The sequence below is a fragment of the Actinosynnema pretiosum genome (assembly GCF_024171695.1).
GTDB lineage: Bacteria > Actinomycetota > Actinomycetes > Mycobacteriales > Pseudonocardiaceae > Actinosynnema > Actinosynnema pretiosum.
In genome coordinates, this window is sequence record NZ_JAMTCF010000020.1 from 57672 (window position 1) to 115342 (window position 57671).

44 protein-coding genes and 1 pseudogene (1 of these 45 only partly in view) are annotated in these 57671 nt (G+C 73.9%); 27 read left to right on the forward strand and 18 right to left on the reverse strand.

Going from position 1 to position 57671, the window contains the following annotated elements:
* The first annotated feature begins 522 nt into the window (after window positions 1–522).
* Window positions 523–1653 carry an exonuclease domain-containing protein gene (locus LV78_RS32610; RefSeq protein ID WP_253849867.1) on the forward strand — a complete coding sequence of 377 codons (1131 nt, stop codon included), beginning with the start codon at window positions 523–525 and terminating at the stop codon, window positions 1651–1653.
* Window positions 1654–1701: 48 nt separating this feature from the next.
* Entirely contained in the window at window positions 1702–2712 is a 1011-nt protein-coding gene (locus LV78_RS32615) for a helix-turn-helix domain-containing protein (RefSeq protein ID WP_253849868.1), read from the forward strand.
* A gap of 27 nt (window positions 2713–2739) precedes the next feature.
* Here LV78_RS32615 and LV78_RS32620 read toward each other — a convergent pair whose 3' ends face one another.
* The gene (locus LV78_RS32620) at window positions 2740–3411 is read right to left on the reverse strand and encodes a response regulator (RefSeq protein WP_253849869.1); all 672 of its coding nucleotides are present in this window, start codon (window positions 3409–3411) and stop codon (window positions 2740–2742) included.
* Entirely contained in the window at window positions 3408–4571 is a 1164-nt protein-coding gene (locus tag LV78_RS32625; protein ID WP_253849870.1) for a sensor histidine kinase, read from the reverse strand. Before LV78_RS32625 ends, LV78_RS32620 begins: the two co-directional genes overlap by 4 nt.
* 120 nt (window positions 4572–4691) lie before the next feature.
* Between LV78_RS32625 and LV78_RS32630 the strand changes: the two genes are divergently transcribed.
* Entirely contained in the window at window positions 4692–5465 is a 774-nt protein-coding gene (locus LV78_RS32630; protein ID WP_253849871.1) for an ABC transporter ATP-binding protein, read from the forward strand.
* Window positions 5465–7870 (forward strand): ABC transporter permease, encoded by a 2406-nt coding sequence (locus LV78_RS32635; RefSeq protein WP_253849872.1) that lies wholly within the window; start codon window positions 5465–5467, stop codon window positions 7868–7870. Before LV78_RS32630 ends, LV78_RS32635 begins: the two co-directional genes overlap by 1 nt.
* Before the next feature lie 77 nt (window positions 7871–7947).
* On the opposite strand, the gene LV78_RS32640 is transcribed toward LV78_RS32635, so the two are convergent.
* On the reverse strand, window positions 7948–9096 hold the full coding sequence (locus tag LV78_RS32640) for an alkaline phosphatase family protein (RefSeq protein WP_253849873.1): 1149 nt from the start codon (window positions 9094–9096) through the stop codon (window positions 7948–7950).
* Between the two features lie 75 nt (window positions 9097–9171).
* Here LV78_RS32640 and LV78_RS32645 point away from each other — a divergent pair, with 75 nt between their 5' ends.
* From LV78_RS32645 to LV78_RS32655, 3 genes and pseudogenes are all read left to right on the forward strand, one after another.
* Complete coding sequence (locus LV78_RS32645) at window positions 9172–10626, forward strand: TIR domain-containing protein (RefSeq protein WP_253849874.1); 1455 nt, start codon at window positions 9172–9174, stop codon at window positions 10624–10626.
* A gap of 73 nt (window positions 10627–10699) precedes the next feature.
* The gene (locus tag LV78_RS32650) at window positions 10700–12367 is read left to right on the forward strand and encodes a glycoside hydrolase family 13 protein (RefSeq protein WP_253849875.1); all 1668 of its coding nucleotides are present in this window, start codon (window positions 10700–10702) and stop codon (window positions 12365–12367) included.
* Window positions 12368–12434: 67 nt separating this feature from the next.
* A pseudogene (locus LV78_RS32655) lies at window positions 12435–12809 on the forward strand (nuclear transport factor 2 family protein); the annotation flags it as partial.
* A gap of 419 nt (window positions 12810–13228) precedes the next feature.
* On the opposite strand, the gene LV78_RS32660 reads toward LV78_RS32655, so the two are convergent.
* Entirely contained in the window at window positions 13229–13978 is a 750-nt protein-coding gene (locus tag LV78_RS32660; protein WP_253849876.1) for an NADPH-dependent F420 reductase, read from the reverse strand.
* Window positions 13979–14110: 132 nt separating this feature from the next.
* On the opposite strand from LV78_RS32660, the gene LV78_RS32665 reads away from it, so the two are divergent.
* From LV78_RS32665 to LV78_RS32675, 3 genes are all read left to right on the forward strand, one after another.
* Window positions 14111–14779: a TetR/AcrR family transcriptional regulator gene (locus tag LV78_RS32665; RefSeq protein ID WP_253849877.1), complete on the forward strand. Its 669-nt coding sequence runs from the start codon at window positions 14111–14113 to the stop codon at window positions 14777–14779.
* Between the two features lie 564 nt (window positions 14780–15343).
* Window positions 15344–15853, forward strand: a complete 510-nt coding sequence (locus LV78_RS32670; RefSeq protein ID WP_253849878.1) for a flavodoxin family protein — start codon at window positions 15344–15346, stop codon at window positions 15851–15853.
* A gap of 1117 nt (window positions 15854–16970) precedes the next feature.
* Window positions 16971–17474: a flavodoxin family protein gene (locus LV78_RS32675; protein WP_372495012.1), complete on the forward strand. Its 504-nt coding sequence runs from the start codon at window positions 16971–16973 to the stop codon at window positions 17472–17474.
* Here the strand turns inward: LV78_RS32675 and LV78_RS32680 are convergent.
* Window positions 17452–18783: a calcium:cation antiporter family protein gene (locus LV78_RS32680; RefSeq protein WP_253849879.1), complete on the reverse strand. Its 1332-nt coding sequence runs from the start codon at window positions 18781–18783 to the stop codon at window positions 17452–17454. The two genes, LV78_RS32675 and LV78_RS32680, sit on opposite strands and share 23 nt — an antisense overlap.
* 123 nt (window positions 18784–18906) lie before the next feature.
* On the opposite strand from LV78_RS32680, the gene LV78_RS32685 reads away from it, so the two are divergent.
* Window positions 18907–19734 (forward strand): siderophore-interacting protein, encoded by an 828-nt coding sequence (locus LV78_RS32685; protein WP_253849880.1) that lies wholly within the window; start codon window positions 18907–18909, stop codon window positions 19732–19734.
* A 90-nt stretch (window positions 19735–19824) separates the two neighbouring features.
* Window positions 19825–21750 (forward strand): tetratricopeptide repeat protein, encoded by a 1926-nt coding sequence (locus LV78_RS32690; protein WP_253849881.1) that lies wholly within the window; start codon window positions 19825–19827, stop codon window positions 21748–21750.
* Between the two features lie 611 nt (window positions 21751–22361).
* On the opposite strand, the gene LV78_RS32695 is transcribed toward LV78_RS32690, so the two are convergent.
* Together LV78_RS32695 and LV78_RS32700 are read right to left on the reverse strand one after the other, a co-directional pair.
* Window positions 22362–23192: a PhzF family phenazine biosynthesis protein gene (locus LV78_RS32695; protein ID WP_253849882.1), complete on the reverse strand. Its 831-nt coding sequence runs from the start codon at window positions 23190–23192 to the stop codon at window positions 22362–22364.
* 58 nt (window positions 23193–23250) lie between these two features.
* Window positions 23251–23874 carry a TetR/AcrR family transcriptional regulator gene (locus tag LV78_RS32700; RefSeq protein WP_253849883.1) on the reverse strand — a complete coding sequence of 208 codons (624 nt, stop codon included), beginning with the start codon at window positions 23872–23874 and terminating at the stop codon, window positions 23251–23253.
* A 125-nt stretch (window positions 23875–23999) separates the two neighbouring features.
* On the opposite strand from LV78_RS32700, the gene LV78_RS32705 reads away from it, so the two are divergent.
* Complete coding sequence (locus tag LV78_RS32705) at window positions 24000–24557, forward strand: NAD(P)H-dependent oxidoreductase (protein WP_253849884.1); 558 nt, start codon at window positions 24000–24002, stop codon at window positions 24555–24557.
* A 112-nt stretch (window positions 24558–24669) separates the two neighbouring features.
* Window positions 24670–28644, forward strand: a complete 3975-nt coding sequence (locus tag LV78_RS32710) for a DUF4132 domain-containing protein (RefSeq protein WP_253849885.1) — start codon at window positions 24670–24672, stop codon at window positions 28642–28644.
* Between the two features lie 67 nt (window positions 28645–28711).
* Here LV78_RS32710 and LV78_RS32715 read toward each other — a convergent pair whose 3' ends face one another.
* Both LV78_RS32715 and LV78_RS41205 read right to left on the reverse strand, forming a co-directional pair.
* The gene (locus tag LV78_RS32715; protein WP_253849886.1) at window positions 28712–28900 is read right to left on the reverse strand and encodes a hypothetical protein; all 189 of its coding nucleotides are present in this window, start codon (window positions 28898–28900) and stop codon (window positions 28712–28714) included.
* On the reverse strand, window positions 28893–29348 hold the full coding sequence (locus LV78_RS41205) for a hypothetical protein (RefSeq protein ID WP_301307782.1): 456 nt from the start codon (window positions 29346–29348) through the stop codon (window positions 28893–28895). The genes LV78_RS32715 and LV78_RS41205 overlap by 8 nt, the downstream gene beginning before the upstream one ends.
* A 439-nt stretch (window positions 29349–29787) precedes the next feature.
* Here LV78_RS41205 and LV78_RS32725 point away from each other — a divergent pair, with 439 nt between their 5' ends.
* The 3 genes from LV78_RS32725 to LV78_RS32735 all read left to right on the forward strand — a co-directional run bounded on the left by LV78_RS32725 (window position 29788) and on the right by LV78_RS32735 (window position 34710).
* A complete protein-coding gene (locus tag LV78_RS32725) occupies window positions 29788–30573 on the forward strand; it encodes an inositol monophosphatase family protein (protein ID WP_253849887.1) in 786 nt (261 codons plus the stop codon).
* Between the two features lie 256 nt (window positions 30574–30829).
* On the forward strand, window positions 30830–32914 hold the full coding sequence (locus tag LV78_RS32730) for an ABC transporter transmembrane domain-containing protein (protein WP_253849888.1): 2085 nt from the start codon (window positions 30830–30832) through the stop codon (window positions 32912–32914).
* Window positions 32911–34710, forward strand: coding sequence for an ABC transporter ATP-binding protein (locus LV78_RS32735; protein WP_253849889.1), 1800 nt, complete (start codon window positions 32911–32913; stop codon window positions 34708–34710). Before LV78_RS32730 ends, LV78_RS32735 begins: the two co-directional genes overlap by 4 nt.
* 634 nt (window positions 34711–35344) lie before the next feature.
* Here LV78_RS32735 and LV78_RS32740 read toward each other — a convergent pair.
* From LV78_RS32740 to LV78_RS32750, 3 genes are all read right to left on the reverse strand, one after another.
* A complete protein-coding gene (locus tag LV78_RS32740) occupies window positions 35345–36034 on the reverse strand; it encodes a glycoside hydrolase family 12 protein (RefSeq protein ID WP_253849890.1) in 690 nt (229 codons plus the stop codon).
* Between the two features lie 329 nt (window positions 36035–36363).
* Complete coding sequence (locus LV78_RS32745) at window positions 36364–38121, reverse strand: DUF6055 domain-containing protein (protein WP_253849891.1); 1758 nt, start codon at window positions 38119–38121, stop codon at window positions 36364–36366.
* Window positions 38122–38506: 385 nt separating this feature from the next.
* Window positions 38507–38920, reverse strand: a complete 414-nt coding sequence (locus LV78_RS32750; protein WP_253849892.1) for an SSI family serine proteinase inhibitor — start codon at window positions 38918–38920, stop codon at window positions 38507–38509.
* Between the two features lie 115 nt (window positions 38921–39035).
* Between LV78_RS32750 and LV78_RS32755 the strand changes: the two genes are divergently transcribed.
* The 3 genes from LV78_RS32755 (at window position 39036) to LV78_RS32765 (ending at window position 43833) form a co-directional block, all read left to right on the forward strand.
* Window positions 39036–39428 (forward strand): GNAT family N-acetyltransferase, encoded by a 393-nt coding sequence (locus LV78_RS32755; RefSeq protein ID WP_253849893.1) that lies wholly within the window; start codon window positions 39036–39038, stop codon window positions 39426–39428.
* Between the two features lie 80 nt (window positions 39429–39508).
* Window positions 39509–41155 carry an RNA ligase family protein gene (locus LV78_RS32760; protein ID WP_253849894.1) on the forward strand — a complete coding sequence of 549 codons (1647 nt, stop codon included), beginning with the start codon at window positions 39509–39511 and terminating at the stop codon, window positions 41153–41155.
* Window positions 41155–43833: an RNA repair domain-containing protein gene (locus LV78_RS32765; protein ID WP_253849895.1), complete on the forward strand. Its 2679-nt coding sequence runs from the start codon at window positions 41155–41157 to the stop codon at window positions 43831–43833. The genes LV78_RS32760 and LV78_RS32765 overlap by 1 nt, the downstream gene beginning before the upstream one ends.
* A gap of 5 nt (window positions 43834–43838) precedes the next feature.
* Here LV78_RS32765 and LV78_RS32770 read toward each other — a convergent pair whose 3' ends face one another.
* The 5 genes from LV78_RS32770 to LV78_RS32790 all read right to left on the reverse strand — a co-directional run bounded on the left by LV78_RS32770 (window position 43839) and on the right by LV78_RS32790 (window position 48507).
* On the reverse strand, window positions 43839–44300 hold the full coding sequence (locus tag LV78_RS32770; RefSeq protein ID WP_253849896.1) for a VOC family protein: 462 nt from the start codon (window positions 44298–44300) through the stop codon (window positions 43839–43841).
* Window positions 44297–44866 (reverse strand): DinB family protein, encoded by a 570-nt coding sequence (locus LV78_RS32775; protein ID WP_253849897.1) that lies wholly within the window; start codon window positions 44864–44866, stop codon window positions 44297–44299. The genes LV78_RS32770 and LV78_RS32775 overlap by 4 nt, the downstream gene beginning before the upstream one ends.
* A gap of 655 nt (window positions 44867–45521) precedes the next feature.
* Window positions 45522–45995: a LutC/YkgG family protein gene (locus LV78_RS32780; protein ID WP_308208786.1), complete on the reverse strand. Its 474-nt coding sequence runs from the start codon at window positions 45993–45995 to the stop codon at window positions 45522–45524.
* 365 nt (window positions 45996–46360) lie between these two features.
* Entirely contained in the window at window positions 46361–47764 is a 1404-nt protein-coding gene (locus tag LV78_RS32785; protein ID WP_253849964.1) for a lactate utilization protein B, read from the reverse strand.
* 11 nt (window positions 47765–47775) lie between these two features.
* Window positions 47776–48507 carry a (Fe-S)-binding protein gene (locus LV78_RS32790; RefSeq protein WP_253849898.1) on the reverse strand — a complete coding sequence of 244 codons (732 nt, stop codon included), beginning with the start codon at window positions 48505–48507 and terminating at the stop codon, window positions 47776–47778.
* Window positions 48508–48577: 70 nt separating this feature from the next.
* On the opposite strand from LV78_RS32790, the gene LV78_RS32795 reads away from it, so the two are divergent.
* Complete coding sequence (locus LV78_RS32795; protein WP_253849899.1) at window positions 48578–49276, forward strand: FadR/GntR family transcriptional regulator; 699 nt, start codon at window positions 48578–48580, stop codon at window positions 49274–49276.
* 503 nt (window positions 49277–49779) lie between these two features.
* On the opposite strand, the gene LV78_RS32800 is transcribed toward LV78_RS32795, so the two are convergent.
* Window positions 49780–50796 (reverse strand): LacI family DNA-binding transcriptional regulator, encoded by a 1017-nt coding sequence (locus LV78_RS32800; protein WP_253849900.1) that lies wholly within the window; start codon window positions 50794–50796, stop codon window positions 49780–49782.
* A gap of 165 nt (window positions 50797–50961) precedes the next feature.
* Here LV78_RS32800 and LV78_RS32805 point away from each other — a divergent pair, with 165 nt between their 5' ends.
* The 6 genes from LV78_RS32805 to LV78_RS32830 form a co-directional block, all read left to right on the forward strand.
* On the forward strand, window positions 50962–52467 hold the full coding sequence (locus LV78_RS32805) for a sugar ABC transporter ATP-binding protein (protein WP_253849901.1): 1506 nt from the start codon (window positions 50962–50964) through the stop codon (window positions 52465–52467).
* Window positions 52464–53486, forward strand: coding sequence for an ABC transporter permease (locus LV78_RS32810; protein WP_253849902.1), 1023 nt, complete (start codon window positions 52464–52466; stop codon window positions 53484–53486). The genes LV78_RS32805 and LV78_RS32810 overlap by 4 nt, the downstream gene beginning before the upstream one ends.
* On the forward strand, window positions 53476–54480 hold the full coding sequence (locus LV78_RS32815) for an ABC transporter permease (protein WP_253849903.1): 1005 nt from the start codon (window positions 53476–53478) through the stop codon (window positions 54478–54480). Before LV78_RS32810 ends, LV78_RS32815 begins: the two co-directional genes overlap by 11 nt.
* Window positions 54481–54509: 29 nt before the next feature.
* On the forward strand, window positions 54510–55586 hold the full coding sequence (rhaS, locus tag LV78_RS32820) for a rhamnose ABC transporter substrate-binding protein (RefSeq protein ID WP_253849904.1): 1077 nt from the start codon (window positions 54510–54512) through the stop codon (window positions 55584–55586).
* A gap of 61 nt (window positions 55587–55647) precedes the next feature.
* Window positions 55648–56838 (forward strand): L-rhamnose isomerase, encoded by a 1191-nt coding sequence (gene rhaI, locus LV78_RS32825; protein WP_372495013.1) that lies wholly within the window; start codon window positions 55648–55650, stop codon window positions 56836–56838.
* A 2-nt stretch (window positions 56839–56840) separates the two neighbouring features.
* A protein-coding gene (locus tag LV78_RS32830) for a bifunctional aldolase/short-chain dehydrogenase (RefSeq protein ID WP_253849906.1) crosses the window boundary here: on the forward strand, window positions 56841–57671 show its start. Its footprint extends 1200 nt past the window's final position; the window shows 831 of its 2031 coding nt (coding positions 1–831); its start codon is at window positions 56841–56843; the stop codon falls past the right edge of the window.

Here is a 57671-nt window from a genome sequence, read left to right on the forward strand (position 1 = left end):
ACCTTGCCTTCCTCTCGCTGAGTCGGACTGCCCCACGGCGCCTGAGGCCGTCCCGCCGCTGCTCTGGGTCACCCCGTCGCCGAACCGTCCCGCCGCGCCTCGGCCGCCTCCTTCCGCCTCTGCCTCCGCCCCGACCGTCCCGCCGCACCTGGGCAGTCCCGCCGCCCTAACCGTCCCGCCGCACCTGGGCCGTCCCTCTGCCTTGACCGTCCCGCTGAGCCTCGGGCAGGCCCGCTGGCTGAGCCGTCCCGCCGCGTCTCGGGCCAGCCCACTGGCTGAGCCGGGCCACCGCCCCCCCTGAGCCGTCCCACCTCGTCGCGAACCGGCCTGTCACATCCCCAGCCCAGCCCGCCGTGTACCCGCCACCGCGCCACACCGCGCCCTTCTCATCACCCACCGCGATCAGTCGCATAACCGATCACTCGATCGTGTGGCCAACGGTGTGGGCCACCCGCCGCCCGGTTCCCGTACCGTGATCGTTTTGCCGGACGCCCGACCGGCGCGGTGATCGGAGGACGACGCGTGAGCGAGGTCTACCGGGACGAGGTCCCGGCGCACCTGAGGACCACGGCGCAACTGCGCTCGTCGGGAAGGCGACCGGTCGACCCGAGCAAGGCCGCCGCCTGGCTGGAGCGCGTCTTCGACGGCGACGTCTGGCGCACCGCCCTGCACGACGTCACCGCGACCACCCCGCTGACGTCGTCGCCCCCACGCGCCGCTGAACCAGCGCGCGCCACCACCTCACCCGCGCGCGAGGAGTCCGCGACGTGGGCCCGCGACGTCCTCGCCGACCGCGACGCGGTCGTGCTCGACACCGAGCTGACCGACTTCACCGGGCGCGTCATCGAGATCGCCGTGGTGGCCACCGATGGCGCCACCCTGCTGACCTCGCTCGTCGACCCGGAGGGCGCGCAGATCAACCCGTACGCGCAGCGCGCGCACGGCATCACCGCCCAGATGCTCACCGGCGCCCCCACGCTGGAGCAGCTGTGGCCGAAGCTCGACCACGTCCTGCGCGGCAAGCGGGTGATCGCCTGGAACGCCCCGTTCGACCTCACCAGGCTGCGCGCCGAGCACCGACGCCTCTTCGGGGACGCCGACCTCCCGGACTGGCTGACCGGCCCGTGGCTGTGCGCGATGCGCAAGCACGCGGCCTGGGTGGGCGACCGCAACACCAAGAGCGGCGGCTACCGCAACCACCGCCTGGAAGGCGGCCACCGCGCGGAGGGCGACTGCCTCGCCGCCCTGGCCTGGATCAAGCGCATGGCGGACACCGCGCCCGGCGCGGAAGCCAGCACGGAAGCGCGAGCCGACGCGGAGGCGCGAGCCAGCACGGAGGCGCACCCCGACACGGAAGCGCACCCCGACGCGGTCACGACCGGCGCACCGGCACCCGACCTGGCGACGATCCGCGAGCTGTGGCCCCAGGTCCTGGGCAAGGTCCGCGAGCACAGCCGGTCCCTGGAGGCCATGCTGGGCAAGGCGGAGCCCACCGTCGTGGCAGGCCGCGTCCTGACGATCCGCCACCCCTCCTCGGTGGTCGGCCGCAGGGTCGCGCAGAGCCAGAACCTCGACCTGCTCAACGCCGCGCTGACCGCCGTCCTCGGCCTGCCGTGGACCACGCGGGTCGCACCGCACGACCCCACCGCCTGACGGACGGGGCTTGAGTCTCAACCGCCTTGAGACCCCACAGTGGGCACCGTGAACGAAGACCAGCTGTACCCGATCGGCGACGTGGCGCGCCGAACCGGCCTGAGCGTGAGCGCCATCAGGTTCTACGCCGACGAGGGCGTGATCGAGCCGACCGCGCACACCGACGCCGGTTACCGCCTCTACGACGTGGCCGCCATCGCGCGCCTGGAGCTCGTCCGCACCCTGCGCGACCTCGGCGCGGGCCTGGACGACATCCGGGGTGTGCTCAAGGACGAGATGAGCCTGCGCGAGCTCGCGGCGGCGCACCTCGACGTCGTCGAGGACCAGATGCGCAACCTGAAGGCGAGGCGGGCCGTCCTGAGAACCATTGTGCGCCAGAACTCCGACGCCGGACAGGTCGCGCTCCTGCACGATCTGGTGAACATGTCCGACGACGCCAGGGACCGCCTGCTCAACGACTTCTGGACCGAGGTCACCGACGGCCTCCCGATCCACCCCGGCTACCAGGAGCAGCTCCGCCGCACGCGCCCCGTGCTGCCCGAGGACCCGACCGCCGAGCAGTTGCAGGCCTGGATCGCGCTGGCGGACATGGTGGGTGACCCGGAGTTCCGGACGGCCGTCCACCGCTTCTACGAGCAGGCCTTCGCCACGCCCCGCCCGAACGACCTCACCTCGCCCAGGATGGTGGCGCTGTCCGAGGAGCACAGCGCGATCGCGATGCGGGCCTGGGAGGCGGAGCGCTCCGGGATCGCGCCGGACTCGCCGGTCGCGCGGGAGCTGGCCGAGCGCCTGCTGCGGTCGACGGGGCTGATCAGCGCGGAGATGACCGGGCAGAGCATGGACGACGAGCAGTGGGCCGACCTGCGTCGGTTGATGACCGAACCGGAGGAGGACCCCGAGGTGCAGGAGGCCGTCGAAGGCTTCGCGGCGGACTTCGGCGGCGTGTTCAAGCCGTTCTTCGCACTCCTGGCGACGATCAACGACGTGCCGCTGGAGCAGCTGTGGAACACCGGTCCGAGCGACGCGTGGGTCGCGGCGGCGCTCAAGGCGGGCGGCTGACGGCAGGGTGACGGGCGGGGGGACCACTCACCCCCGCCCCGACACCACCCCCGTCCGCCAGGCCCACGCCGCCACCTCGACCCGGTTGCGCGCCACCAGCTTCCGCTGCGCGTTCCCCAGGTGCGTCTTCACCGTCGCCACCCCGAGGTGCAGCTCCCCGGCCACCTCGTCGTTGGTCCGCCCCAGCGCCACCAGCCGGACCACCTCCAGCTCCCGCTCGGTCAACGGCTCCACCAGCGCCGCCGACTCCTCGGCCTCCGCCGCGCCCCGCTCGGGCGCCAGGTGCGCCAGCAGCCGCACGGTCACGTTCGGCGAGATCATCGACGTCCCGGCCGCCGCCGCCCGCACCGCCTCCACCAGCAGCGCGGGCGACATGTCCTTCAGCAGGAACCCGCAAGCCCCGTGCCGCAACGCCCGGTACACGTACTCGTCCAGGTCGAACGTCGTCGCGATCAGCACGTTCACCGGGTCCCGCACCCCCGGCCCGGCCAGCAACCGGGTCGCCTCCAACCCGTCAACCCGAGGCATCCGGATGTCGAGCAGGCACACGTCAGGCCGCAACCTCCGCGCCTCGGACACCGCCGCCTCGCCGTCCCCGACGCTCGCCACGACCTCCATGTCCGGCTGCGCGCCCAGGATCATCCCGTACGCCGAGCGCATCATCTCCTGGTCGTCCGCGATCAGCACCCGGATGCTCATGGCAGCGATGGTGGCAGAAGGGCGACGACCCGCCACCCCACCCCCGCCTCACCGGGCCCGGCCACCAGCCGCCCGCCCGCCGCCTCCACCCGCTCGGTCAGCCCGGCCAGCCCGAAACCACCGCTGCCCAGCACCGGTTCCGCCGCCGCGCCCCCGTCGTTGACCACGCTCACCTCCAGCTCCCCGCCGTCCCCGGCACGCGCGCCCACCTCGACCACCCGCACCCCGGCCCCGTGCCGCAGCACGTTCGTCAGCGACTCCCGCACCACGTTCCGCACCACGTCCACCACGTGCGCGGGCAACCGCGTCCCGCGCAGCTCCGGGTCCACCGACGCGACCGCGCGCGGCGGTCCGGTGAACTCGCGCACCGCCTCGCCCAGCACGTCCGCCAGCAGCTCCCGCTCCCGCGCGGGCGCCTCGTCCCGCAGCACCGTGATCATGCCGCGCATCGACGTCAGCGCCTGGGACCCGGCCTTCTCGATCGCCTCCAGCATGGTGTCGAGCGCCTCCGGCGACAGCTGCGCCCCGGTGGACGTGGTGTACCGGACCGCCCGCGCCTGCGCGACGATCGCGGTCACGTGGTGCGCCACGAAGTCGTGCAGGTCCCGCGCGTACTCCAGCCGCTGCTCCTGCCTGGCCAGCGCGCTCCGGTCGGCGTGCCCGCGCTCGTGCAGCCGCAGGTACATGCCCAGCAGCACCGCGAACAGCATCCCGATGCCGATCAGCGCCCCCATGTTGACGTGCAGGTCCCGGTCCTCGTCCGCCAACCGCAGCGGCAGCGTGGCCGCGGCGACCACCAGCGGCGGCGTCAGCAGCACGGAGTGCAGCACCGGCCGCAGCACCACCACCCGCACGGTCAACCAGGCCAGCTCGATCAGCTCCACCAGGCCGAACGTGTTGTCCAGCCCCACCGGGACCTGCCGCGACAGCGCGGTGAACCCGATCGTCGCGACCAGCACCGGCAGCACCCACCGGGCCCGCGCCAGCGCGAGGGCTGGCAGCACCGCGCACACCGCGATCCCGACCGCGCCCTCCCACCGCTCCGCCGAGCCGACCTCCACCACCAGCACCCCGACGGCGAGCGCCCCGATCAGGGCGTAGAACACCACCGCGGCGATCGCGAGCGGTCGCTCCGCCGCCGACTTCCTCAGGCTGGGCATGGCCCGAACGCTACGACAGCTCCCCGCGCGCGCACCTCAACCGTTCGGTTGAGCCGCTCCCACGAGCGTCCGCCGCGCGGTTGATCCGCCGCCGCGCCGACCCGACCAGGCTCTTGCGGCGTGACGGAACACGTGGTGGCCGAGGCGGAGGCCCTCGGCAAGGTGTACGGGGACGGCGACAACGCGGTGGTCGCGCTGGCCGGTGTGTCGGCGCGGTTCGCCAGGGGCGGGTTCACCGCCGTGATGGGGCCGTCCGGCTCGGGCAAGTCGACCTTCGCGCACTGCCTGGCCGGACTGGACACCCCCACGAGCGGGACGGCCAGGATCGGCGGCGTCGACCTCGGCTCGCTGTCCGAGCGGGAGCTGACCCGGTTGCGCCGCGAGCGCGTCGGGTTCGTCTTCCAGTCCTACAACCTGCTGCCCACGCTCACCGCGTGGGAGAACGTCGTCCTGCCGCTCTCGTTGGCGGACAAGGAACCCGACAGGGCGTGGGCGGACCTGGTGGTCGGCGCGATGGGCCTGTCCGACCGGCTCGACCACCGGCCCGCCCAGCTCTCCGGCGGCCAGCAGCAGCGCGTTGCGTGCGCCCGCGCCCTGATCACCCGCCCCGACCTGGTCGTGGCGGACGAGCCGACCGGCAACCTGGACTCCCGCTCCGGCGCGCGCATCCTGGAGCTGCTGCGCCAGTGCGCCCGCGAGTGGCAGCAGACCGTCCTGATGGTCACGCACGACCCGATCGCCGCCGGGTACGCGGACCGCGTGCTGTTCCTGGCCGACGGCAGGCTCGTGGACACCATGGAGCGCCCCACGGCGGACCGGGTGCTCGACCGGATGCGCGGCTTCGACGCGCAGGCCGACACCGCGCCGCAGCAGAACCGGAGGGGGGTGCTCTGATGCTGCGCACCGCGCTGCGCTCCGTCCTGGAACGCCGCTCCCGCTTCGTGCTGCCGCTGATCGCGGTCGTGCTCGGCGTCGCGTTCACCAGCGGGGCCGTGCTCTACACCGGGTCGATCCGCGCGCAGGTCGCCGCCGCGCTGCCCGCCCCCGGCGTTGAGGTCACCACGCCGACCCCGCTGTCCGAGGAGGCGGTGCGGACCGCGACCGGCGCGGAAGGCGTTGCCACGTCGAGGGTCTACTCCTACGGCCGGGTGTTCGTGGTCGGCCGGGACGACGCGGTCGTCGGTCCGCCCGGCGCCGCGATCGGCCTCAACCGGGTGCCCGAGGAGCAGGAGCTGGTCGCGGGCGCCGAACCGTCGGGCGCCGACCAGGTCGCGCTGGAGGAGGGCACGGCCCGGCGCGCGGGCGTCGGCGTCGGCGACCGGGTCGAGCTGGTCGTCACCGGGACCGTGCGCGAGCACACCGTGTCCGGGCTGCTCAAGGCGGTCTCGCCGGAGCTGGCGCTGGGCGGCACGCTCGTCGCGTTCGACCGGGACACCGCGCGGACCCTGTTCGGCGACAGCAGGATCGTGCTCACCGCCTCGGCGGGCACCACCAACGAGGCGCTCGCCTCCGCGCTGCGCGACGTCCTGCCCGAGGACGCCTTCGTCCAGGCGGTCGACCCCGGATCGGCGCTGTCCGACAACGACAAGCTCGCCACGATCCTGCTCGTGTTCGCCGGGACCGCGCTGTTCGTCTCCATCTTCGTGGTGGCCAACACCTTCACCATGCTCGCCGCCGCCAGGGCCAGGGAGCACGCGCTGCTGCGCGCGGTCGGCGCGGACCGGAAGCACATCACCCGCGCCGTGCTGGCCGAGGCGCTGCTGATCGGCGTCGCCGCGACGGCCGCCGGGTACGCGCTCGGCGTCGGCGTTGCCGCGCTGCTGAACGAGCTGTTCGCGGTGACCGAGGTCGTGGGCGCGCCGCTCGTCCTGCTCGCGCCGGACGCGCTGCTCGCCGCGCTGGCCGTCGGCCTCTGCGTTCCGGTGGTCGCGGCCTGGGTGCCCGCGCGCCGGGCCGCCTCGATCCCGCCGATCGCCGCGCTGCGCACCGGCCAGCCGCCGACCGCGAAGTCGTTGCGGCGCAGGAACATCACCGGGATCGCGCTGACCGGGGCGGGCGCCGCGACGGTCCTGGGCGGTCTGGAGCAGCAGGACCTGGTGTACCTGGGCGCGCCGCTGCTGGTGATCGGCCTGCTCGTGCTCACCCCGCTCGCCGCGAGCGGTCTGAGCACCGCGCTCCGCCGCCCGCTCACCGCGCTGGTGGGCGTGCGCGGCAAGCTCGCCGTGGAGAACGCCCGCCGCAACCCGCGCCGCACCGCGTCCACCGCAGGCCCGCTGATGGTGTGCCTGGCGGTGTGCGCGGCGGTCACCGTGCCCGCCGTGTCGCTCGACGCCAGCGCCGCGGAGAAGGCCGCGGAGAACCAGCTCGCCGAGGTCGTGATCGCCCCGATCACCTACGCGGAGATCGCACCCGACCTGCCCGAGCGCGTCGCCGCGCTGCCCGACGTGCGCGAGGCGACCGCGTTCACCAGGTCCTACGTCGAGCTGGACGGCGGTGACGGCGGCGTCTTCGTCGCGGCCACCCCGTCCACCCTCGCCGACTTCGCCGACGTGCGGATCACCGAGGGCGAGCTGGCGGACACCGGGACCGGCGTCGCCGTCACCAGGCAGGAGGCGGAGCGGCACGGCTGGGAGCTGGGCACGACGGTGTCCGGCTCGGCGCGCGGCCACCGCTTCTCCTTGCCCGTCACGGCGTTCTTCGAGGCCCCGGAGAAGTTCGACGCCGGGATCGTCCTGCCGGTCGCGGCCGTCCCGGAGATGACGCCGTACGAGGTCCTGGTCCGCACCGACCCCGACCGCGCGGACGCGGTGCGCGACGCCATCAGGTCCACTGTGGACAACCCGACCCTGCTGGTGCGCAGCCGGGCGGACGCGGTGGCCGAGGCGGGGGCGCAGTACGAGCTGTTCCTGCGGATCCTGTACGCGCTGCTGAGCGTGTCCGGGCTGATCGGCGCGCTGGCCGTGGTGAACACCATGACGATGTCGGTGCTGGAGCGCACCAGGGAGATCGGCCTGCTGCGCGCGGTGGGGCTGGACCGGTCGCGGGTGAAGTCGTTGGTGCGCATCGAGTCCGGCGTGATCGCCCTGCTCGGGGCGGGGCTCGGGCTGGTGGCGGGTTGCCTGATCGGCGTGGTCGTCGTGCGCAGCCAGACCAGCGCCGTGGAGATCGTGCTGCCGTGGGGGAGGCTCGCCGCGTTCGTGCTGATCACCGCCGCGATCGCGGTGCTGGCGGCGCTGCTCCCCGCCCGCCGCGCCGCCGCGCTGCCGGTGCTCGACGCGGTGCGCAGCGACACGGAGTAGGGCAGGCGGTGGAACCCGGTCCGGTCGCGCCGAGGGGTCGCGACCGGACCGGGTTCCCGCGCTGGAAGCCTTGCGCCCTAACGCGTGCTGACCAGCAGCGGCACCAGCTGCTCCGCCGACGTCAACGAGCCGTGCTGCCCTGGGAACGTGCTCAGCAGCGGCTCCGCCGAGCTGCGGACCACCACCGCGCCACCGCGCGCCGCCACGACCAGGTCGCCCACGCGCGAGCGGACGTGGTCCGCCACGCGTGGGCCGAACCACCCCGCCTCGATCGCCTCCGCGCGGCTGACCACCCACGCCCGCTCGCCCAGCACCCCGGTCCACCGCGCCCGCACCGCCTCCTGCGCCCCCGGTTCCGCGTACACGTGCCGCACCCGAGGCTCGCCGCCGAGCAGCCGCACCCCCTCGCGCAGGTCCGGCTCCCGGTCGAAGTCCACCCGCTCGGTGACGCGCACCATCCCGTGGTCCGCCGTCACCACCAGCGCCCCGCCCTCGGGCAGCCGCTCGGAGATCAGCTCGGCCACCCGGTCCACCACCGCCAGCTGCGCCACCCACGACTCGCTTCCCGGCCCGTGCCCGTGGCCCAGCGCGTCCAGGTCGGCGTGGTACGCGTAGCACAGCACCCGGTCCCGCTCCCGCAGCGCCGACGCCACCCCGCTGACCAGGTCGCCCAGCGCGTGCACCCCCGCGAACTCCCCGCCGCGCAGCACCGCCCGCGTCAACCCGCTGCCCTGGAACGCCCACGGCGCCAGCACCCGCACCAGCACCCCGGCCTCGGCGGCGCGCTCGAACGCCGTCGGCGTCGGCTGCACCTGCTCCGGCGCCAGCACCGGCAGCAGGTCCCCGTGCCCGCTGTGCCGCTGCCAGCTGAGCGCGTTGACCAGCTCCTCCCCGTCCGGCCCGGACGCGGCGAAGGAGTAGCCGACGATGCCGTGCTCACCCGTCGGCAACCCGGTGCCGAGCGCGGCCACGCTGGTCGCGGTCGACGACGGGAACCCGGCGGTGATCGCCTCCCGCCCCTCGGCCAGCGACGACAGGAACGGCGCGGCGTCGGCGTGCTCCCGCAGCAGCTCCCAGCCGAGCCCGTCCACGAGCAGCACGCACGCCCGCGTCGGACCGGAGATCCCGAGCACGTCGGCCGTCCCCGGCACGCCCATCCCGGCCAGCAGCGAGGGAACGACGTCGGACAGGGCGCCCGACCCGTACCGGGGCAGCAGTGGTTCCATGCCCCCAGACCCTATCGGCGCTGATCAACCGCCGCGCACGGCACCGCGGTCGTCGGCCGCGGGGGAGGAGCACCAGTGCGGATCTTCGTGAACTACCGGCAGCGCGACCCGGACGGCGGCCTGTTACCGCACGCCCTCGCGGTGGAGGCGCTGGCCGACCGGCTGGCCGCCCTGTTCGGCGAGGGCTCGGTCCACTTCGACACGACCCTGCCGCCGGGCGAGCGCTACGCCGACGTGCTGCGCGACCGCCTCGCCGAGGCCACCGCGCTGGTCGCGGTGATCCACCCCGGCTGGCCCGCCGACCTCGAGGCCAGGCGGGACCGGCACAAGGACTGGGTGCGCGCCGAGATCGCCGAGGCCGCGCGGACGGGCAAGCGGATCATCCCGGTGCTGCTCGACGGCGCCGAACCGCCGCGCCACCAGGACCTCGACGAGGACCTGCACGCCCTGGCCGACGCGCAGGCCGTCCCGCTGAGGTTCGGCGCGTTCGACGCGGGCGTCGAGGCGCTGGCCGCCGAGATCGAGCTGCACGTCGAGCCCGCCGAGCAGCCGGTCGTGCCCCGCCCGGAACCCCTGCCCGACCGGGGACGCCTGGCGGGCGTGCTCATCGCGCTGACCGCGATGCTGCTGCTGGCACTGGTGGCCCCGCTCACCCGGAGCGCCCCCGCGCTGCTCGGCTCCGGCGCCGCCGTGGCGGTCTTCGCGCTGCTGCCGGGGATCCCGCTGGTCGTGGTGCTCGGCATGTCTGCCGCGCGGTTCGCGCTGGTCGGACCCGCGCTGTGGCTGGACGACCTGCTCACCCGCGTCACCGACCACAAGGCCTACGCGGTGTTCGGGCTCGGCGTGGTGCTGGTGTCCCTGGTCCTGCTGCTGCTCGTGGTCACCTCGGCGCTCGGCCGCTCGCCCGACGTCGTCGGCGCGGTGCTGGTGTGCTCGGTGGGCGTGCTGCTGGTCATGGGCATGCTGTGGGCGCGTGCGCAGGACTCGCGGTTGGTCTGGCCGCAGCACGTGCCCAGCCCCACCACCACCTGGGCGCGCGCCGAGCTGCTCGAGCTGGAGCGCAGGCTGCGCGGCGACTTCCCCGGCTGGACCCGCCCGCTGCCGATGTCCGCCCGCCGCACCGCCCGCGCCGCGCTCGACCGGCTCGCGGACATCCTCGACTCCCTCGCCGCGCAGCGGGAAGCGGGCAGGCGGTCCTGGTGGCGCGCCCGCAACCCGTACCTGTCCGCCGCGCACGTCGGCGCCGCGCTCGCCGCGATCCTCGTGCTCACCGCCGCGCTGCTCGTCCACTGGTCCGAGGCGGGCGCGGACGGCACGTCGGCGCTGTGGTGGCTGGCGGGGTGCGCGGCGTCCGCGCTGTGCTGCGCAGGAGCCCTGGAGCTCGACTACCGGGCCCACCGCCGCGCGCTCGACCTGACCCTGGCCACCGTCCCGGACCGCGCCGAGGCCGCGCGTGCCCGACTGGCCGACCTCAGCCGAACGTCGCTGCACGCCGCGCACCTGATCCGTGCGGGACAGCGCAGCGCCTGACCACGAGCGCTGCGCGCGACGCCGCCGTGCACCAAGCTTGATCACGACACCCGACCCGGAGTGGAGGACGTGGATGGACGCGCAGTGGTGGAAGTCGGCGGTCGTGTACCAGGTGTACCCGCGCAGCTTCGCCGACTCCGACGGCGACGGGATCGGGGACCTCGCGGGCATCACCTCGCGGCTCGACCACCTGGCCGCGCTCGGCGTCGACGTCGTCTGGCTCTCGCCGGTCTACCGGTCCCCGCACGCCGACAACGGCTACGACATCTCCGACTACCGGGACGTCGACCCGGTGTTCGGCACCCTCGACGACTTCGACCGCCTGCTCGGCGAGGTGCACGCCCGAGGCATGAAGCTCGTCATGGACCTCGTGGTCAACCACACCTCCGACGAGCACCCGTGGTTCGCGGAATCCCGCTCCAGCAAGGACAACCCCAAGCGCGACTGGTATGTCTGGCGCCCGCCGAGGGACGGCCACGAGCTCGGCGCACCGGGCGCGGAGCCCAACAACTGGTCGTCGTTCTTCTCCGGTCCCGCCTGGCAGGCCGACCCGGCCACCGGCGAGTACTACCTGCACCTGTTCGACCGCAAGCAGCCCGACCTCAACTGGGACAACCCCGAGGTGCGCGAAGCGGTCTACGACATGATGCGCTGGTGGCTCGACCGGGGCGTCGACGGCTTCCGCATGGACGTCATCAACCTCATCGCCAAGCACCCCGACCTCCCCGACGCGCCCGCCGAACCGGGTGCGCTCGGCGACGGCTTCCCTTACTACGGCACGCTTCCGCGCGTCCACGAGCACCTGCGCGAGATGCGCCGCGAGGTGTTCGACGGCCGGGAAGGCGGGTTCCTGACCGTCGGCGAGATGCCCGGCGTGACCACTCAGCAGGCCCGCGAGTTCACCGACCCGGCCAACCACGAGATCGACATGGTGTTCCAGTTCGAGCACGTCTCGCTCGACCACGGCCCCGGCGGCAAGTTCGACCCGGTGCCGCTGGACCTGCGCGCGTTCAAGGCGTCCATGGCCGCCTGGCAGGGCGAGCTCGCCGAGGTCGGCTGGAACAGCCTCTACCTGGGCAACCACGACCAGCCGCGCGCGGTCTCCCGGTTCGGCGACGACGACCGGTGGTGGCGCGAGTCGGCGACCGCGCTCGCGACCGTGCTGCACCTGCACCGGGGCACGCCCTACGTGTACCAGGGCGAGGAGCTGGGGATGACGAACTCGCCGTTCGTCGACGCGGAGGCGCTGCGGGACGTGGAGTCGCTCAACCACCTGCGGCAGGCGCTCGCCGCCGGGCAGGACGCGGACGCGGTGTGGCGCGGGGTTCGGGCGATGGGGCGGGACAACGCGCGCACGCCGGTGCAGTGGGACGGCGGGACGAACGGCGGGTTCACCACCGGGACGCCGTGGATCGCGGTCAACCCCAACAGCTCCTGGCTCAACGCCGAGGCGCAGCGCGCGGACGAGGGGTCGGTGTTCCACCACTACCGCAGGCTGATCGAGCTGCGGCACACGCTGCCGGTGGTGGTGGAGGGCGGGTTCCGGATGCTGCTGCCCGAGCACCCGGACGTGTACGCGTACGAGCGGGTGCTGGGGGAGGAGCGGCTGCTGGTGGTGGCGAACCTGAGCGGGCGGGAGCAGCGCGTCGACCTCGACCTCGGCGGCGAGGTGCTGCTGGCCAACGTGGAACCGGTCGGACCGGTGCTCTCGCCGTGGCAGGCGGTGGTGCTGCGCGGGTAGCGCTTCGGCTTCCCCCGCGCGGCGTTGATCCCTAGCCTGGGCGGGTCCGTGCTCAGGGAGGAGTGGCATGACCGGTTTCCGGCAGGCTGTCGAGGCCAGGGACGTGGCCGCGATCGAGGCGGCGCTCGCCCCGGACGTGGTGTTCCGCAGCCCGGTGGCGTTCCGCCCGTACCCCGGCAAGGCGATCACCGCCGCGATCCTGCGCGGGGTGCTGCGGGTGTTCGAGGACTTCCGGTACGTGCGCGAGATCGGCGGCGGACGGGACCACGCGCTGGTGTTCCAGGCCAGGATCGGCGAGGTGGAGGTGGAGGGCTGCGACTTCCTGCGGCTCGACGAGAACGGCCTGGTGACCGAGCTGACCGTGATGGTGCGCCCGCTGTCGGCGGCGCACGCGCTGTCGGAGACGATGGCGGCGCAGTTCCCGCAGATCCAGCGGGAGGCTGCTGAAGGCGCTGGTGGTGCGGGAGGCGGGGGTGGCGGGCGTGGCGCTGGTGGCGGGCGCGGGGGAGTGAGCGCGCAGGGAAGTGAGTGAGCGCGTGTCGGGCGGCGGCTCCGCGGTGGCTCCGCGGCGGAGTCCAGGTCGGGATGGCCGAATCAGAACGGCCATCCCGAAGGAACCGCCCCCCAGCACGGCGGAAACCGCCCAGGTACGGCGGAGCGCGTCCCGGCACGGCGGAGAGTGCTCCGGCACGGCGCGGGCCGCCCCAGCTCGGCGCGGTTCAGCTCTGACCGGGGTTGTCGGCCCAGGCACGTTGCCGAGCCCGCGCCCCGCGTCTGCGCGCCTGAGCCCGAGTCCGCGTGTCCGAGCCCGCGCTCGCGTCCGCGTGCCCGAGTCCGCGCGCCCGCGTCAGCCGTCCTGGTTCAGAACGCTCCCGGCAGCACCCCACCCGCCTTGCCTCGCACGGCCTCGGCGACCAGTTCCCTGACCCGCGCGGCGGGCACCGGCTTCCCAGGGTTCTCGTGCAACCACCGCAGCGCCTCCTGCTGCCCCAACCCCTCCGGCGGCGTGCCCGGCAGGTACGGGTGCACGTACACCGGCGTCCCCGGCTCACTGCGCCAGCTCTCGGCGAGCGACCCGGTGTCCACGGCGTCGAACCCCAGCACGTCCAGCAGTTCGGCCACTGCGGCTTTCGCCTCGGCGTCGTCCCCGGCGATCGGCAGCGCACTGCGGTCCGGTGCGCCCGAGGGACGGGCGGCGTTGGCAAGGTTGAAGAAGCTGATGCTGTTGAACGCCTTCACCACGCGCGCGCCGGGCAGCTTCCGCTGGACCAGCTCGCTGGAGGTCACCGAGTTCGAGTCCAGCTCGGCGATCACCTGATCGCGCTGCGGGTAGTAGTTCATCGTGTCGATCACGATCTTCCCCACGAGCGCGTCCGAGGGCAGGTGGTCGAGCGCGTGCAGCGGCACGGTCGCCACCAGCAGGTCAGCACCACGCGCGGCCTCGGCGGGGTTCGCGGCACGAGCGCGCGGCCCCAGCTCGGCGACGAGACCAGAAAGGCTCTCCGGCCCCCTGGAGTTGCTCAGCACGACCTCCATCCCCCGCGCCACCGCTTGACGCGCGAGGGTCCCACCGATCATCCCGGCCCCGATGAGCCCGAGCGTTCCGGTCATGCCCGTCCACCCCTCCACTGCCTCTTGCTGCGCTCTCTTACTGCGCTCCGATAAGTGGCACACAAGTGACACTTGCTGCGATCCGGAACGTAGCACAAGTGGCAGAAGGGTGTCATTTGCTACCGTTGCGCGGTGAAGGCGGAGTCCGACCGACGACCGCGCGCCGACGCCGCGCGCAACATCGAGCACATCCTGTGCGCGGCGCGCGAGGTCTTCGCCCGCGTCGGCCCGGACGCACCCCTGGACGAGGTCGCCAAGCACGCGGGCGTGGGCGTGCGCACCCTGCACCGGCACTTCCCGCGCAAGGAAGACCTGGTCAGGGCAACCCTGGACCGCGCCCTCACCCCCGACTTCGCGCACGCCATCACCAGAGCGAGGTCGGCCCCGAACCCGCTGCACGGCCTCACCGCGCTGATCGAGGAAACCCTCACCCTGGTCGACCGCGAACGCGCCACCCTGGCAGCGGCGAACAACCCCGGCGCCCTGACCTCGGCCATCGCCGAGCCCCTGCTGGACACCCTGACCGCGCTGACCGAGGGCGCGCGCCACGCGGGCCTGGTCCGCGCGGACCTCACCCCGGACGACGTCCACCGCCTCCTGGGGATGCTGACCAGCGTGCTGTGGGGCATGGAACCGGGCGATCAGGGCTGGCGCAGGTACGTGATCCTGATCCTGGACGCCCTGTCCCCGACCGCGACCACCCCACTTCCACCCGCACCCCCGCTCCGCCCCGCCAGCACGGGAGCGGAGTGCAGCCCCGATTGGCGCACCGGCGGCATGAGCGGGAAGTCGCGCCCCTGAACCGAACGACCAACCCCGGCCGTCCGGGTGACCGCTACTCCCAACCGCCACTCCCGACCGTCCCAGTGGTCACTGCTTCCGACCGTCTGGGGGACCGCTACTCCCGATCGCCTGGGTGACCGCCGCTCCTGGCTGCCCGACCAGCCGCTGTGCGCTCGTCCCGGTGTCCACCCTCGTGACCGCGCGGTTGTCGACTCGCGGTGCCTCTATTCGGTTTTCCGGCCGCGTGTCACGGCCAGTGGTCTAGTCAGCGCTCCCTCCTCTCCTCGTGCTCGCTCATCCGCCGTGCCTCTCGTGTTGCGGCAACGTGACCGTTCAGCCGCTTCGGGGTTTCGGCTTGCCGATGTGCCGAAGCCAGGTGATTTCGGCCGTCCGTTCGTCCGGTTGCGCGCCGCGCACGCCCTGCGGTACCTGGTAAATCCTCCTTCCGGTGTTCTGACCAGCGAAGTCACAGCAGGGCAGTAAGTCCCAGGACCCCCAGGTACTTCGGCGCTCCCCCTATTCGTCTCACCTAGTGGATCATGAACCCACTTCCGCAGTACTCCGAACGGGTGAGGTTTGTTCATGGCGCGAGCGCTGGTGGTCTACGAGTCCATGTTCGGCAACGCCAAGCTGATCGCCGAGGCGATCGCGCGTGGCCTGTCGATCTGGCGATCCACCGACGTGCTCGAGGTCGGCGTCGCGCCGGACGTCCTGCCCTCCGACCTCGACCTGCTCGTCGTCGGTGCGCCGACGCACGCGTTCGGACTCAGCAGGCCCGGCACCCGCAAGGCCGCAACGCAGTACCAGGAGCAGGTGCTCTCCTCCGGGCGAGGGATGCGCGAGTGGCTCGCCGTGGTCGCGCAGGAGCGGGTCGGCGTTGAAGCGGTCGCCTTCGACACCGGCATCCGCTTCGCCCCCGGCTCGGCCGCCCGCGTGGCCACGCTCGCCCTGCGCAAGCTGCGGTTCGAGGTTCGCTACCAGCCCAAGTCATTCGACGTGGTCACCGCGATCGGCCCGCTCCTGGACGGTGAGGCCGAGCGCGCCGAGGAATGGGGACGCGCCATCGCCGAAGCGTCCTTCTCCCACAACTGACCGCGACCGATCGGCACGTGCCAACCGCCTAGCCGACGACGACCCCTCGTGCTCGACGGCAACTGGCATCCGACAGCAACTGGCATCCGACAGCAACTGGCATCCGATGGCACCTGACGCACGACGGCGCCTGACGCACAACGACCGTTCAGTGCCCGACAGCCCAGCGTCCGGTCACCGGCCTGCCTCCGGTCACCGGCCTGTAACCGGCCAGCGCACGGCATTCGGCCAGCACCCTGTGGCTGGCTGAATGCGCGACCGCCGTCCAACGCGCGACGCTGTCGAGCGTGTGACTGCCGTTGAGCGTGTGACCGCTGCCGAACCGTGACCGCTGTCGAACGTGGGGTTATGTCGAACGCGTGATCATTGCCGGACGTCTGACGGTTGCTCTGCGTCCGACCTGCGCGCTGTCGAGGTCCACGCGGAACCGTCCTGCCCGGTCCACGTGAATCCACGCCTAAGCGCCTGTGAACGTCCGACAACCGCCGTCCGGTCAACCCCGCCCGGTCGTCACTGCACCTTTCTCACCGCATCCCTCACCTCCTCGTCGTTGCACAGCTCCAACCCACCGCCGCTCGGTGACCCGACACCGCCGACCCGCGTGTGGTGTGCGGCGAAAACCCGTCTCTACCAGGCTTGATCGCCGCTTTCCCCGTCAAGCTTGGCACGGTGGACCTCCTTGGGGCCAAGACCTTCGGAGGGGGAATTTCCGCGTTCATCGATGAATCACCCGGTGGGGCGACGCCACGGTTCCCGGTTGATCGGGCGCGAGGGTCGCCGAGTCAGTCCGCAGCACAGAAGAAGGGGGATCGTCCTCGGATTCCGCTGTCTTCAGGGCGACCAAGCCGCGTCGCGAACCCGCACGAATCGCCGGTGGCGCAGCAGGAAAGCGCGCACCACCCCGCCAGCCCCACCACAACCGGCCTGCAAGCCACCCCGGCCACCGAAACCGCTTTCGCCCACCCACCCCACCAGCCCCGTTCCCCGCGCCCCGGAATCCCCGCCAGGGTCGGAGGTCACCGCGAACCCCCGCGCACGGCCCGCGTTCGCGGGGCACTTGGGCGCTCCCCCCGAAGTCCCGAACGGAGCAGCGTTGCGTGGACCAGGAGGAAGGGGCGTGATGGTCCAGGCACTGGTGGTCTACGAGTCCATGTTCGGCAACAACAGGGCGCTCGCGGAGGCGATCGCCGAAGCCGTCGGCGGGGTCGCCGTCGAGGTCGGCGTCGCCCCGGAGGCGCTGCCCCCGGAGGTCGACCTGTTGTTCGTCGGCGCGCCCACCCACGCGCTCACGCTCAGCAGCGACGCCACCCGCTGGGCCGCCGCCACCGAGCACGCGGACGGCCCGCTGGTGTCCGGCGGTCGCAGCATGCGAGAGTGGCTGGCGAACCTCACCGGAGCGGAGGGCGTCGCCGCTCACCCGTTCGGCACGCACGTGAAGGTCACCTGGCCGCCCTCGTCGGCCGCCCGGTCCATCGGCAAGAAGCTGCGCGCCCTGGGCTGCGTGGTCGGCGAACCGAAGTCGTTCAAGGTCACCGGCTTCACCGGGCCGTTCGCGCCCGGCGAGGTCGACCGGGCCAAGGCGTGGGCCCGCACGGCGCTCAGCGGCGCGCCAGCTCGCTGAACGGCGTCGTCATCCCGTCGCGGACGAGGCGGGCCAGCTCGGCCCGCCTCCGTGCCAGCCTGACCACCGCCAGCAGCACGTAGAGCCCGGACAGCCCGAGCACCACCACCCGGTTCACCTCGGCGGGCAGCAGCAGGCTGGTGCCGAACTGCACCGCGAACAGCCCGAACAGGGTCGCCGCGCCCATCGCGCCGATGCCGAGGTCGACCAGTAGGCTCACCGCGAACAGCGACTGCGCCGCCGTGACCAGCAGCTCCAACCGCTGGTGCTCGTCCAGCGGCAGGCCGTCCACGCCGCCCGAGGAGATCGCGAAGACCACGGGCAGCGTGCCGACCAGCAGCGTCCACTGGTTGACCTTGCTCGACAGCAGCGTACCCAGCGACTCGGACGCAGCCAGCCGCACCGCGTACAGGCAGGCCACGATCAGCTCCGGCGCCTCGCTGGCCAGCGGCGCGACCCACTGCACGAGCAGGAACTCGTCGACGCCGAGCGTGCTGCCGGTGTCGACGAGGTTCTGCGCGAAGTGCTCGGCGCAGGCCAGGATCACCAGCCCCGCGAACCCGAACAGGCCCGCGACCCACCCGCGCCTGCGCCGCTTGGCCTGCTCGCCGACCCACTTCGACACCCCGTGCAGGTCAGGCTCCTCGGCGGGGGCCTTGGACAGCCGCCAGGTGTACGCGGCGAAGATCGACACGAACACGGCGGCGTCGAAGAACGTCAGGCTGTCGCGCAGCGGCAGGGTCAGCGAGTACAGCGTGGCCACGCCCAGGAAGACGACCTCGGCCGACATGACCGGCGTCAGCTCGACCCGGCCCGGCCGGACCACCCCGGCCCGCTCCCCGCCGCGCTCGCGGCCCTTGCGCAGCACGGCGAGCCCGGCGACCAGCACCACCAGCGGCCAGCCGATGCCGACCAGGATGCGGTTCGCCCCGGTCATGTTGGCCAGCGCCAGCGAGCACGGGTTCGCCCCGCCCTGGCCCGCGCACGTGCCGTGCTCGGCGTACACCTGCCCGGCCTCGAAGGTGAACACCATGTCGACGGCGTACTCGGGCAGCACCGCGACCATCGCCAGCACCGCGATCGCCAGGCCCGCGCTCACGTCGACCTGAGCCGCCTCGGCAGCCCAGGACAGCAGGAACGCCGCGGCGACGATGGCGATCCCGAAGATCGCGGCGGCGATCGGCGGTGGGAGGTCGGGGTGCGGCAGGCCCAGGTAGTCGGCGGCGCCGAGCAGGGCTCCGGGCAGCGCGAACGCCGCCGCAACGGGCAGTCTCCGGGGAAAGCCCCCGCGATCACCGGACAAGGTCACCCCGCGCGTGCTCGTCGCTCATGCGGACCGTGTTCCCGGTCGCGGCCGGGGATAACCCGGAGCCTACCCGGCAGGGGAAATACCTTAGGTTAGGCTGTGCTAACCCAATCTGGAGGTGCAGTCATGGCCCGCGACAACCTGTCCACCGCGAGCACCAAGCCCGAGCACTCGGCGCTGCTCACGCTCTCGGTGCTGCGCAGGGAGCGGGTCTCGCCGAACTTCGTGCGCGTCACCCTCGGTGGCGACGACCTCGCCCGTTTCACCCCGATGGGGTACGACCAGTGGTTCCGCTTGTTCATCCCGGTCGCCCAGGGCTCGCTCGACGGCGCGCCGGACAAGCTCACCGTGCTGTCGTACCTGAAGTACCTGACCGTGTCCAAGGGGCGCCGACCGGTGCTGCGCAACTACACGGTGCGCGCCTTCCGCCCCGAGGGCCCGGAGCTGGACGTCGACTTCGTCGTGCACGGCTCGCCCGACGACGGCAGCGCCGGACCGGCCACCGCGTGGGCGCTGACCTGCGCCGAGGGCGACCAGGTCGGCATCCTGGACGAGGGCACCGGGTTCGCCCTGCCCGACGGCGTGCGGCAGGTGCTGCTCGTCGCGGACGAGACCGGGCTGCCCGCGATCGAGGGCATCCTGGCGTCCCTGCCCGCCGACGTGACCGGCCGCGCGGTCGTGGAGGTGCCGGAGGAGGGCGACCGCAGGGACCTCGCCGGACCCTCGGGCGTGGAGGTCACCTGGCTGGTGCGCGCGGACGCGACGGCGGTGCCGGGCGCGGCGGCGAAGGCCGAGGTCGAGTCCCGGCCGCTGCCGGAGGGGCCGTTCTACGGGTGGGCGGTGGGCGAGTCGGCGCTGCCGGTGGGGCTGCGCAGGCACTGGGTGGGCGCGGGGGTCCCCAAGGAGAACGTCACCTTCTGCGGCTACTGGAAGGCGCCGAAGAAGCACGCCTGACCCGGTCGGCCCGGCCCTGACCGCACTTGTGCGGAGCGGATCCCGCGCGTGCGGGATAACAACGGGGCGAGGCCGACGAAGGGACGACGGGTGGAGCAGCACGACAGCCGGGGCAACGCGGGCGGGCACGGGCGGGAGCACCGGCCGCCCCGCCGGTTGCCCGCGACCACCCGGCACTTCGTCGGTCGCGACGCCGAGGTGGCCCGGCTGACAGCGCTCGCGGGCGCGGGCGGCGCGTGCGTGGTCGAGGGCCTGCCAGGCGTCGGCAAGTCCACCCTGGTCACCACGTGGGCGCACGCGGTCTCCGACGACCTGTTCCCCGACGGGCAGATCCACCTCAACCTCCACGGCTTCACGCCCGGCCGCGCGCCCGTCACCGCCGAGCAGGCGACGCACTCGCTGCTGTCCGCGCTGCGCGTCCCCGTCGCCGAGATCCCGGCCGACCCCGAGGACCGGATGGCGCTGTTCCGCGACCTGGTCCACGACCTCGCCCTGCTGCTCGTGCTGGACAACGCCCGCGACAGCGCCCAGGTCGAGCCCCTGCTGCCCAGGGGCAGGCCGTTCACGGTGGTCACCTCGCGCCGGAGCCTGACCGCCCTGCGCGCGGGCTACGGCGTGGAGGGCCTGCGGCTCGCCCCGCTGAGCCGGGCGGAGTCGCTGGGCCTGCTCGCCCGCCACCTCGGCGCCGACGCGGCCGACGACCCGGCCGTGGCGGAACTGGCCCGCAGGTGCGCGGACCTGCCACTGGCGCTGTCGATCGTCGCGGCCTCGGTCGCCCAGCATCCCGGCGTCGACCGCGCGGCCTTCGCCCTGGGACTGGCCGAGGACGGGGCGCTGCTGGGCTCGCTCGCGCTGGACAGCGCCACCGCCGACTGGCAGGCCGTGGTCAACGCCTCCTACCGGCTGCTCTCCGCCCCGGCGGCCCGCGCGCTGCGCCTGCTCGCGCTGCACCCCGGTGACACCTTCGACTCCCGCGCGGCGGCGGCGCTGTGCGGCACGAGCGCGACCGGCGCCGAGGCCGCGCTGCGCGAACTGCTGTCCCACCACCTCCTGGAGGCCGACGGCGCCCGCTACCGCTTCCACGACCTGCTGCGCGTGTTCGCCCGCGACCGGGTGGCCGAGGAGGAGGACGCCGCGACCCGCGAGCGGGCCGTCGAGGCGCTGCTGGACCACCTGCTGCACTCCGCCTTCCACGCCGACCGCCTGGTGAACGCCCACCGGACCCCGATCGCGCTCGGCCCGCCGCCGCAGGCCCCGCTCGCCCACGTCCCGGACCGCCGAGCCGCGGTCGACTGGCTGGTCGCCGAGCTGCCCGCGCTCGTCGCGTCGGCACAGCTCGCCTTCGACCACGGGCTGCTGGGGCACGCCTGGCGGATTCCCTGGGCGGCGGTCAACGCGTTCCAGCTGCGCGGGCGTTGGCAGGACTGGATCGACAGCCACGTCGTCGCGCTGCGCGCCACCGAGGAGCTGGGGGACGTCGGCGCGGAGAACCGGACGCTGCGGGCGCTCGCGCGTGCCTACGACGAGGCCGGGCGGTCCGAGGAGGCGGTGCCCTGCTTCACGCGGGCGCTGGCCAACTGCGAGCGCGCCGGTGACGCCAACGGCCGGGTGAACTGCCTCAGCGGTCGGGCCGGGAGCCTGCTGCGCGCGGGACGGGCCGGGGAAGCGCTGCGGGACGCGCGGGCCGCGTTGGAGGGGTACGCCGAGCGCGACGACCTGGTCGGCCGGGCGAGCACGACGAACCTGCTGGGGCGGATCCACACCGCGCTCGGCGCGCCACACCTCGGGGTGGTGCTGCACGGGCGCGCGCTGCGGCTGTTCCGGTCCGCCGGGGACCGGTACGGGCAGGCGCAGGCGATCGACGCGATGGGACGGGCCATGACCGCCCTGGGACGGCCGGGGTTCGCCGCGATCTGCCACCGCGTCGCGGTGGACGTGCACGAGGAGGTGGGCAACCACGCCCACGCCGTCGTGTCCCGAGGACTGCTCGCGGACGCGCTGACCGGCGCTGGCTGAGCACCGACGAGCGCGGCTCGGCGAGCGGGCACGGTGAACGGGCACGGTGAACGGGCACGGTGAACGGGCACGGTGAACGGGCACGGTGAGGCGCCCGTCCGGGAGGGCGGTGCAGCGCTGAGATGGTGCGGCGCTGACCTGTGCGACGGCTGAGCGGCGTGTGCTGAGCGGTCCTGCCCGGTGCCGGTGCCGACCGGTGCAGTGCTGACCGACGTCGGGCCTGAGCGCGGACGACCACGTGCCTGCGGTTCACCACGGGTGGTGGCGCACCTCAGTCAGGTGCTCCCGTGCTCGACCACCCGCAGGTCCGGCAGCCCGGTCGCCGGACCGACCAACGTGTTCGCCCGGTGCTCTCAAGTGGTCGCCCACGCCAGTTCAGCGTCGCCTGCCACGTCGAGCAGCAGCACCGGGCGCACGACGGGGATCGTGCCGGGGCGGGTGCGTGCGGCTCGCGGAGGATCGAGGGCAGCGAGGAGCGTCCCGGCATCCGGTTCCGGGTCGGCTCGGTCAGGCGCAAGCGGGCCGCGATCGCCTCGCGCTGTCCATTGTTCCTGAGCGGAAGGACGTCCGGGCGGGATCGGCGTCGAATCGCCGTCACACTTCCGGGTGGTCTAGTCGAGCGTCACGCGGCCGGTGACCACGGTGGTCGTCGCGCCGCCGATCCACAGGTCGTCGTCGGCGTCCCGCTCCACCAGCACGTGCCCGTCCGCCCCGACCACCGTCCCCTGGTGCGCGGCGTACCGGTCGGGCGCGCGGCCGGTGTCCACCAGCCAGCGGGCCACCCCGGCGTTCAGGCTGCCGGTCACCGGGTCCTCGGTCACCCGGTCGCCCTCCACGAACAGCGCCCGCACCTCCACCAGGTGCGGCGAGCCCGGCGGGTGCGGACCGACCAGGCCGAGCGCCGGTGCGTCCGCCAGCTCGCGCGCGGTCGGGACGCGCGCGCCCAGCACCGAACCCGCGTCCGGCGCCAGCACCGCGAGCCAACCGGGGCCGTTGTCCACGTGCGCGGCGTCGACCACCGGCACGTCCAGCACCTCGGCCAGGTGCGCGCGCAGGTCCGCGTCGACCGGTCCGGACCGGGTCAGCGGGGGAGCGGCGAAGGCCAACCCGCCCTCGGTCCGCCGCACCCTGACCAGTCCTGCCTCGCACTCCTGGGTGAACACCGCCTTGTCCACGCCGGACCGCTCGGCCCAGGCGTGGCACGCGCCCAGCGTAGGGTGCCCGGCGAACGGGAGTTCACCCGACGGCGTGAAGATCCGCACCCGGTAGTCCGCAGGGCCGGTCGGGGGCAGCAGGAAGACCGTCTCGGACAGGTTCGTCCAGCGCGCGAAGCGGGCCAGCGCCGCGTCCGGCAGGTCGTCGGCGTCGCCGACCACGGCCACCGGGTTGCCGCGCAGGGAGGTGCCCGCGAACACGTCCACCTGGCTGAACCACCTGCTCACCGCGACCTCCTCGCCTCCGACCGACGATGCGCCCTCCGCCCCGCCGAGCGCGGAACTTTCACCTGATCGTGCCGAGCAGCCGGTCCACGAGATCGTGCCACCCCGCTTCGAGCCGCTTCTGGCTCATGCCGCGAGTGGTCCGCAGGTGGTTCACCAGCCCGATCTCCAGGTACCCCATGAGCGTGACGGCGTGCAGCGTCAGGTCACCGCCCGCGCCCGCCTCCCGCAGCAGCAGCACCAGGTGGGTCTGCCGCAACCGCTGGCCGGGCACCGCGTAGCGCCGGTCGGGGTCGGTCTCGGCTGCCAGGTACAGGTCCCGGTCGCCGTGCTCGTGCCGCAGCACGGCGGGCCCGAACGCGTGCAGCCGCTCGGCCGCGCCCGCGCCGGGCCCGAGCGGGGGCGGTCCGGTCAGGTAGCCCGCCTGGAGCCGCTCCTCGCTGCGGTCCAGCAGGGCCAGCAGCAGGCCGGTGCGGTCGCCGAAGCGCCGGAACACCGTGCCCTTGCCGACGCAGGCGGCGCTGGCCACCGCGTCCATCGTCAGGTTGGCCGCGCCGTGCTCGTCCACCAGCAGTGCGGCGGCCTCCAGCAGGCGCGCCCGGTTGCGCGCGGCGTCGGCGCGCAGTCGTGGTTCTCCGGTCACCGGCTCCACGTCGATGCGCACCGGTCCGGTAGGGGTGCTCATGTGGGCAGGGTAACGCCATCGCGGCAGAAGTGGACTGCGGTCCGGATAAGTGATAGAACGTTCAAGCACCGTCAACCGGACCGTGGTCCGGTTGGAATCCACGTTGTACCACCGGGAGAACCCAGATGTCTGCACGCGTCCTCGCGTTCGTCGGCAGCCTCCGCGCGGCCTCGCACAACCGCCAGCTCGCCGAGACCGCCGTCAAGCTCTCCCCCGAGGGCCTCGACATCGACCTCTACGAGGGCATCGCCGACGTCCCCTTCTACAACGAGGACATCGACAACCCCGAGAACCTCCCCGCCACCGTCGCGAAGCTGCGCGAGGCCGCCGCGTCGGCCGAGGCGTTCCTGCTGTTCACGCCCGAGTACAACGGCACCATGCCCGCCGTGCTCAAGAACGTCATCGACTGGCTGTCCCGCCCGTACGGCGCGGGCTCGATGACTGGCAAGCCCGTCGTGGTCGTCGGCACCGCGTTCGGCCAGTACGGCGGCGTGTGGGCGCACGACGAGGCCCGCAAGGCCGCGGGCATCGCCGGTGGCGCCGTGCTGGAGGACCTGAAGCTGGCCATCCCCGGCTCGGTCACCCGCTTCGCCGACACCCACCCGGCCGACGACGCCGAGGTCGTCACCCTGGTCACCGACCTGCTCGACAAGCTGTCCGCGCAGCTCAAGACCGCCGCGTGAGACCCCCGGTCCCGCTTCCGGCGGGACCGGGCCACCCGCGCCCACCGGTTTTTGTCGGTGGTCGCCGCTAGCGTTCGCCCCAACCTGGAATCCGGTGTGGGGAGGGCTGGCTGTGGAGCGGTTGGAGTACGTCGGCGGCACGTCGCGCAAGTTCTGGGAGGGCGCGCGCGACGGGCTGTCGGTGACGGTGCGGTGGGGCCGCATCGGGACCTCGGGTCAGTCGAGGACCAAGGAGTTCGCGTCCGAGTCGTCGGCGCGGGAGCACTTGGCCAAGCTGGTCGCCGAGAAGCGCGCCAAGGGGTACTCCGACGGCGCGCACACCGCTCCCGCGCCACTTCGGGACCAGGCCGACGCCACTTCGGGGAGGGGCGCTGGCTCACCCCGGTCCGGGGCCACCACGGACGTCGCGCGCGACGTCCCCCCGGACCGACCGGACGGGGTGGGTGGTGGTGCGGGGCCGGGTGCATCGGCCCCCGGCGCCATCGCCGCCCCGTCGGAACCGGCCTCGACCGTGCCCGGAGGGCTGGACCACTTCGCCCCGGCGGCAACGCCGTCCGGAGGGGGCACCCACCTCGCGCCCTCGGTCGTGGCGGTCCCGGAAGGCCGGACCGCGCCCGGCGGGGTCGGCCACCTCGCTTCCGCGCAGGTCGCCGCGTTCGAGGCGACCGAGCGGGACGGCGGCGAGGCGCCCTCCCCGGCGGGCCGGATCGTGCCAGGAGGGCTCGACCACTTCGCCCCCGCCACGCCTCCACCCAGGACCGAGCCCGGCGCGGAGCCCGCGTGGGACCCGGTCGCCGAGGACCGCTGGCCCGACGACGCGCGCCCGCACCGCCTCGCCCTGCACCGCAGGGGCGACGGGCACTCCAAGCGCAAGCTCGCGCCCGGAGCCGCCGCCGAGATGCGCGCGCTCGCCGAGAAGCACGACGAGCAGGTGCGGCAGCGGTCCTGGAAGGCCCGCCTCAAGAGCGACGCCGACCTCGTCGACGCCCTGACCGCCCACCTCGACGGCCACGCCAACCCGGTCGGCGCGGGCGTGCTGCACAACGTGCTCGCGCGGCACACCTCCTCCTACGAGCTGGACAAGCTCAACGCGCACGCCGACGCCTGGCTCGCCGAGCACGGCGTCGTGTTCGCCACCGAGGCGGTCCTGGCCAGCGCCACCACCGTCATCGGCGACGGGATCAGCCACCAGTCCACGCGCAAGGCGATCAGCCGCGCCTGGTACGGCATCGAGCTGGTCGGACGGGTCCGCGCCGCCCTCGCCACCGCGACCGACGTCGAGTACGCGGAGGCCCTGGACCGGGTCGGCGCGTACCTGGACCGCCGCTCGGCCCGCGCGATCGCCGCCGTCCTCCTGCCGACCGAGGCCGACCTGGTCGAGCTGATGTGCCAGGACGTCCGGGCCGCGCACGACGAGGAGCAGCGCGCCCACGTCGTGCTCACCGCCATCAGCACCCCCGAGCAGCTCGACCTGGTCAAGCCGACCGTGCCGCTGTGGGACGTCGACAACTGGAACCGCACCCTCCCCACCCTGGTCACCACCCTCGGCGCCGACGCCCTGCCCGCGCTCCTCGACTGGTTCCGCGCCGACGACGCCACCCCGTCCCTGCGCGCCGCGCTCGCCCAGCACATCGCCGCGACCCCCACCGACGAGGCGCTGCGCTTCCTGGTCGACCTCGCCCCCGACCGCGCCACCTCGGGCCAGCTGCTCACCGCGCTGCGCCGCCAGCCCGGTCGGGCCACGCGGGTGCTCACCGACGCCGTGCTGGCCAGGACCCGTGGGGCCGCCCCCGCCCGGACCCCGGTCTGGGACCTGCTGGAGGCGCACCTGCTGGCCTGCCCGGCCACCGTCGCCGCCGTCCCGCTCGCGCCCGAGGCCAGGGCGCTGGTCGACGGCGTCGCCGAGGGCTTCGCGGACCGCGTCCCCGAGGCCGACCCCGCCGACCTGCCCCGCCCGCTCGTGGACGCCCCGTGGGAGCGCGCCACCACCACCGCGCCACCCGCCGTGGTGCGCGGCCTGGAACCGCTCGGCGACGCCGCCGAGAAGTGGCTGCCCGGCGAGCGCGACGAGTGGCTGGCGGGCATCCCCGACTACTTCCTGCCCTGGGAGCAGGTGCGCGACGCGGTCCTCACCGACGAGGGCAACTACCTGGAGCGCGAGTCCGCCCTGCTGCGCGGGCCGGTGGACCAGGTCAGGCACCTGCTGCGCCAGCTCGGGCCGTACGGGATCTACAACGCGGAGACCGGCCGCGCGCTGGTCGCCCGGTTCGGGACCGACCTGCTGGAGGTGCTGCCGGAGCTCCACGTGTACCCGTCCGTCGCGACCGAGATCCTGCTGCCGCTGCGCTCGCGGTGGGTGGCGGCGCTGATGGCCGAGTCGCTGGGCAAGCGGCTGCACCGGCCTCGGGCCGTCGCCTGGTTCGAACGGCACGGGGTGGACGGCGCGCGCCCGCTGGTGGCCGCCGCCGTCGGCCCGACCGGTCGGGTGCGCGCCTCGGCCGAGGCCGCGCTGCGCCTGGTCGCGGACCGGGTGGGCGCCGAGGCCGTGCTCGCCGTCGCGGCCGAGCACGGCGACAAGGCGCACCGGGCCGTGCGGAGCCTGCTGGAGGTCGACCCGGTCGACGTCGTGCCCACGAAGCTCCCGTCGCTGGAGGGCGTCGACCCGGCCGTGCTGCCCCAGGTGCTGCTGCGCGGTCGCCGTGCCGCCGTGCCGCTGTCGGCGATGCCGAACCTGCTGCTGAGCCTGGCGATCGACCGCGCCGACAGCAGGTACGCGGGCGCGCTGGTCGTGCGCGAGCTGTGCGACCCGGAGTCGCTGGCCGGGTTCGGGCGGGCGCTGCTGGGCCGGTGGCGGCTGGGCGGGATGCCGTCCGAGCAGGCCTGGGTGCTCACCGCCCAGGGCGTGGTCGGCGACGACGAGACCGTGCGCCTGCTGTCCCCGCTGATCCGGGTGTGGCCGGGCGAGGGCGGGCACCGGCGCGCGGTGACCGGGCTCGACGTGCTCGCCCAGATCGGCAGCGACGTGGCGCTCATGCACCTGGACGCGATCTCGCGCAAGGTGAAGTTCAAGGGGCTCAAGGCGAGCGCGCGGGAGAAGCTGGAGCAGATCGCCGTCGACCGGGAGCTCAGCGCCGACCAGCTGGCCGACCGGCTCGTGCCGGACTTCGGGCTGGACGCGAGCGGCACGCTGGTCCTGGACTACGGGCCGCGCCGGTTCACGGTCGGGTTCGACGAGCACCTGAAGCCGTACGTGCTCGACGGGGACGGCAACCGCCGCAAGGAGCTTCCCAAGCCGGGCGCGAAGGACGACCCCGAGCTGGCCCCGGCGGCGCACCGCAGGTTCGCGGCGCTGAAGAAGGACGTGCGCACCTCGGCGGCCGACCAGATCGTCCGGCTGGAGAACGCGATGGTGGTGGGCAAGCGCTGGACGGCGGCGGAGTTCACCACCCTGCTGGCCGGGCACCCGCTGCTGCGCCACGTGGTCCGCCGCCTGGTGTGGCTGGCCGAACGACCCGGCGAGGACGGGGCGGGGCGGGCGCTGAGCTTCCGCCTCGCCGAGGACGGCAGCCTGGCCGACTCGGCGGACGACCCGGCGCCGCTGCCCGAGGACGCCGAGGTCCGCATCGCGCACCCGCTGCTGCTGGCCGGGGAGCTGGACGCGTGGGCGGAGGTGTTCGCGGACTACGAGCTGCTCCAGCCGTTCCCGCAGCTGGGCAGACCGGTGCACGCCCCGGAGGACGCGGACGCGGCGGTGAAGGCGCTGCTGGAGGGCGAGGTCGAGTCGGGCAGGCTGCTGTCGCTGGTGCGCCGGGGCTGGGAGCGCGCCGAACCGCAGGACGGCGGTGTGGAGCCGTGGATGGTCAAGCGGCTGAGCCCGACCCAGGTGCTGGTGCTGGACCTGGACCCCGGTCTGTACGTGGGGGCGGTGTCGATGGTCTCGGAGAAGCAGCGCCTGGCCGCGCTGACCCTGGAGCGCCCGGCGAGCTACTACTGGAACCCGCGGGGCAAGGAGACCCCGTCCCTGTCCACGCTGGACCCGGTGGTGCTGTCGGAGCTGATCGCGGACCTGGAGGCGCTGCGGGCGTGACGGTGGGAGCGGGCGCGCCTGGTCGGGGGGCCGTCGAACCGCTGGAGCCGTGCCGGGCTCCGGCGGGTCAGTAGCGCGGTCTTCCGTGCGGGCGGGTCGTGGTCGTGGGGCGGGTGGCTCGGCCCTGGTCGACCGGGCGGGTGGTGGCGCGGGCGCGCTTGCGGGCGTGCGCCGCGCAGCCCGGTGACCCCGGGCGCGCGTCGGTCCCCGGTCCGTCACCCGGCGCGGTCAGGTCGTCGGTCGTGGGGTCAGTCACCCGTGCCCTCCTCCGGGTCCGGGTCGTCCGCGCCCAGCAGGTAGGCCAGTTCCTCGACGTCCATCGGGGCCTGCCTCGACTTCACCTCCACGTCCGGTGCGGACGCCAGGAACTTCAGCGGCTCGGGGAGCAGCTCGACCGGGACCGGGGGGACCGCCAGGCGGACCGGCACGATGCGCTTGCCCAGGTCCCTGGCGGCCAGGAGGGTCGCGCGCACCGGGTCCACCGGGCTCTCCAGGAGCAGGCCGCCCTCCGGGGCGTCGTCCAGCCAGTGCCTGCCGATCACCACCAGGACCGCCGACGCCGCGTCGACCTCGGAGCGGGGTGCGCCCTCCGGGGCGGAGATGAACTCGGCGGCGCCGCCGAAGCGCTCGGAGAGCGTGTCCCGCAAGAGGTCGGTGCCGAACTTCTGATCGGCCGGGCGGTGGGAGAAGATGATTTTCTGCACGACTGGCACACCTCGCGTCTGCGCGGAAGATCGGGTTTCCGGGAAATCGCCGCCTTCCAGGGGCGGCAGGGCGAGCCTGCCAGATCAGCGCCCCGGTCCGTCAAGGTTTCCGGCAGACTGGGGGAGGGTTTCCTGTTTCCAGTTCGTTTCCCCCTCGGGCGGTAACCCCTATTTCTACGGAAAGCGGGGGAATTGTGCAGCGGATTCCGCGTGGAGCGGGTGGGAATCGGCGTGAAAACACCGGACTGCGCCGCAAGAAGGCGGTGCGCGGGAGCGGGAACGGTGCTGCGCGCGGCCTTGGGCGGTGGTGCGCGGTCGCTTCGGGGGTACCGCAGCGGTCCGGTGGGGGAGTGATGATCGACAAGGTGTCCGGGGCGCCGCGCCGGGTTACCGTCGGGGCGATCACTCAGCCGTCCGCACCGGGGAGCGCCGCCGCACGATGACCGCCGAACTGCTGCCCGTCGCCCGCGAGGCCGTCGCCATCGCCCGCCGCACCGTCGTCTCCAGCGCGCCGACGGGCGTGCGCGAGAAGGTGGCCCGCGACGTCGTCACCGACGTCGACCTCGCGGTGGAGGACGCGGTCCGCGAGTTCCTCGCCCGCGAGACGCCGCACCTGGCCTTCGTCGGCGAGGAGCGCGGTCGCAGCGGGCCCGACGACGCGCCCTGGTGGGTGCTCGACCCGGTCGACGGCACCTCGAACTTCGCGCGCGGCATCCCCCTGTGCGGCATCTCGCTCGGTCTCGTGGAAGGACCCACGAGCGTGCTCGGCGTGATCGACCTGCCGTTCCTGGACCTGGGCTACCACGCGGTGCGCGGCGGCGGGGCGTTCGTCGGGGACACCGCGCTGCGCGCCTCCGCCACCACCGAACTGCCGCAGGCCGTGGTGTCGCTCGGCGACTTCGCGGTGGGCGAGGACGTCGGCGCGGGCAACCGGGTGCGGCTCGCGCTGCTGGAGCGCTTCGGTGCCCGTGCCCAGCGCGTCCGCATGGTCGGCAGCGCCGCGATCGACCTGGCCTGGGTCGCGGACGGCAGGCTCGACGCCGCGGTCATGCTCTCCAACCTGCCCTGGGACACGGCGGCGGGCGTGCTGCTGGTGCGCGAGGCGGGCGGCCTGGTGCTGGACGCCGGTGGCGCCGACCACACCGTCACCTCGCCGTCGACGGTCGCGGTGTGCCCCGGCCTGCGCGACGCCGTCCTCGGGGTGCTGCGGGAGGCGGGGGCCTGAGCGCCCACATCGGACCCGGAGTCCGGTCGCCCGCGCGCCGCGCACTACTGTCGTGCTCAGCGGATCCTGGGCGTCACCGCCCGACCGCGTTCCCGAGCGCCACCCCGGAACACCCCTGAGAAGCAGCACCCCCTGAGCACCGCCCGGAGCGCCACCTCCGGGCAGCACCCGCGACCCCGGTCACCACGGCGGGCGGCGAGTTGTCGTCGGCCCCCGTGGGTGGTGTTGGCTTAGCGGGTGACCACGAGGTTTACCCATGTCCCCTGAGCAGAGCGCCGCGGCGCCGCTGCCCGCGACCGAGGCGGGAGCCGCGCCCGGCGGCGGACGTCCCCCCGGAGCGGGAACCCCCGGAGCAGGAACCCCGAGCGACGACCGGTCGGGTGCGGGCTCGCCCCGCGACGACCGCCCGAGTGGTGACGAGCCCGGCGAGGACCGCCTGAGCGGCGTCCGCCTGGGCGAGGACCGTCCGAGCGAGAACCGCTTGAGTGAGGACCGCTTGGGCGAGGACCGTCCGAGTGGCGACCGCCCGAGCGAGAACCGCCTGAGCGGCGCCCCGTCCAGCGACGAGCAGTCGAGCAGGGGCGAGTCGAGCGTCGTCGAGTCGACCGGCGCCCAGCTCGCCGACGACCGGTCGACCGGCGCCCAGCCGGGCGGCGACCGGAAGTCGGGCGCCGAAGCACCCGGCCGCGCGCTGCTGCGCGACGTCTTCCGGCGCAACGCCCGGTCCACCGCGCTCGGCTGCGCGCTGTCCGTCGTGCACCAGACCTGCGAAGCGCTGGTCCCGGTCGCCATCGGCCTCGCCGTCGACCGGGCCGTGTCCAGCGGGTCGCCCGCCGCGATCGCGGTCGCGGTCGTCGGGGTGCTGCTGCTGTTCGCGGTGCTCTCCTCCGGTGGAGGCCTGTCGTTCTGGGTGCTCGACCGGACGATCCTGACCGAGGCGCACCGGTTGCGGGTGCGCGGGATCGGGCGGGTGCTCACCGACCCGTCCGTCGGGCAGGACCGGCGGGCCGGTGAGCTGACGAACATCCTCACCTCCGACGCCCGCGCCACCGCCGAGTCGCTGCGCGTGCGCGCCCTGCTGGTGTCCGCCTCGGCCGGCCTGACGGTGTCCGTGGTGGTGCTGCTCGGCGTCGACCTGCTGCTCGGGCTCGGCGTCGTCGTGGTGCTGCCGCTGCTGGTCCTGGGCGTCGACCGGCTCGGGCCGTGGCTGGAGAACAGGGTCCAGGCGCGGCAGGAGGCCGGTGGGCTCGCCGCCGCCGTCGCGGCCGAGCTGGTGCACGCCCTGCGCCCGCTGCGCGGCTTCGGCGGCGTGCCCGAGGCGGTCCGCCGCTACCGGCTCGCCAGCCGCCGCTCGCTCGGCACCGCCGTCGACGCGGCCACCGCCTCGTCCGCGCTGGTGGGCGTCGGCCAGATCGCCACCGGACTGCTGCTGGTCGGCACCACCGCCGCCGCCGGTCTGATGGCGCTGTCCGGGCGGATCAGCGTCGGCGAGCTGGTGACCGTCGTCGCGATGGCCTCCTTCGTCGCCGACCCGGTCCGCTACATCGCCGACTGCGTCAAGCAGATCGCCGTGTCCCGCGCCAGCGCCGACCGCGTCGCCGCGCTGCTCACCCCCGCCCGCGCCGAGGAGCGCGCCGCCGACCCTGACCCCGGTCCGCTGACCGTGCGCTCGGCCGGTGTCGAGTTCACCCTCAAGCCGGGCGAGGTGCTGGGACTGGTGGTCGCCGACCCGGCCGTCGCCGACCGGCTCACCGCGCTGCTGAACGGGTCCGGTCCCGGCGCGTGGCTCGGTGACGTGCCGCTCGCCGACGTGGACATGCACGTGCGCCGCCGCCACCTGCACGTCGAACCGCACGCCGCCCACCTGCTCGGCGGCAGCCTCACCGCCGCCCTGGACACCGGGCGCGCCACCGACCAGGCCACCGTCGACCGCGCGCTGGCGGCCGCCTCGGCCGAGGACGTCGTCGAGTCGCTGGTCGACGGCGACCTGCACGACCACGGTGCGAACCTGTCCGGCGGGCAGCGCCAGCGCCTCGCGCTGGCCAGGGCGCTCGCCGCGCGGCCACCGCTGCTGGTGCTGCGCGACCCGCTCACCGCCGTCGACGCGGTCACCGAGCACCGCGTCGCCAGGGGCGTGCACGAGCTGCGGCACGGCACGGGCGCGGGCACCGTCGTGGTGACCACGTCCCCGCCGCTGCTCTCCCGCTGCGACCGCGTGGTTTTCGTGGCCGCCGAGGTCGAGGCGACCGAGGGCGTCTCGCACGCGGGCGCCGCGCACGCCGAGGGCACCCACGCCGACCTGTCCGCGATCCCCGCGTACGCCGAGGTGGTGCTGCGATGACCACCGCCGAGAAGACCACCGCCGAGCGGACGGGCGAGCCCGTGACCCACCCCACCCTGCCCGTCGCCACCGGCCGCCAGTCGGCCGCCGAGCTGTGGCGGGCCGTGCGCGCCCACCGCTCCGAGGCGCTGGTCGTGCTGCTGCTGACCCTGCTCGCCAGCGCGGGCGTGGTCGCCGGACCGCTGCTGCTGGGCAGCCTGGTCGACGTGGTCCGCGAGGGCGCGACCACCGGCGAGCTGCTCGCGCTGCTCGCCGTCACCGCCGCCGCCGTGCTGTTCGGCGCGGTGTTCACCGCGCTCGCCCTGCGCGCGATGGAGCGCCTGGGCGCCAGGGTCTCCGCCGACCTGCGCGAGCGCGTCCTGGCGCGCGCGCTGGCCGTGGAGCCGAAGGTGCTGGAGCGGGTGGGCGTCGGCGACGTCGCCTCCCGCGTCACCGAGGACGTCGAGCACTTCGTCGCGGCCGTCCCGCTGGTGTCGTCGGTGTTCAGCGCCGTCGTCACGGTCGTGGTGTCCGCGTTCGGCTTCGCCTCGCTGGACTACCGGCTCGCGCTCGCGTTCTGCGCGGTGTTCCCGGTGTACGCGCTGGCGCTGCGCTCCTACCTGCCCAAGGCCGGTCCGCTGTACGCGGCCGAGCGCCGGGACGCCGCCGAGCGCGGCCGGGTGCTGCTGGAGTCGCTGCACGGCCTGCCCACCGTGCGCGCCTACGACATGCAGGAGTTGCAGGCCAAGCGGGTCGAGGTGGCCTCCGAGCGCAACGTGAGCACGGCGCTGCGCGCGCTCAAGACGGTGCTGCGCTTCAGCATGTCGATGAACGCGGCCGAGGCGGTCGGGCTGTCCGCGCTGCTGCTGACCGGCTACCTGCTGGTGACCTCGGGCGAGGTCACGGTGGGCGCGGTCACGGCCGCCGCCCTGCTGTTCCACCGCCTGTTCGGGCCGCTGGGGATGCTGCTGATGTCGTTCGACGACATGCAGCGCGCCGGTTCCGCGCTGGCCAGGGTCGTCGGCGTGCTGCTCGCGCCGCAGGAGCCCGAGCGCGCGCCGAGGTCCCCGCGCGGCCCGGTCGCCCTGACCGCGCACGGCGTCCGGCACTCCTACGACACCGGCCGCGAGGTGCTGCACGGCGTCGACCTGGAGGTCCCGGCTGGCACGTCGCTGGCCGTGGTCGGGGCCAGCGGCGCGGGCAAGACGACGCTCGCGGCGATCCTCGGCGGGGTCTTCCCCGCCACGGAGGGCGAGGTGCGCCTGGTCGACGACGGCGGCCCGGTGCCGGTGGGCGAGCTGGACCAGGACGGCCTGCGCGACTGGGTCGGCGTGGTGTCGCAGGAGACGCACGTGTTCGCTGGTCCGCTGCGCGACGACGTGCTGTTCTCCGCGCCGGACAGCACCGACGAGCAGGTGCGCGCCGCGCTGGCCGCCGTGGGCGCGGACGCCTGGGTGCGGGCCCTGCCGCAGGGCCTGGACACGCGGGTGGGCGCGGGCGAGCACCCGCTGACCGCCTCGCAGGTGCAGCAGTTGGCGCTGGCCAGGCTCGTGCTGCGCGACCCGCCGGTGGTCGTGCTGGACGAGGCCACCGCCGAGGCGGGCAGCTCCGGCGCGCGCGACCTGGAGCGGGCCGCCGAGGCCGCGGTGCGCGGTCGCACCGCGATCGTGGTGGCGCACCGGCTCACCCAGGCGAAGGCGTGCGACCGGATCGCGGTCGTGGACGCCGGGCGCGTGGTCGAGCTGGGCACGCACGACGAGCTGGTCGCCCTGGGCGGTCGGTACGCGACGCTGTGGGCGGCCTGGTCCCAGCGTTGACCCGACCAGGTGCTGACCCGACCCAGTGCTGAGCTGTCCCGACGCTGACCGCCCAGCGCTGACCGCCCAGCGCTGACCGTCCAGCGCTGACCGTCCAGCGCTGGCCGTTCAGAGCTGACCCGGCCAGGCACGGGCCCGCGCGACACGGCCAGAACGAGGACTGACCAGCACGACGACGATCAGCACGAAGACCGACCAGCGCGACGACGCTCGAACGCCGGTTCCCACGCGTGACGGGGACCGGCGTTCGGCCGTCACGGCCAGGTCCGGTTCGAGTCGGCCAAGCCCAGCCAGGCTCGGTCCAACCAGGTCCGGCTCAACCAGCCTCCCGGCCAGCCCCGGCCAGACCCGGCCCATCCAGACCCGGTCCGATCCAGCGCGCGCTCATCCGGCGGACCACCGACGGTCCGCGTCACCCGCTCATCCGCGCTCACGACACGCGATCCGAAGTAGACCCCGGTGCGGACGAACGTCCACAGCGGGGCCTCCAAGGCCGCAGCACCACCGGCGCGCCTTGAACGCGCCCGTGCAACCGAAGTTACCCCGCACCACGACCACAGTGGCCTGCTCACCGCACGTTCACCCGAAAGATCGAGACCGCGCTCGCGGGGGAGAGCGCGGCCCCGACCCGCCGTCAGCTCGTCACCGAGAAGCTGTTCGACATGAAGTCCATCCCGCCCGCCGACGAGGTGATCTCGAACCCGAACTGCACCTCGTCCACCGTCACGTCCCCGTACCACCCCTGGGTGCGGATCCAGCGCAGCACCGCGAGCACGTCCACCGTGCCGGAGTTGGTGTTCGCGGTCCGGATGAACGAGAACACCGCGTTCGACCCGTTCGAGCCCCGGTACACGTCCCAGGTGTGCCCGCCGACGCTGACCGTGGTCTGCTTCGACCCGATCGGCCCGACCGCGCCCTGCTTGTTGGCCCAGATCATGATCTCGTAGGCGTGGTTGTCCGCCCAGATGTCGTACGCGGTGGCGTACGCGCCCCCGCCGGGCCTGGTGACGTTGAACGAGCTGCGGAGCGTGCTCAGCGCGCTCAGCTTGCGCCCGATCGCCTTGGCCGAGTGCGGGTAGGACTTGACCCCGCCGGTGTTCGGGTGGTCGGCCCACACGCCCCAGTTGCTGTAGCTGTTGGCCCAGATGGTCTGCGGCCCGACGCCGCTGCCCCACACGTCGTTGCGGACGGTGTAGCCGCCGTTGGACCAGGTCCCCCACTTGTCGGTCGACGACCAGACCGCCGCGCTCGCCACACCGGTCGAGGCGAGGAGGGAGGCGACGACCGCGAACACCGCGAACGCGGCGCGAATCCTGTTCACCATGAACCACTTCCCCGGCGCCGTGCGCGACGGCGCTGCCGTGTCGGGGCGGCGGTGCGAGCAGTCTCGCAGCGCTCGGGACCGCCGGTCAACCGGGGGAAACCCTTGTGCGCGAACGGGGTCGAACGCGGTGCTCCCGCGTTCGACCCCGTTCGACCGGTCGTCGCCCGAACGGCCGGGCGCGGCCGGGAGGACCACGGGGCCCGCCGCACGCGGGGGAGCGCGCGCGGCGGGCGTCCGCCGACCCGTTCCGCCCGGAGGCGGTGCGGGTGATCGGTCGGCGCAGAGCCTAGGGGGCGATCCCCCAGGCGTGCCAACCAGGTTGGCCTCGGCTAGCGCAGCGCCAGGTCCGAGGTCGGGAAGGTGCCGTGCGCCGGGTTGACGTCGGTCTCCCCGGCCCTGCCGTCGCAACCCCGGTCGGGGTTGAACGCCAGGTACGTGCCGGACGAGCAGGCGATCGCGAACTCGGCGTCGCCGCCGACCACGACGTTGCCCGACAGGTTCGCCCCGTCCTGGATCAGCGCGTTGTCCCGCACGACCGCGTTGCCGCCGACCGTGCCGCCGTTGACCCAGCCGAGGCCCTCGATGCGCGCGTTGCCCTGCACCGAGGCACGGCCCATGACGGCGGCCTTGGGGCCGACGTACGCGCTCGCGGCCACGTTCGCGGTGTTCGCGACCCAACCGCCGCCGTTGCTGTGCCAGCGGCCACCACCGGTCGCCGCGGGCTTGACGTGGTTCGGCTCGAACCCGGACGGCGTCGCGCCGGACACCCGGAACTCGTACGGGTAGCGCTTCGCGGCGTTGTAGCCGTCCAGGAACGCGTAGCGCGGCACCGAGTTCGGCGTGCCGGTGACGACCAGGTAGACCTCGTTCTCGCCGGACTGGAGCTGGAAGTCGATCTGCCCGTCGGTGGCCACGGTCACCGGCGAGTAGCGCGGGCTGCCGCCGTTGCGCAGCGCCACCATGCCGAACGCCCAGCCCGCCGCGCCGGTCTCGGTGTGCCCCTTGACGCGCACCTTCACCAGGCCGCCGTTGGTGGTCGGCACCATCTTGATCTTGTTGAAGCCGTAGTCGGACGGCGCGGTGCGGGTGTCCATCCGGAAGTGCCCGGCGCCCGCGTCCACCGCCTCGACCAGACCGCCGTTGTACGCCTTGAGGAACCCGGAGCCGTACACGTTGTCGATGAAGGGCATCAGCGTCGAGCGGTTGCCGAAGTCCCACGTGACGTTGCGGGTCGCGTACTCGCCGATCCGCCGGTTCAGCTCGGCCTGGGTGATCCCGGCGATGCGCCGGTAGGTGTCCAGCGGGTGCTCGGAGCTGGTGGCCTCGTTCCAGATGCGGTTGAACATCGGCAGACCGTCGCGGTCCTTGATGTACTGCATCAGCATCCAGTTGCCGTAGTGGTGGCGGCTGGAGCTCCAGTACAGGTTCTCCGAGCGCAGCCAGCGGGTCAGGTCGCCCGCGGCCGTGGTCGGCAGCGCCTGCATGGCCATGAACTCCGCGCTGGTCTCCCAGAACGTGCCCGCGTACGGCGCGGTGAAGCCCACCCCGGAGCGGCCCAGGAAGGTGTAGTTCTGGAACACGTGCGCCAGCTCGTGCGCGAGGCCCCACGAGCCGGGCAGCGCCGCGCCGGGCGCCACGTTGATCACGCCGACCCGGTTGTCGGTGGACCCGCCGGTCGCCCAGGCGTCCAGCGCGGTCCGGTTCCAGGTCCGGGTGATGATCACGATGATCTTGTGCTGGGCGAGCAACCCCGTCTCCGGCGTGAACTTCATCGTGTTCACGTAGAAGCTGTAGAGGTTCTCCAGCTGGGTGATGACGCTGTTCGGGTCGAAGTTGTAGGGGGAGGGCGCGGACACCGGGTTGGTGCCGGACTTCTCGCCCCACAGCAGGATGAAGTTCGCGGACTCGCGGGTCCGCTCCTGCGCCCAGGGCACCTCGCCGGTCTGGGTCCAGCGCGCCGGGATGTAGACGGTCTTGGCCGCCGCGCTCGCCGCGGTGGGCTGCACGAGCCCCATCGCGAGCACGCCGACGACCAGGGCCGTCACCCAGGCGCGCACCGGCCGCCGCCGTCCTGATCTGCCGATCATTGGCCTGCACACCTTTCGGATCGACGCGATCCGACCGTCCACAGTGGTCGGACCGATCGGGCGGAGGCGCTGGGGGACGGCGGTTCTCCCCGGCGGTGCTCCGCCCGGCGGTGCAGAGCATGGAGGACGAAAACGGTTTCGGCAAGGTTTGTCGAACGGGTTAGGGGTGTGGTCGATCGCGCCCCGAACGTGGGCGGGCCGCACGGTCTGCGGGTTGTCCGAGTCCGGACAGGTTCGGGGTGCCGAGGCTCGACCGCGCTGGTCCGCGCGGGGCGGCACGGCGCCCGCGACCGCCGGGCGGGCGGAAAAGCCCGGTGGCCGCCCCGAGCGGGACGGCCACCGGTGTCGGGACCGCACTCGTCGGCGGTCTGGGCTGGTCAGCGGATCAGGCGGGCTGCGGCGCCTCCACGGCGAACACCACGCCGGTCTCCCTGTCCAGCACGCACTGGTTCGGGTACTCCTTCGCCCACTCCACGGGCCTCCCGTTGATCACCCCGGTGGCGGACGCCGTCAGCGGCATCCACTCGTAGGTGCACTGCGCCTCGGTGTCGACCGGCAGCACGTCGAGGTCGCCCGCCACCGCGTCCAGCGCCGCGCAGGCGGCCTGGCTGTCCGGGTGCGTCGACTCCGACGTCGGCGGGCAGGTCAAGCGCGCCTTCACGGCCGCGCCGTGCTCGTGGACCACCATCAGCTCCACGTCGGTCCACGCCGCCTCGGCGGCCGACGCCGGTGGCGCCAGCACGACGCCCGCGGCGACGAGCGCGGTGAGCAGTCCGGTGGCCTTCGCGTGCATCCGCATGGGTCTCCCTTTCACTCCGTGGTTCCGCACGCAGACTTCCCCACCCCACGGGGACTGCCGTCAGGACTCACTCGGACGTGGGTCATCAGACCGGGGAAGGCGCTAGCCTGGCCCGGTGGTGGACCACGAGTGGCGGGGCCGCTTCGCCAACGCCGAGGTGAACGCGCTGCACGCCGAGGGCTTCGGGCACCGGCTCCTGGCCGACGACTGGTGGGGGCAGGTGAACCGGCACAGCCTGGGCTGGGTGTGCGCGCGGGTCGGGCCGGAGCTGGTCGGGTTCGTGAACGTGGCCTGGGACGGCGGCGTCCACGCGTTCGTGCTCGACACCCTCGTCACGGCCGCGCACCGGCGCGCGGGCGTCGGGCGGGACCTGGTGGCGCGGGCCGTCGAGGGCGCGCGGGCGGCCGGGTGCGAGTGGCTGCACGTGGACTTCGACGACCACCTCACCCCGTTCTACTTCGACTCCTGCGGCTTCCGGCCGACCCCGGCGGGCCTGATCCCGCTCTGATCCCACCCGCGCGGGAAAACCGCTCGATCCGCCCACCCCGCCCTGGTTACAGTGCGACATCGGCACAGGTGGGAGGGGACATGCGGACGCACTACCCCCGCACCCCGCACCTGCCCTGGTCGCCGGGGAGCACTTCGGACGACGTGCGGGCGGGCGGGGTCGCGGGACTGGTCGGGCGCGAGGTCGTGGTGACCGAGAAGCTCGACGGGGAGAACACGACGCTCTACCGCGACGGCTCGCACGCCCGCTCGCTCGACTCCGCGCACCACCCGTCGCGCTCCTGGGTCAAGGGGTTGCAGGCCCGCGTCGGACCCCACCTGCCGCCGGGGTGGCGGATCTGCGGCGAGAACGTGCACGCCCGCCACTCGCTGGCCTACGACGCGCTGGACAGCTGGTTCTACGGCTTCTCGGTGTGGGACGGCGACCGCTGCCTGTCCTGGGACGCGACCACCGAGCTCCTGCACGGCCTCGGCGTGCCCACGCCGCCGGTGCTCTACCGGGGCGACTTCAGCGAGCGCCTGCTGCGCCGGTTGCGCGTGGACACCTCGGTGCAGGAGGGGTACGTGGTGCGCGTGGTGGAGGAGTTCGACCGGGCCGACTTCGCCCACCGGGTCGCCAAGTGGGTGCGGCCCTCGCACGTGCGGACCGACGTGCACTGGATGAACGCCCCCGTGGCGCCCAACGGGTTGAGCCCGCGAGCGCTGCTGTGGGACCTGCGCTCCGGCGCGCCCGCCGACCCCGGCGCGATCGCCGCCGCCACCGGTCTGCCGGTGGACGCCGACGCGCTCGCCCGGCTCGACCCCGCCGACGCGCTCGGCGACCGCCGCCTCACCGCCGTGCTGGCCACCGCGCTGCACGCCGTCCCGCGCGCCCGCCTCGCCGCCGAGCTGGCCGCCCTGACCGGGCTCCCGCTGTCCCGCCGCGTCGCCGACCTCGCCGGGCTGCACCGGGGGCCGCACCGCGACTTCCCCGACGAGCTGCGCCGCTCCGGGCTGCTGCGGCTGGCCACCGCCGTCGACCTCGGGGTGCTGCACACCGTGTCCGCCGCGCTCGCCCCGGACGCGCCCGCCCGCGACAACACCGCGTGGTCCGCGCTGCACGCCGACGAGCTGGGGCCGCGCCCGTTCGCCGCGCTGCGGGCCGGGCTGCTCGCCGAGAGCGGTTCCGCGCTGTGCTGGGCCGACGGCCGCGACCGGTCGATCGAGCAGGGGCGGGTGCTGGGCGTCGAGGAGGCCGTGGCCGCCACGTGGCGGCTGCGCGGACCGCACCCCGAGCTGCTGCACCTGATCGGGCCGTCGGGAAGCGGCAAGTCGACGTTCGGGCGCGGGTGGGGCGAGCAGGTCTCGCTCGACGAGCTGCGCGCGGCGCGCGGGGACCGGTCCGACCAGTCCGCCAACGAGGCGATCGCCTACGAGGCGAGGGGATTGCTCGACGCGGCGCTCGCGCGCGGGGGTGACGTGGTGTGGGACGCCACCTCGCTGACCGACCAGCTGCGCGCGCCCGTGGACGCCGTCGCCCGCAGGCGCGGCGCGCTGCTCACCCACGTCGTCGCGCTCGTGCCCGAGCGGGTGCTCGACGCGCGCGACGCGACCCGGCCGCACCCGGTGCCCGCCGCCGTGCGCGCCGCGCAGCTGCGCCGCTACAGCCCGCCGTACCCCTGGCAGGCGCACCGCACCTGGTACCTGGGGGAGAGCGGCGAGATCGAGGACGACGGGGGAGAGCCCTGATGCGCACCAGCGAGCAGGTCTACCACCGGGTCCGCTGGGACGCCCGGTTCGACCAGGCCCGGTTCACCTTCGGCGTCGCCCAGCGCGGGGCCGGGGTCAAGCGGGTGCCGATGGTCGTGTTCGACCCCGCCGAGGTGCCGTGGCACCGGGTGCTGTTCGTGGAGGCGGACGGCGAGGTGGTGTGGGACCGGGCTTCCGGGGTCGACCGGGTCGAGCAGTCGGCGGCCGGGCGGGTCCGGTCGGCGGGGTTGCTGCGACCGCCGTTCTTCGACGCGGGCGCGCCGCACGCGTGGCGCCCCCTCGACGGCTGGCGGCCCGGTCCGGGGACTGCCGCGCCCGGCGGCTCGCTTCGGGTGCTGACCTGGAACACGTTGTGGGACAAGTACAACTCCGACCTCGTGGACACCGCCCGGCGGCGCCCGCTGCTGCTGGCCGAGCTCCAGGTCGCGGACGCCGACGTGATCGCGCTGCAGGAGGTCGAGCCCGCGCTCGCCGCGATGCTGGCCGCCGCGCCGTGGGTGCGCGAGCGCTACGCCTTCGACACCTCGCCGACCTCGGCCGCGATCGGCGACACCGGGTTGCTGCTGCTGAGCCGGGTCCCGGTGCGCGAGTCCGGGCGGCACGCGTTCTCCCGGCGCAAGGGACTCGCGGCGATCACGGTGGAGACCTCGGCCGGGCCGGTCGTGGTGGTGAACACGCACTTGACCAGCGACCACAGCGCGAACGGGGCGGCTCGGCGGCGGGGTGAGCTGGCCGAGGCGGCCGAGGTGCTGTCCGGTGTGGACGGTGAGGTCGTGGTGGTCGGGGACTTCAACGACGGCGGCGCGCTGCCCGCCTCCGCGCTGGGGGCCCGTGACGCGTGGGTGGAGGCTGCCGCGGGGACCGGGGCGACCTTCGACCCGGCCACGAACCCCTTGGCGGCGCTGGGATCGCTGACGGGGCGGTCCTCCCGGCTTGACCGGGTGCTGCTGCGCGGTTCGGCCCGCGTGGAGTCGGTCGCGCTGGTCGGGGACGTGCCGACGGCGGCCGGGTTGTTCGCGTCCGACCACTACGGGGTGCGGGCCGATCTCGTGCCCGGTGCGGTGGAGCGGTCTGGAGGGCTTGGCGCGCGACGGGGTTCTTCGCCAGGCCGGTTCACGAGCAGCGTGCGCACCGCCGTGGTGTGGCTGCCGCCGCAGGAGGTCATGGACGCGGTCGGACCGGTGCGCGCTGAGCACGACCGGGGCGCGGGGCGCTGGCCCGCGCACGTCACGCTGCTGTTCGGGTTCGTGCCCGAGGCGGACTTTGACGAGGCGGTCCCGCTGCTGGCGCGCGCGGTCGGGGACGTGCCGCCGTTCGACGTGCGGTTGGCGGGGGTGCGGACGTTCGGCGAGGACGTGGTGTGGCTCGACCCCGCCGCCGACGGCGAGGAGCCCTGGCGCCTGCTGCACGCCGCGCTGGTCGCGGCTTTTCCCGGCGGCAGGAGGGAGTTCACCCCGCACCTGACCCTGGGGCGCTCGGTGGGCGCGCTGCCCGCCGCGCGGGCGCTCGGCGAGTTCCGGGGGCGCGTGGGCGAGCTGGCCGTGGTGTCGCGGCGCGGCGCCGGGCCGATGGTGGTGCGCGCGGTCGTGCCTCTGGGCGGTGGTGAGCCGCGCTGGGTGTCCGAAGTGGACTCCGCCGAGCCGGTCGACCTGGGCGCGCGGGCCGAGGAAGTGGTGCGCTGGGCGCGGGGTGTGGGCGAGGTGCACGTGGTCGGCTCGCGGGCCACCGGGTGCGCGCTGCCCGACGCCGACCTCGACCTGGTCGCGGTCGTCCCCGGTGAACCCGGACGGCTGCCGGGGCCGTGGGCGCCGCCGGGCGCGGTGGACGTGCGCGTGGTCAACGGGGCGCGTGGGCCTGGGGTGCGCGCGGTCGTGGAACCGGGGCTGGGCGTGGACATCGCGGTCGTCGGCAGCGGCGTGGTGCCGGTGGGCGAGGCGGTGGCGCGGCGCGCCGAGACCGGTGGCGAGGTGGCGCTCGGCGCGGTCGGCGACGTCGAGGCGATCCGCGCAGCCGTGAGCGGGTTCGAGGAGCGCTTCACCGCGCTGGCGCGCGAGGTCAAGGCGTGGGCGCGGCTGAAGGGACTGGACTCGGCGCCGTTCGGCGGGCTGCCCGGCGTGGCGTGGGCGGTGCTGGCGGCGGTGAGCGCGCGGGAGGCCGACGACGACCCGCTGACGCACTTCTTCGGCACGTGGGCGGCCTGGGACTGGCGGCGCGCGGTGTCCTTGGACGGTGACGCCGGACCCGCGCGCGGGGCGATGACCGTGCTGACGCCCGGTTTCCCGGCGCGCGACTGCGCCGAGCAGGTCGGCGAGGACTTCCTGGAGCTGCTGACCGCCGAGCTGTACCGGGCGTGGGAGTTCCCCGAGAGCAGGCGGGAGCGGCCCGAGCTGCACCGCAGGCACCGGGCGTGGGCGATCGCGCGCGCCGACGACGCCGGGCGGTTGCGCGGGCGGGTGCGGGTGCTGCTGGACCTGCTGGCCGAGGCGGGCGCACCCGACGCCCACGCCTGGCCGCGTCCGGTCGGCGGCGGGTTCGCCGTGGGGCTGGGACGGACGCCGCCGGACGCGGTGGAGCTGGCCAGGGTCGCGGGGGAGTGGGCGGTCGGGTTGCGCGGTGGGAGCCTGCGGTGGCACGACGGCGGTGAGCTGGAGGTGTAGCCGCCTCAGTCCAGGCAGAACTCGTTGCCCTCCGGGTCGGCCACCACGATGAACCCGGTCTCCAGCGGTGGCGCGGGATCGGTGCGGCCGAGTCGGGTCCCGCCCAGCGCCACGACCCGCGCGCACTCGGCCTCCAGCGCGGCCATCCGCTCCGCGCCGCGCAGCTCGGGGGCGACGCGCACGTCCAGGTGCACCCGGTTCTTCACCACCTTGTCCTCGGGCACCCGCTGGAAGAACAGCCTCGGCCCGCGCCCCTCCGGGTCCTCGATGGCGGACCGGGTGTCGCGCTCGGACTCCGGGACGCCGATCCGGGCCAGGAACTCGTCCCAGGCCTGGAGGGGGTCGGCGCCCTCCGGCACGTCCACGCCCGGCGGGCCGGGGTGGACGTAGCCGAGGACCTCGCGCCAGAACGTGGAGAGCGCTCTGGGGGAGCGGCAGTCGAAGGTGATCTGGACGTCGCGGCTCATCGGTGCGTCCCGGTGTGGTGGTGGAGGTCGCGCAGCAGGCAGACCTCGGACAGGTGGTGGATCAGCTCGCGCTGGATGTGCAGGACGAGGTCGGCCATGGGGCGCTCCGGGAACGCTGGCTCTCTTTCGCCGACGGGGGTGGCCAGCGCGGTCTCGTCCAACTCGCGCACGCCTGCCGTCCAGCGCTCCAGCTGGGTTTCCAGCTGTTCCAGGGCGCCGGCTGCGGTGCCCGCGTAGTCCCAGGTCTCGTAGGAGGCCGGGGGTGCGCCGAAGTGGACCGCGTTGCGCATGGCGAGGACGCCGACGATGACGTGGCCGAGTCGCCAGGAGGCGGTGGTGAACGGGGGTGGGGCGGGCTGGGGGAACGCGAAGTCGATGGTGAAGTCGCCGGTTCCGGCCTGGAGGGGAGCTGAGGACGTGCCGCGCGGGCGCACGCTCCAGGCGTTCGGGGTGGGGGACCAGGAGTACTCGGCGTCGGTGAGGTCGGAGAGCCTGGGCCTGAGCTGGTGCTCCCAGTGGAACTCCCACTGGTCGCGCAGGGTCAGGTTCCAGTCGAGTTCGGGCATGACGCACACCTTGGCAGTGAACGCGGACAGGTGCTGTCCTCGTTGCTCTGGAGAAGTTCACCCTTTTGGGAGCTTGCGTGGGAGGTGGTAGGGGACTTGGGGGATCACTAAAATTATGAAGTGTTCGGCGGGGTGATGGTTCGGGTGCTGTCGGGTGCGGTGCGGTGCGGTCGGCGAGGCGACTGCAGCCGGTCCAGTCGGTGGAGTGGGCGTGGTTGTGCGATGGGTGAAACAGCCGTGTCGGGGTACGCCCAGCGGTGGGATCGGTGCTGTTGTTACGGGCAGCGGGCTCGGTGTGGTTGGAGAGGTAGGCGGGTTCGCCGGGGTCGGAACGGCGGGCGTGGTCGGAACGGCGGGCGGAGGTGGTGCGGTAGGCGGAGGTGGTGCGTGGGTGTGGTGGGCCTGACGGTCGATCCGTTGTGAGGACGGTGCGCCGTGGGGCAGGTGGCTGACGTCGGAATTGCGTGCGGCGGGCTTCGAGTGAGGTCGACTTGAGGCGCAAGCGCGTGATGCTGACCGGTGGCCGGGAGGTGTGCGTGCCGTTCCGGTACCTGAGTGCGGACGACCGCGTCGGGCTGAACTGCACGGGGTAGCCCGCCGTGGATGCCTGCTACGTGTTGGACAGTTAGCGGGTGGCTTGCGCGGGGTGGGGTGGTTACACGATCACCACGTCTAGTCGTCTGGGGCCGTGCACGCCTTCGACGCGTTCCAGTTCGATGTCGCTGGTTGCGGATGGGCCGCTGATCCACGTTTGGGTGCGCACGCCGGTCAGTTCCGCGACCGCGTCCGGCACGCCCATCACCACCTGGGCTCGGCGCACCACGACCACGTGGTGGTCCGGTACCAGGGTCCACGCGCGTTCGGCTTGGTCCGGGGCGTCGTGGTCCAGCACGATGGTGCCCGTTTCCGCTACCGCGACCCGGCAGCAGGTCACCACCGCGTCCACCTCGCGCAGGTCGGCTAGGCCTGCGACCTCGCGGGTCGCGTCGGGCAGCCAGTCCTGCGGGACGCCTGGGGCGGCTAGGACCTTGCCGGTCACCAGGGACGCCAGGGTTTCGGGGAGGGTGGTCGGGGACGTGAAGGTCACGGTCGCGCGGTAGTCGCGCAGGCGTTCGGCCAGCAGGTCCACGTCTCCTGGGCCCCGTTCGCCTGCCTTGCGGTAGGTGCGGGGCGCCTCGGCGGGCGCGGGCTTGTCGCGTAGGGCTGCGCGGATTCTGGCCAGGACCTCTGCGCGGGCCGAGCCCTGTGCTGAACCTGAGGTCTGTGCTGAACCTGCACCTGAGCCCGGTGCTGAAGCCGTTCCGGCCGAACCTGTTCTGCTTGCACCAGTTCCGCTCGATCCTGCCCCACCGGAACCGGTCCCGCCTGCACCTGTGCTTGCCCCGCCTGCACCGGGTCCGTCCGTGTTCGTCCTGCCTGCGCCGGTTTCGTCCGACCCCGCCCCGCGCGAACCCGTCCCGTCCACGCCCGTCCCGTTCGCGCTCCGTCCACCGCTCACCGCGACTCCCACCAGTCCTGGAACGTCTGCTCCGGCGGTCTGGGCAGGTCGCGGGTGTCCGTCCACGCTGCCAGTGGTGGGGGCATTCGGCCGATCACGCCGCGCCTGCCGCCCAGGAGCCTGCCCAGCCTGCCCGCGCGCAGGAACCTGCGCCATCGGGTCGGTGACGTCATCGCCCACGCCAGGCCGCGCATCGCCGTCGACTCCGCCGTCACCGGTTTCGCGCGCACCACCCGTTCGCGCAAGTGCACCAGCATCGACGGGATGTCGATCGCCACCGGGCAGACGTCGTAGCAGACCCCGCACAGCGAGGACGCGTACGGCAGCGTCGGGTTCCGGTCCACGCCGGTCAGCTGCGGCGACAGCACCGCGCCGATCGGGCCGGGGTAGGTCGAGCCGTACGCGTGGCCGCCCGCGCGCTCGTACACCGGGCACGAGTTCAGGCACGCCGAGCACCGGATGCAGCGCAGCGCGGCCCGTCCGTCCGGGTCCGCCAGGGTCGCGGTGCGGCCGTTGTCCACCAGCACCACGTGCGCGGTCTGGCCCTCGGTCGGGCCGGTCCACACCGACGTGTAGGGGTTCATCCGCTCGCCGGTGGACGAGCGCGGCAGCAGTTGCAGGAAGACCTCCAGGTCCTGCCACCTCGGCACCAGCTTCTCCACGCCCACCACGCTGATCAGGGTGCGCGGCAGCGTCAGGCACATCCGGCCGTTGCCCTCCGACTCCACCACGACCAGCGCGCCGGTCTCGGCCACCGCGAAGTTCGCCCCCGACACCGCCACGTCCACCGTCATGAACTTGCGCCGCAGGTGGGCGCGCGCCGCCTCGGCCAGGGCGCGCGGGTCGTCGGTCAGCGCGGGGTCCACGTCCGGCATCTCGCGCAGGAACAAATCCCGGATCTCGGACCGGTTGCGGTGGATAGCGGGCACCAGGATGTGGCTGGACCGGTCCTCGCCCAGCTGCACGATCAGCTCGGCCAGGTCCGTCTCCACCGCGCTGATCCCGGCTTCCGCGAGCGCCTCGTTCAACCCGATCTCGGCCGTCGCCATCGACTTGACCTTGATCACCTCGCGGCTGCCGGTGGCCGCGACCAGGTCGGTGACGATCCGGTTGGCCTCCTCGGCGTCGCGCGCCCAGTGCACGGTCGTGCCGCGCTCGGTCAGCTCCTGCTCCAATCGCAGCAGGTGGGTGTCCAGGTCGGCCAGCACCTCGTCCTTGATCGCCGCACCGGCCGCGCGCAACCCGGCCCAGTCCGGCAGCTCGGCGACCACCCGCGCCCGCTTCGCGCGGATCGTGCCGGTGGCCTTGCCGAGGTTGCGGCGCAGCTGCGCGTTCCCCAGCGCCTCGCGCGCGGCGCGCGGGAACGGCTCGCCGGTCAGGTTGCCGGTGCCGCCGGGCATCCCCAGGAACGTCACCGCGCCACCCCCGCCAGCACCTCGGCCAGGTGCAGCGCCCTGGTCCCGCTGCGCAACCGGGACAGCCCGCCGCCGATGTGCATCAGGCACGACGAGTCGCCCGCCGTGAGCACCTTCGCGCCGGTCGACAGCACCGCGCTCATCTTGTCCGCCAGCATCGCCGTTGACGTCTCCGAGTTCTTCAGCGCGAACGTCCCGCCGAACCCGCAGCACGTCTCCGCGCCGGGCAGCTCCACCAGGTCGATGCCGCGCACCTCGCGCAGCAGCCGCAGCGGCTTGTCGCCGACGCCGAGCACGCGCAGCGAGTGGCACGTCGGGTGGTACGTCACCCGGTGGGGGAAGTACGCGCCCACGTCCGTCACGCCCAGCACGTCGACCAGGAACTCCGACAGCTCGTAGGTGCGCCCGGCGACCTCCTCGGCCCGCTCGGCGAGCCGCGCGTGCCCGTGCTGGGCGGCGACCTTCGCGTGCTGGTGCCGGATCGACCCCGCGCACGACCCCGACGGCGCGACCACCACGTCCGCCTCGGCGAACGCCCGCACGTGGTTGCGGATCACCGGCACGGCCTGCTCGGCGTACCCGGTGTTGACGTGCATCTGCCCGCAGCAGGTCTGACCGCGCGGCACGACGACCTCGTGCCCCAACCGCTCCAGCAGTGCTGCGGTCGCCTTGCCCACCTGGGGGAACAGGCCGTCCACCAGGCACGTGACGAACAGCGCGACTCTCACCCCAGGCACCGTAGCCTGTGTGGTCGGACCACACCAGACCTGTGGTCGGACCACGTGCGGAGGGGCTGCGGTGAGCGGATACGGGGTGGTGCTCGCGCACGTCGAGGCGGAGCTGGCGGCGGGCAGGCTCGGGATCGGCGACCAGCTGCCGCCCGAGCGCAGGCTCGCCGAGGAGCTCGGCGTGAGCCGCTCGACCGCGCGCGAGGCGATCCGGGTGCTCCAGGCGCTCGGGGTGGTGCGCAGCGGCGTCGGGTCCGGGCCGGACGCCGGGACCACGGTGATCGCCGACCCGGCGGGCGGCATCGGCGCGGCGCTGCGGCTGCACCTGGCCACCCGCAGGCTGCCGCTGGCCGACCTGGTCGGGACGCGGGTGCTGCTGGAGGGCGCGTCGGTGCGGGCGGCTGCGGTGCGCGGGGACGCGGCGGAGCTGGCGGCGGCGGGGGAGCTGCTGGACCGGATGGACGCGCCGGGCATCGCGGCCGACGAGTTCCACCGGCTCGACGCGGACTTCCACGTCGCGCTCACCCGAGCGGCCGGGAACGCGGTCAACACCGCCGTCATGACCGCGCTGCGCGACGCGATCCACCACACCGTGCTGCGGGCGGTGGCGGAGCTGCCGGACTGGGCGGGCACGGCGCGGCGGCTGCGGGTGGAGCACCGGGCGGTGCTGGCGGCGGTGCTGGCGGGGGAGGAGGGCGTGGCGGCGGAGCTGGTGACGGTGCACGTGGAGGGGTTCTACCGGGAGTGGGAGCGGGCGGGGCGCGGCTGACCTGGCGGGGCGCGGCTGACCTGGCGGGTGGACGTGGAGCTCGCGCCGCTGTGCGAGGGCGTCGGGGGAACCTGCGGCCCTGAGGACTGTGCGGCCCGGCGGACGATGGCCCGGTGGCCCGGTGGCCCGGTGGCCTGAGGGCCTGAGGGCCTGAGGGCCTGAGGGCCTGCGAACTGTGGTTCTGAGGACTGCGGCCCGATGGGCGTGGACGGCCTAGGTGTGGTCGGTTTTGGGGGCCGTGGGGCCAGCCGGGGAACGGGGCGTCGAGCACGGCCCAGCGGGCGTGGACTGGGTGCTGCTGGTGGAGGCGGCACGGCGCTGTCCGTGGTTGCCCCCGTGCCGGAGGGGTCACGGAGAGGCGGTGGCGCGCGTGCGGGTGGCACCACTTCGGGGGTACCGGTGGGAGGGGCGCCGAAGGGGAGCGGTGGGACCGGCCGGTGCGTGGTCGTGCGGCGCTCGGAGCGGGCGGCGGTTCTCGCAGCGCGCGGGTGAGTTCGGTGGGCTCACCCCCTTCGGCTCGACCCCCGGACCACCAGTTCAGGTGTGAAGATCACCTGTTCGTGCCGGTGCCCCTCCTCCCGGACCTCCTTCAGCAGCAGCGCCGCCGCCGTCCGGCCGAGCAACCGCCGGGGCTGGCGCACCGACGTCAGCGGCACGGCCGCCGCCGCGGCGAACTCGATGTCGTCGTAGCCCACGATCGCCAGGTCCTCCGGGATGCGCAGACCCGTGCCCACGCAGTGCTGCAGCAGCCCGAGCGCCAGCAGGTCGTTCGCGCAGAACGCCGCCGTCGGCCTGCGGCTCGCGGGCAGGCCGGACAGGCGCTGGCCGGCCTCCCTGCCCTCCGCCACGGTCAGCGCCGCCGTCGGGACGTCCACCAGGGCGGCCGGGGAGTGCCGCAGCGCCCGCAGCGCGCCCTCGCGCCGGTCGCGCACCTGGCCCACGGTCATCGGACCGCCGACGAACGCCACCCGCTCGTGGCCCGCCTCCAGCAGGTGCGCCAGCGCCAGCTCGCCGCCGAGCACGTCGTCCACCGCGACCGTGCAGTGCGTCCCGCCGCCGCGCGTGCGGTCCACGATCACCACCGGGGTGCCGCGCGCGGGCAGCTCGGCCAGGATCGGGGCGCCGGGGTCGGCCGGGGTGATCAGCACGCCCTGGACGCGCTGCTGCTCCAGGCGGGTCAGGTAGGTCAGCTCGCGCTCCGCCCGGTTGTCGCTGTTGCACAGGAACAGCGACAGGTCGTTCGCCTCCGCCTCCTCCTCCACCCCCTGCGCCACGTCCGCGAAGAACGGGTTGCCGCCGTCGAGCATCACGTACGCCAGCGCCCGCCCGCGCCCCACCCGCAGCTGCCGCGCCGACTCGTTGCGCACGAACCCCAGCTCCGCCATCACCGCGTGCACCCGCGCCCGCGTCCCCGGACTGACCACGTCGGGGCGGTTGAGCACGTTGGAGACCGTGCCGACCGACACGCGCGCCGCCGTCGCCACGTCCCGGATGCTCACCTGCCGGTGCGCCGGACCCATGCCGCCCCCGCTGCCTTGAAACGATTTAGCCGACCTCGCACGCTACCCCCCGAATCAACCGCTCGCCGTGACCTGGACGCCTGCGGCTTGGGCATTGACCGCTGTGACGGGGCTCATATACCGTCGCGACGGCCAGATTGAAACCTTTCATTCCTGGAGGCGACGATGCCCACGCAGGAGCCGCCACCGGTGGAGGTCCGCGCCGTCAGCAAGTCCTTCGGCGCCGTCGCCGCCGTGCGCGACTGCTCGTTCCCGCTGCACGCGGGCGAGGCGCACGCCCTGGTCGGCGAGAACGGCGCGGGCAAGTCCACCGTCGTCAACATCCTCGCGGGCGTCCACCGGCCCGACAGCGGCGCGCTGCTGGTCGACGGCGCCGAGACCGCCTTCGGCTCGCCCGCCGACGCCAAGGCGGCGGGCATCGCGGTCATCCACCAGGAACCCACCCTGTTCCCCGACCTCACCGTCGCCGAGAACATCGCCGTGGGCGCCCACCCGCTGCGCCGCTTCCGCCGCGTCGACCGCGCCGCCATGCGCGCTCAGGCCCGCGCCCTGTTCGAGCGGCTCGGCGTGCGGCTCGACCCGGACCGGCCCGCCAAGGGGTTGTCCATCGCCGACCAGCAGCTCGTCGAGATCGCCAAGGCGCTGGCGGGCAGCGCGCGAGTGCTGGTCATGGACGAGCCCACCGCCGCTCTGTCCGCCATCGAGGCCGAGCGGCTCTTCTCCGTCGTCCGCGCCCTCCAGGCGGACGGCGCGGCGATCCTGTTCATCTCGCACCGCTTCGAGGAGATCACCGCCCTCTGCCAGCGCGTCACGGTCCTGCGCGACGGCGCCCACGTCTCCACCGACCCGATCACCGAGGTCACCGAGGACGACCTGGTGCGCCGCATGGTCGGCCGCGAGCTGGACGCCCTGTTCCCCAAGCAGGCCGTGACCCCCGGCGAGGTCGTGCTCTCGGTGCGCGGGCTCACCCGCGCCGGGGTGTTCGCCGACGTCGACCTCGACGTGCGCGCGGGTGAGATCGTCGCCCTCGCCGGGCTGGTCGGCGCGGGCCGCTCCGAGATCGTGCAGGCCGTGTTCGGCGTCGACCGCCGCGACCGGGGCTCGGTCCGCGTCGACGGCCGCGAGGTCCGGCCGAACTCGCCGCGCGCCGCCATGGCGGCGGGAATGGCGCTGGTGCCCGAGGACCGCCGCCAGCAGGGGCTGCTGGTCGAGTTGTCCGTGCAGCGCAACATCACCCTGCCGCGCTCGCGCGAGTTGGCCCGGTGGGGCGTGCTGACCGGTGGGGCCGAGCACCGCGAGGCGCTGCGCTGGACCGAGCGGCTGCGGGCCAAGTACGGCAGGCTCACCGACCCGGTCGGCACGCTCTCCGGCGGCAACCAGCAGAAGGTCGTGCTGGCCAAGTGGTTGGCCACCAAGCCGAAGGTGCTGATCGTCGACGAGCCCACCAGGGGCATCGACGTCGGCACCAAGGCCGAGGTGCACCGGCTGCTGTCGGCGCTCGCCGCCGAGGGCGTCGCGATCGTCATGGTCTCCTCCGAGCTGCCCGAGGTGCTCGGCATGGCCGACCGGGTGCTGGTGGTGCGCGAGGGCCGCCTGGTGGCCGAGATCCCGCGCGAGCGCGCCGACGAGCGCAGCGTGGTCGCCGCCGCGATGGGACGGGGCGCCGCATGAGCACGACCCGGAACCCGTTGCCCGCCAACAGCTCCTGGTGGACCACGATCACCCGCGCCCGCGAGCTGGGCATCGTCGTCGGCCTCGTCGCGCTGGTCGCGGTCACCGCCTCGGTCAACCCGCGCTTCCTGTCCGCGCAGAGCCTGCGCGACGTCCTGCTCGGCGCGGCCATCCTCACCGTCCTCGCGGTGGGCCAGACCATCGTCGTGCTCACCCGCAACATCGACCTGTCGGTCGGCTCCGTGCTGGGGCTGAGCGCGTTCGCGGTCGGCTCCCTGGTCCGCGACCACCCCGGCGTCCCGGTCGTCGCCGCGCTGCTGGCCGGCCTGGGGATCGGCGCGGCGTGCGGGCTGCTCAACGCGGTCCTGGTGCGCTACGGCGGGGTTCCCGCACTGGTGGTCACCCTCGGCACGCTCTACGCCTACCGAGGGCTGATCCACACCTGGGCGGGCGGCGGCCAGATCACCGCCGACGAGCTGCCGCGCGACTTCCTCGGCTTCGCCGACGGCGACCTGCTGGGCGTGCCCTGGCTGGTGGTCGTCGCGCTCGTCGTCACCGCCGCCGCCACGGTGCTGCTGCGGGACTTCCGCCTCGGCCGCGAGCTCTACGCCATGGGCTCCAACCCGCGCGCCGCCGAACTCGCGGGCATCCGCACCGGCCGCAACACGCTGGTCGCGTTCGCCCTCTCCGGCGCGCTCGCCGGGCTCGGCGGGGTGCTGCACGCGGTGCGGTTCGGCACCGTCGACGCCTCGGCGGGCACCGGGTTCGAGCTGACCGTGGTCGCGGCGGCCGTCGTCGGCGGCGTCGCGGTGTTCGGCGGCAGCGGCACCGCGTGGGGCGCGGCGCTGGGCGCGCTGCTGCTCACCACGATCGGCAGCGCCCTGCCGGTGCTGGAGATCGACCAGTTCTGGCAGCAGACCATCGTCGGCGCGCTGATCCTGGTCGCGATCGGCCTGGACCGCCTGGTGGCGCTGCGCGCGGCCAGGGCGTTGCGGAAGGGGAGCCCCCGTGCCCACTAGGCGACCTGCGGCCGGGCGACTGCTCGGCTGGGACGCGGCGATCATCGTGGTGGCGCTGCTGGCCGTGGTGCTGTCCTCGGTGCTGGTCGACGGCTTCGGCACCACCCGCAACGCGGGCTACCTGGTGCTGGACCTGCTGCCGATCGTGCTGCTGGCCCTGCCCATGACGTTCATCGTGATCACCGGCGAGATCGACCTGTCGGTGGCCAGCACGCTCGGCCTGACCTCGGCGGTGCTCGGCGCGCTGTGGGACGCGGGCCTGCCCATCGAGACGATCATGCCGCTGTGCGTGCTGCTCGGCGCGCTGCTGGGCGCGGTGAACGGGCTGTTCGTCACCGTGTTCAAGCTGCCCTCGCTCGCGGTCACCATCGGCACCATGGCCCTGTTCCGGGGCCTGGCGTTCGTGGTGCTGGGCGACTCTGCGGTCGCCGACTACCCGGCCTCGTTCACCGGCTGGGTCACCGGAAGCTCCGGTGGCGTGCCGAACGTGCTGCTCCCGCTGGTGCTGCTGGCGATCGTGTTCACCGCGGTGCTGCACGCGACCCCGATCGGCCGCGCGGTGTACGCGGCGGGCGCGGGCCAGGAGGCGGCCCGGTTCTCCGGGGTGCGGGTGGACCGGCTCAAGTTCCGGCTGTACGTCACCTCCGGCGCGGTCGCCGGGCTCGCCGGGGTGCTGTGGACGCTGCGCTACTCCAGCGCCCGCGCCGACAACGGGGCCGGGCTGGAGCTGGCCGTGGTCGCCGCCGTCCTGCTGGGCGGGGTGTCCATCTTCGGCGGCAAGGGCGCGATGCCGGGTGTGCTGGCCGGGGTGCTGCTGCTGGGCGTGGTGCAGAGCGCGCTGCGCCTGTCGGACGTGACCAACGAGGCGCTCAACATCGTCACCGGCGCGCTCCTGGTGGTCTCGGTGCTGCTGCCCAACCTGCTGCGCGCCGCCACCCGCCGCCGCGCCGGTCCCACCACCGGGACAGCGAGCGCGCCAACGACGAACCCGTGACGACCCGACGGCGAGAGAAGGCGACACCGATGTCCCCAACCCCCACCGCCCGCGTCCGCACCGCCGCCCTGGTGGCCGCGCTGCTGGTCGGGCTCACCGCCTGCGGCGGCACCACCAAGGGCGACAACGACTCCGGCTCGGCGAACGGCGGTCCGACCGCCAGCGCGAACCCGGACGCGCCGCTGCGCGAGGGCGTGAAGATGGCGTTCCTGCCCAAGCAGCTCAACAACCCGTACAGCGACATCGAGGGCGAGGGCGGCAAGGAGGGCGTCGAGGAGCTGAAGGGCGAGTTCAAGCTCGTCGGCCCCAACGACGCCAGCGCCTCCTCCCAGGTCAGCTACATCAACACGCTGATCCAGCAGCAGCAGGACGTCATCGGCATCGCCGCCAACGACCAGAACGCGGTGTGCCCCTCGCTCAAGCAGGCGCGCGAGGCGGGAATCAAGGTGGTGTCGTTCGACTCTGACGCCGCGAAGGACTGCCGCGACGTGTTCGTCAACCAGGCCACCGCGCAGGGCATCGGCGAGAAGCTGGTGGAGATGGCCTCGCAGGTCGCGGGCGGCTCCGGCGAGATCGCGATCCTGTCCGCGACCCCCAACGCCACCAACCAGAACGCCTGGATCGCGGTCGTCGAGTCCGAGCTGGCCAAGCCGCAGAACTCCGGGCTGAAGCTGGTGAAGACGGTCTACGGCAACGACGACGACCAGAAGTCCTTCCAGGAGGCGCAGGGGCTGCTCCAGGCGCACCCGGACCTGAAGGCGATCGTCGCCCCCACCACGGTCGGCATCGCCGCCGCCGCCCGCTACGTCGGCTCCTCCAGCTACAAGGGCAAGGTCACCGTCACCGGCCTTGGCACCCCGAACCAGATGCGCGAGCACGTCAAGAACGGGACCGTCGACCGGTTCGCGCTGTGGAACCCGGCCGACATCGGCTACCTCGCCGCGCACGCGGGCGTCGCCCTCGCCTCCGGCCGCATCACCGGCGCGCGGGGCGAGGAGTTCAGCGCGGGCAGGCTCGGCGACTACACGATCGGCGCGGACGGCGAGGTCGTCCTCGGCCCGCCCACGGTGTTCGACGCCGCCAACATCGACCAGTTCGACTTCTGACCACCGGCGCGGCCCCGGCGACCACCCGGCGCCGGGGCCGTCCCCCGAGCAGGAAACGGCGGTGCCACCCGTGCCCGAGCCGACCCCCGAGCGGTTGAGCGCAGTCAAGCAAACCCTGTCCCGCCAAGCGATCGAGACCCCGTCGTGGGCGTTCGGCAACTCCGGCACCCGCTTCAAGGTCTTCGCCCAGCCCGGCGTCCCCCGCACCGTCGAGGAGAAGGTCGACGACGCCGCCGCGGTGCACCGGTTCACCGGCGCCGCCCCGTCCGTCGCGCTGCACATCCCGTGGGACCGGGTGGACGACTACGGCGCGCTCGCCCGGCACGCCGCCGACCGGGGCGTGCGGCTGGGGGCGATCAACACCAACGTCTTCCAGGACGACGACTACAAGCTCGGCTCGGTCACCAACCCGGACCCGCGCGTACGGCGCAAGGCCACCGACCACCTGCTGCACGCCGTGGACGTCATGGACGCCACCGGCTCGCGGGACCTGAAGCTGTGGTTCTCCGACGGCACCAACTACCCCGGCCAGGACGACCTGCGCGACCGCCAGGACCGGCTCGCCGCCGCGCTGCGCGAGGTGTACGACCGGCTCGGCGCGGACCAGCGCATCCTGCTGGAGTACAAGCTGTTCGAGCCCGCGTTCTACGCCACCGACGTGCCGGACTGGGGCACCTCGTACGCGCACTGCGTGGAGCTGGGGCCGAAGGCGACCGTGTGCATCGACACCGGTCACCACGCGCCCGGCACGAACATCGAGTTCATCGTCGCCTTCCTGCTGCGGCAGGGCAGGCTCGGCGCGTTCGACTTCAACTCGCGCTTCTACGCCGACGACGACCTGATGGTGGGCGCGGCGGACCCGTTCCAGCTGTTCCGGATCATGAACGAGATCGTGCGCGCCGACGCGCTGGACCCGGCGCGCGGCATCAACTTCATGCTCGACCAGTGCCACAACATCGAGGCCAAGGTCCCGGCGGTGATCAGGTCGGTGATGAACGTCCAGGAGGCCACTGCCAAGGCGCTGCTGGTGGACCGGGACGCGCTGGCCGCCGCGCAGGCCGAGGGGGACGTGCTGGAGGCCAACGCGGTGCTCATGGACGCCTACAACACCGACGTGCGCCCGCTGCTGGCGCGGGTGCGCGAGGACGCGGGCCTCGACCCCGACCCCGTGGCCGCCTACAAGCGCAGCGGGCGCCAGCAGGAGATCGAGGCCGCGCGCGCAGGCGGCGCGCAGGCCGGATGGGGAGCGTGAGCATGTCCGTGCCAGGGGAGCTGATCGCCCGCAGCAACGCGCTGGGGGCCGATCCGCGCAACACCAACTACGCGGGCGGCAACACCTCCGCCAAGGGCAGCGGGCCGGACCCGGTGACCGGCGGGGACGTGGAACTGCTGTGGGTCAAGGGATCGGGCGGTGATCTGGGGACGCTGACCGAGGCGGGGCTGGCGGTGCTGCGGCTGGACCGCTTGCGCGCGCTGGCCGACGTCTACCCCGGCGAGGACCGCGAGGACGAGATGGTCGCCGCGTTCGACCACTGCCTGCACGGCAGGGGCGGGGCGGCCCCGTCGATCGACACCGCCATGCACGGCCTGGTCGACGCCCCGCACGTGGACCACCTGCACCCGGACTCCGGCATCGCGCTGGCCACCGCCGCCGACGGCCCGGCCCTGACCCGCGAGTGCTTCGGCGACCGGGTCGCCTGGGTCGACTGGCGCAGGCCCGGCTTCCAGCTGGGGCTGGACGTCGCGGAGGTCAAGCGCGCCAACCCGGACGCCATCGGGGTGGTCCTGGGCGGGCACGGCATCACCGCGTGGGGCGAGAGCTCGCAGGAGTGCGCCGCGCACTCGCTGGAGATCATCCGAACCGCCGAGGAGTTCCTGGCGCGCAAGGGTTCCCAGGAGCCGTTCGGCGCGGTCGTGCCCGGATTCGAGGCGCTGCAGGAGGACGAGCGGCACGCGCGCGCCGCCGCGCTCGCCCCGGTGATCAGGGGCCTGGCCTCCACCGACGCCAGGCAGGTCGGGCACTACACCGACTGCCACGCCGTGCTGGACTTCTGCGCCCGCGAGAAGCTCGCCGACCTCGCCGCG

Excerpts from the sequence above, each read along its gene's own strand:
- LV78_RS32670 (WP_253849878.1), top strand. The coding sequence starts at position 15,344 with ATGGCGCGAGCGCTGGTGGTCTACGAGTCCATGTTCGGCAACGCCAAG.
- LV78_RS32730 (WP_253849888.1), top strand. The coding sequence starts at position 30,830 with ATGTCCCCTGAGCAGAGCGCCGCGGCGCCGCTGCCCGCGACCGAGGCG.
- LV78_RS32760 (WP_253849894.1), top strand. The coding sequence starts at position 39,509 with ATGCGGACGCACTACCCCCGCACCCCGCACCTGCCCTGGTCGCCGGGG.
- LV78_RS32725 (WP_253849887.1), top strand. The coding sequence starts at position 29,788 with ATGACCGCCGAACTGCTGCCCGTCGCCCGCGAGGCCGTCGCCATCGCC.
- LV78_RS32785 (WP_253849964.1), bottom strand. The coding sequence starts at position 47,764 with ATGCCCGGCGGCACCGGCAACCTGACCGGCGAGCCGTTCCCGCGCGCC.
- LV78_RS32735 (WP_253849889.1), top strand. The coding sequence starts at position 32,911 with ATGACCACCGCCGAGAAGACCACCGCCGAGCGGACGGGCGAGCCCGTG.
- LV78_RS32750 (WP_253849892.1), bottom strand. The coding sequence starts at position 38,920 with ATGCGGATGCACGCGAAGGCCACCGGACTGCTCACCGCGCTCGTCGCC.
- LV78_RS32745 (WP_253849891.1), bottom strand. The coding sequence starts at position 38,121 with ATGATCGGCAGATCAGGACGGCGGCGGCCGGTGCGCGCCTGGGTGACG.
- LV78_RS32685 (WP_253849880.1), top strand. The coding sequence starts at position 18,907 with ATGGCCCGCGACAACCTGTCCACCGCGAGCACCAAGCCCGAGCACTCG.
- LV78_RS32625 (WP_253849870.1), bottom strand. The coding sequence starts at position 4,571 with ATGCCCAGCCTGAGGAAGTCGGCGGCGGAGCGACCGCTCGCGATCGCC.
- LV78_RS32740 (WP_253849890.1), bottom strand. The coding sequence starts at position 36,034 with ATGGTGAACAGGATTCGCGCCGCGTTCGCGGTGTTCGCGGTCGTCGCC.
- LV78_RS32700 (WP_253849883.1), bottom strand. The coding sequence starts at position 23,874 with ATGAGCACCCCTACCGGACCGGTGCGCATCGACGTGGAGCCGGTGACC.
- LV78_RS32765 (WP_253849895.1), top strand. The coding sequence starts at position 41,155 with ATGCGCACCAGCGAGCAGGTCTACCACCGGGTCCGCTGGGACGCCCGG.
- LV78_RS32705 (WP_253849884.1), top strand. The coding sequence starts at position 24,000 with ATGTCTGCACGCGTCCTCGCGTTCGTCGGCAGCCTCCGCGCGGCCTCG.
- LV78_RS32635 (WP_253849872.1), top strand. The coding sequence starts at position 5,465 with ATGCTGCGCACCGCGCTGCGCTCCGTCCTGGAACGCCGCTCCCGCTTC.
- LV78_RS32640 (WP_253849873.1), bottom strand. The coding sequence starts at position 9,096 with ATGGAACCACTGCTGCCCCGGTACGGGTCGGGCGCCCTGTCCGACGTC.
- LV78_RS32660 (WP_253849876.1), bottom strand. The coding sequence starts at position 13,978 with ATGACCGGAACGCTCGGGCTCATCGGGGCCGGGATGATCGGTGGGACC.
- LV78_RS32650 (WP_253849875.1), top strand. The coding sequence starts at position 10,700 with ATGGACGCGCAGTGGTGGAAGTCGGCGGTCGTGTACCAGGTGTACCCG.
- LV78_RS32770 (WP_253849896.1), bottom strand. The coding sequence starts at position 44,300 with ATGAGCCGCGACGTCCAGATCACCTTCGACTGCCGCTCCCCCAGAGCG.
- LV78_RS32800 (WP_253849900.1), bottom strand. The coding sequence starts at position 50,796 with ATGGGTCCGGCGCACCGGCAGGTGAGCATCCGGGACGTGGCGACGGCG.
- LV78_RS32805 (WP_253849901.1), top strand. The coding sequence starts at position 50,962 with ATGCCCACGCAGGAGCCGCCACCGGTGGAGGTCCGCGCCGTCAGCAAG.
- rhaS (WP_253849904.1), top strand. The coding sequence starts at position 54,510 with ATGTCCCCAACCCCCACCGCCCGCGTCCGCACCGCCGCCCTGGTGGCC.
- LV78_RS32810 (WP_253849902.1), top strand. The coding sequence starts at position 52,464 with ATGAGCACGACCCGGAACCCGTTGCCCGCCAACAGCTCCTGGTGGACC.
- LV78_RS32775 (WP_253849897.1), bottom strand. The coding sequence starts at position 44,866 with ATGCCCGAACTCGACTGGAACCTGACCCTGCGCGACCAGTGGGAGTTC.
- LV78_RS32620 (WP_253849869.1), bottom strand. The coding sequence starts at position 3,411 with ATGAGCATCCGGGTGCTGATCGCGGACGACCAGGAGATGATGCGCTCG.